The 46,608-nt window shown below is 58.3% G+C and carries 45 protein-coding genes and 1 pseudogene (1 of these 46 only partly in view); 18 read left to right on the top strand and 28 right to left on the bottom strand.

All coding sequences use genetic code 11. The annotated features are described in order from the left end of the window. Positions 1–597: 597 nt before the first annotated feature. The 9 genes and pseudogenes from rpmH to LB453_RS22110 all read left to right on the top strand — a co-directional run bounded on the left by rpmH (position 598) and on the right by LB453_RS22110 (position 6,779). A complete protein-coding gene (rpmH, locus tag LB453_RS22150) occupies positions 598–738 on the top strand; it encodes a 50S ribosomal protein L34 (protein ID WP_003849659.1) in 141 nt (46 codons plus the stop codon). A 15-nt stretch (positions 739–753) separates the two neighbouring features. Then, the gene (rnpA, locus tag LB453_RS22145) at positions 754–1,113 is read left to right on the top strand and encodes a ribonuclease P protein component (RefSeq protein ID WP_033755442.1); all 360 of its coding nucleotides are present in this window, start codon (positions 754–756) and stop codon (positions 1,111–1,113) included. Next, a pseudogene (gene yidD, locus LB453_RS22140) lies at positions 1,077–1,335 on the top strand (membrane protein insertion efficiency factor YidD). The gene rnpA and the pseudogene yidD overlap by 37 nt, the downstream one beginning before the upstream one ends. Positions 1,336–1,337: 2 nt before the next feature. After that, entirely contained in the window at positions 1,338–2,984 is a 1,647-nt protein-coding gene (gene yidC, locus LB453_RS22135) for a membrane protein insertase YidC (RefSeq protein WP_224481581.1), read from the top strand. Positions 2,985–3,066: 82 nt separating this feature from the next. Further along, positions 3,067–4,431, top strand: coding sequence for a tRNA uridine-5-carboxymethylaminomethyl(34) synthesis GTPase MnmE (mnmE, locus tag LB453_RS22130; protein WP_084884316.1), 1,365 nt, complete (start codon positions 3,067–3,069; stop codon positions 4,429–4,431). Between the two features lie 98 nt (positions 4,432–4,529). After that, complete coding sequence (locus tag LB453_RS22125; protein WP_103797102.1) at positions 4,530–4,811, top strand: CopG family ribbon-helix-helix protein; 282 nt, start codon at positions 4,530–4,532, stop codon at positions 4,809–4,811. Further along, positions 4,799–5,092: a type II toxin-antitoxin system RelE/ParE family toxin gene (locus LB453_RS22120; RefSeq protein WP_103797101.1), complete on the top strand. Its 294-nt coding sequence runs from the start codon at positions 4,799–4,801 to the stop codon at positions 5,090–5,092. Before LB453_RS22125 ends, LB453_RS22120 begins: the two co-directional genes overlap by 13 nt. Positions 5,093–5,272: 180 nt before the next feature. After that, complete coding sequence (locus LB453_RS22115) at positions 5,273–5,863, top strand: malonic semialdehyde reductase (RefSeq protein WP_103797100.1); 591 nt, start codon at positions 5,273–5,275, stop codon at positions 5,861–5,863. A gap of 166 nt (positions 5,864–6,029) precedes the next feature. Continuing rightward, positions 6,030–6,779 carry a 4'-phosphopantetheinyl transferase family protein gene (locus LB453_RS22110; protein WP_103797099.1) on the top strand — a complete coding sequence of 250 codons (750 nt, stop codon included), beginning with the start codon at positions 6,030–6,032 and terminating at the stop codon, positions 6,777–6,779. Between the two features lie 116 nt (positions 6,780–6,895). Here LB453_RS22110 and LB453_RS22105 read toward each other — a convergent pair whose 3' ends face one another. Beyond that, entirely contained in the window at positions 6,896–8,209 is a 1,314-nt protein-coding gene (locus tag LB453_RS22105; protein ID WP_103797098.1) for an NCS2 family permease, read from the bottom strand. Between the two features lie 149 nt (positions 8,210–8,358). On the opposite strand from LB453_RS22105, the gene yieH reads away from it, so the two are divergent. Beyond that, entirely contained in the window at positions 8,359–9,024 is a 666-nt protein-coding gene (gene yieH, locus LB453_RS22100) for a 6-phosphogluconate phosphatase (RefSeq protein WP_103797097.1), read from the top strand. Positions 9,025–9,045: 21 nt separating this feature from the next. On the opposite strand, the gene LB453_RS22095 is transcribed toward yieH, so the two are convergent. From LB453_RS22095 to ravA, 24 genes are all read right to left on the bottom strand, one after another. Beyond that, positions 9,046–10,281: an MFS transporter gene (locus LB453_RS22095; RefSeq protein ID WP_224481580.1), complete on the bottom strand. Its 1,236-nt coding sequence runs from the start codon at positions 10,279–10,281 to the stop codon at positions 9,046–9,048. 108 nt (positions 10,282–10,389) lie between these two features. After that, complete coding sequence (gene phoU, locus LB453_RS22090) at positions 10,390–11,124, bottom strand: phosphate signaling complex protein PhoU (RefSeq protein ID WP_033755423.1); 735 nt, start codon at positions 11,122–11,124, stop codon at positions 10,390–10,392. 15 nt (positions 11,125–11,139) lie between these two features. Then, a complete protein-coding gene (gene pstB / locus LB453_RS22085; protein ID WP_033755421.1) occupies positions 11,140–11,913 on the bottom strand; it encodes a phosphate ABC transporter ATP-binding protein PstB in 774 nt (257 codons plus the stop codon). Between the two features lie 44 nt (positions 11,914–11,957). Then, positions 11,958–12,848, bottom strand: coding sequence for a phosphate ABC transporter permease PstA (pstA, locus tag LB453_RS22080; RefSeq protein ID WP_103797096.1), 891 nt, complete (start codon positions 12,846–12,848; stop codon positions 11,958–11,960). Beyond that, positions 12,845–13,807, bottom strand: a complete 963-nt coding sequence (gene pstC / locus LB453_RS22075; protein WP_103797095.1) for a phosphate ABC transporter permease PstC — start codon at positions 13,805–13,807, stop codon at positions 12,845–12,847. Before pstC ends, pstA begins: the two co-directional genes overlap by 4 nt. Before the next feature lie 88 nt (positions 13,808–13,895). Further along, positions 13,896–14,939, bottom strand: a complete 1,044-nt coding sequence (gene pstS, locus LB453_RS22070; RefSeq protein ID WP_103797094.1) for a phosphate ABC transporter substrate-binding protein PstS — start codon at positions 14,937–14,939, stop codon at positions 13,896–13,898. A gap of 324 nt (positions 14,940–15,263) precedes the next feature. Further along, positions 15,264–17,093, bottom strand: coding sequence for a glutamine--fructose-6-phosphate transaminase (isomerizing) (glmS, locus tag LB453_RS22065; RefSeq protein ID WP_103797093.1), 1,830 nt, complete (start codon positions 17,091–17,093; stop codon positions 15,264–15,266). A 148-nt stretch (positions 17,094–17,241) separates the two neighbouring features. Further along, positions 17,242–18,612, bottom strand: a complete 1,371-nt coding sequence (glmU, locus tag LB453_RS22060) for a bifunctional UDP-N-acetylglucosamine diphosphorylase/glucosamine-1-phosphate N-acetyltransferase GlmU (RefSeq protein ID WP_103797092.1) — start codon at positions 18,610–18,612, stop codon at positions 17,242–17,244. A gap of 157 nt (positions 18,613–18,769) precedes the next feature. Then, positions 18,770–19,189, bottom strand: coding sequence for a F0F1 ATP synthase subunit epsilon (locus LB453_RS22055; protein WP_033755408.1), 420 nt, complete (start codon positions 19,187–19,189; stop codon positions 18,770–18,772). 24 nt (positions 19,190–19,213) lie between these two features. Beyond that, positions 19,214–20,611, bottom strand: a complete 1,398-nt coding sequence (atpD, locus tag LB453_RS22050) for a F0F1 ATP synthase subunit beta (protein ID WP_103797091.1) — start codon at positions 20,609–20,611, stop codon at positions 19,214–19,216. 29 nt (positions 20,612–20,640) lie between these two features. Beyond that, positions 20,641–21,507: a F0F1 ATP synthase subunit gamma gene (gene atpG, locus LB453_RS22045; RefSeq protein ID WP_103797090.1), complete on the bottom strand. Its 867-nt coding sequence runs from the start codon at positions 21,505–21,507 to the stop codon at positions 20,641–20,643. A gap of 52 nt (positions 21,508–21,559) precedes the next feature. Then, positions 21,560–23,101, bottom strand: a complete 1,542-nt coding sequence (gene atpA, locus LB453_RS22040; protein WP_103797089.1) for a F0F1 ATP synthase subunit alpha — start codon at positions 23,099–23,101, stop codon at positions 21,560–21,562. A 14-nt stretch (positions 23,102–23,115) separates the two neighbouring features. Beyond that, positions 23,116–23,649: a F0F1 ATP synthase subunit delta gene (atpH, locus tag LB453_RS22035; protein WP_103797088.1), complete on the bottom strand. Its 534-nt coding sequence runs from the start codon at positions 23,647–23,649 to the stop codon at positions 23,116–23,118. A 14-nt stretch (positions 23,650–23,663) separates the two neighbouring features. After that, the gene (gene atpF / locus LB453_RS22030; protein WP_033755393.1) at positions 23,664–24,134 is read right to left on the bottom strand and encodes a F0F1 ATP synthase subunit B; all 471 of its coding nucleotides are present in this window, start codon (positions 24,132–24,134) and stop codon (positions 23,664–23,666) included. Between the two features lie 111 nt (positions 24,135–24,245). After that, a complete protein-coding gene (atpE, locus tag LB453_RS22025) occupies positions 24,246–24,485 on the bottom strand; it encodes a F0F1 ATP synthase subunit C (protein ID WP_003849523.1) in 240 nt (79 codons plus the stop codon). A gap of 48 nt (positions 24,486–24,533) precedes the next feature. Beyond that, a complete protein-coding gene (gene atpB, locus LB453_RS22020; RefSeq protein WP_103797087.1) occupies positions 24,534–25,352 on the bottom strand; it encodes a F0F1 ATP synthase subunit A in 819 nt (272 codons plus the stop codon). Positions 25,353–25,360: 8 nt separating this feature from the next. Continuing rightward, positions 25,361–25,741 (bottom strand): F0F1 ATP synthase subunit I, encoded by a 381-nt coding sequence (gene atpI, locus LB453_RS22015; RefSeq protein ID WP_103797168.1) that lies wholly within the window; start codon positions 25,739–25,741, stop codon positions 25,361–25,363. Positions 25,742–26,454: 713 nt separating this feature from the next. Next, on the bottom strand, positions 26,455–27,072 hold the full coding sequence (gene rsmG / locus LB453_RS22010; protein WP_103797086.1) for a 16S rRNA (guanine(527)-N(7))-methyltransferase RsmG: 618 nt from the start codon (positions 27,070–27,072) through the stop codon (positions 26,455–26,457). 47 nt (positions 27,073–27,119) lie between these two features. Continuing rightward, complete coding sequence (mnmG, locus tag LB453_RS22005; RefSeq protein WP_103797085.1) at positions 27,120–29,009, bottom strand: tRNA uridine-5-carboxymethylaminomethyl(34) synthesis enzyme MnmG; 1,890 nt, start codon at positions 29,007–29,009, stop codon at positions 27,120–27,122. A gap of 441 nt (positions 29,010–29,450) precedes the next feature. Continuing rightward, the gene (gene mioC / locus LB453_RS22000) at positions 29,451–29,891 is read right to left on the bottom strand and encodes an FMN-binding protein MioC (RefSeq protein ID WP_103797084.1); all 441 of its coding nucleotides are present in this window, start codon (positions 29,889–29,891) and stop codon (positions 29,451–29,453) included. Between the two features lie 152 nt (positions 29,892–30,043). After that, positions 30,044–30,505 carry a transcriptional regulator AsnC gene (gene asnC / locus LB453_RS21995; RefSeq protein WP_033755376.1) on the bottom strand — a complete coding sequence of 154 codons (462 nt, stop codon included), beginning with the start codon at positions 30,503–30,505 and terminating at the stop codon, positions 30,044–30,046. A gap of 103 nt (positions 30,506–30,608) precedes the next feature. Further along, positions 30,609–32,747, bottom strand: a complete 2,139-nt coding sequence (gene ovoA, locus LB453_RS21990; protein WP_103797167.1) for a 5-histidylcysteine sulfoxide synthase — start codon at positions 32,745–32,747, stop codon at positions 30,609–30,611. A gap of 70 nt (positions 32,748–32,817) precedes the next feature. Further along, entirely contained in the window at positions 32,818–34,278 is a 1,461-nt protein-coding gene (gene viaA, locus LB453_RS21985; RefSeq protein WP_224481579.1) for an ATPase RavA stimulator ViaA, read from the bottom strand. Next, entirely contained in the window at positions 34,275–35,771 is a 1,497-nt protein-coding gene (gene ravA / locus LB453_RS21980; protein WP_103797166.1) for an ATPase RavA, read from the bottom strand. Before ravA ends, viaA begins: the two co-directional genes overlap by 4 nt. 289 nt (positions 35,772–36,060) lie before the next feature. Here ravA and kup point away from each other — a divergent pair, with 289 nt between their 5' ends. After that, a complete protein-coding gene (gene kup, locus LB453_RS21975; RefSeq protein ID WP_103797082.1) occupies positions 36,061–37,929 on the top strand; it encodes a low affinity potassium transporter Kup in 1,869 nt (622 codons plus the stop codon). 3 nt (positions 37,930–37,932) lie between these two features. Here the strand turns inward: kup and qseC are convergent, their stop codons facing one another. Together qseC and qseB are read right to left on the bottom strand one after the other, a co-directional pair. Further along, positions 37,933–39,264, bottom strand: coding sequence for a quorum sensing histidine kinase QseC (gene qseC / locus LB453_RS21970; protein WP_103797081.1), 1,332 nt, complete (start codon positions 39,262–39,264; stop codon positions 37,933–37,935). Next, positions 39,261–39,923 (bottom strand): quorum sensing response regulator transcription factor QseB, encoded by a 663-nt coding sequence (gene qseB / locus LB453_RS21965; protein WP_103797080.1) that lies wholly within the window; start codon positions 39,921–39,923, stop codon positions 39,261–39,263. The genes qseC and qseB overlap by 4 nt, the downstream gene beginning before the upstream one ends. A gap of 161 nt (positions 39,924–40,084) precedes the next feature. Here qseB and LB453_RS21960 point away from each other — a divergent pair, with 161 nt between their 5' ends. The 7 genes from LB453_RS21960 to rbsR all read left to right on the top strand — a co-directional run bounded on the left by LB453_RS21960 (position 40,085) and on the right by rbsR (position 46,448). Continuing rightward, positions 40,085–40,480, top strand: coding sequence for a YgiW/YdeI family stress tolerance OB fold protein (locus tag LB453_RS21960; protein ID WP_103797079.1), 396 nt, complete (start codon positions 40,085–40,087; stop codon positions 40,478–40,480). Positions 40,481–40,650: 170 nt separating this feature from the next. Next, positions 40,651–41,070, top strand: coding sequence for a D-ribose pyranase (gene rbsD / locus LB453_RS21955; protein WP_103797078.1), 420 nt, complete (start codon positions 40,651–40,653; stop codon positions 41,068–41,070). Positions 41,071–41,077: 7 nt separating this feature from the next. Beyond that, a complete protein-coding gene (gene rbsA, locus LB453_RS21950) occupies positions 41,078–42,583 on the top strand; it encodes a ribose ABC transporter ATP-binding protein RbsA (protein ID WP_103797077.1) in 1,506 nt (501 codons plus the stop codon). Next, the gene (gene rbsC / locus LB453_RS21945) at positions 42,580–43,551 is read left to right on the top strand and encodes a ribose ABC transporter permease (RefSeq protein WP_103797076.1); all 972 of its coding nucleotides are present in this window, start codon (positions 42,580–42,582) and stop codon (positions 43,549–43,551) included. The genes rbsA and rbsC overlap by 4 nt, the downstream gene beginning before the upstream one ends. A 26-nt stretch (positions 43,552–43,577) precedes the next feature. Continuing rightward, a complete protein-coding gene (rbsB, locus tag LB453_RS21940; protein WP_103797075.1) occupies positions 43,578–44,453 on the top strand; it encodes a ribose ABC transporter substrate-binding protein RbsB in 876 nt (291 codons plus the stop codon). Between the two features lie 66 nt (positions 44,454–44,519). Continuing rightward, positions 44,520–45,452 (top strand): ribokinase, encoded by a 933-nt coding sequence (gene rbsK, locus LB453_RS21935; protein WP_103797074.1) that lies wholly within the window; start codon positions 44,520–44,522, stop codon positions 45,450–45,452. 3 nt (positions 45,453–45,455) lie between these two features. Continuing rightward, the gene (gene rbsR, locus LB453_RS21930; protein WP_411970182.1) at positions 45,456–46,448 is read left to right on the top strand and encodes a ribose operon transcriptional repressor RbsR; all 993 of its coding nucleotides are present in this window, start codon (positions 45,456–45,458) and stop codon (positions 46,446–46,448) included. Here the strand turns inward: rbsR and mdtD are convergent. After that, positions 46,445–46,608 carry the 3' portion of a multidrug transporter subunit MdtD gene (mdtD, locus tag LB453_RS21925; RefSeq protein WP_103797072.1) on the bottom strand. 1,240 nt of this gene lie beyond the right edge of the window, so the window shows 164 of its 1,404 coding nt (coding positions 1,241–1,404); its start codon lies beyond the right edge, outside the window — the gene reads right to left on this strand; it ends in the stop codon at positions 46,445–46,447. The genes rbsR and mdtD overlap by 4 nt on opposite strands.

Genomic DNA, 46,608 nt, shown 5'->3' with positions numbered 1-46,608 from the left:
GGCGGACTCCACTTGTACAAAATCGATAAGAAATAGTAGGCGCTAATAAAGAAACGTTCATTTTTGACACAGACGGTAGAAAGCGCCTGCGACCGCTATCAGCGGTTTCCGTCCCTGGGATCGCGACCGGATCGTCAGCGGAAGGGCGGATCATAGCGCAAAGCGAGGCAGAGATCTTCACTTTCTACACAGTTTTGATCCTTTTTATCCACAGGCCGTGGACAGGTAAAACAGTTTACGCCTGCTGGCGAAAAAAGCTGCGGGGATCGTCGAAAAATAGCGGCTTTTTCAGGCCGCCTCTCGTTTTCACGCGGATCCTCAGCGGCCCGATCGTAAGAAGATCCCGTGGGATCCTTGCGCTTTAAAGCGGAGGCCGTATAATTCTTCCCCCGGCGTTGTCGCGTTATGCCCAATGCCCGGACTCAGCGGGCTGTATCCGGGCTTCCAGGTACCGCGACCAGCGAAGTAAATTGACTCTGGACTGTACAATTATTACAATCCCGCCTCTTTATTAAAGACACATTGAGGCGTCGGTCGTTTTACTGGCCCAAAAACGCGTCACCCAGTGAAATTTTTCAAGTTTAGGTAGAAATCGCCATGAAACGCACTTTTCAACCGTCCGTACTGAAGCGCAACCGTTCTCACGGCTTCCGTGCTCGTATGGCAACCAAAAATGGTCGTCAGGTTCTGGCACGTCGTCGTGCTAAAGGCCGTTCTCGTCTGACCGTTTCTAAGTAATAAAAGCTAACCCTCGTGGTTAAGCTCGCATTTCCCAGGGAGTTACGCTTGTTAACTCCCACTCATTTCACTTTCGTCTTCCAGCAGCCACAACGGGCTGGCACGCCGCAAATCACCATCCTCGGCCGCCTTAATTCGCTGGGGCATCCCCGCATCGGTCTTACCGTCGCTAAAAAGCATGTCAAGCGCGCACACGAACGCAACCGGATCAAACGTTTGACCCGAGAGAGCTTTCGTCTGCTTCAGCATGAACTGCCAGCGATGGACTTCGTCGTTGTAGCGAAAAAGGGGATTGCCGATCTCGACAACCGTATGTTGGCGGAAGCGTTGGAGAAGTTATGGCGTCGTCACTGTCGCCTGGCGCGCGGCTCCTGATCGTCCTGATCCGCGTCTATCAGCGCGGCATCAGCCCCTTGCTGGGACCACACTGTCGGTTTCAGCCAACCTGCTCTCATTATGGAATTGAGGCGTTACGCAGGTTTGGCCTGATAAAAGGCAGTTGGTTGACACTCAAACGCGTATTAAAATGCCACCCTTTGAACCCGGGTGGTGACGATCCTGTGCCGCCAAAAAACCTTTGATACCAGAGAACATTAACGATGGATTCGCAACGCAATCTTTTTCTCATCGCTTTTCTGTTCGTGTCTTTCATGATCTGGCAAGCCTGGCAGACGGACCACGCTCCGCAGCCGCAGCAGACCCAGACCACGCAAAACACCAACAGCGCAGCAGGTGATGCCGCCAGCCAGGGCGTTCCGGCCAGCGGCCAGGGCAAAACGATCACCGTTAAGACTGATGTCCTGTCATTGAATATCAACACCCGCGGTGGCGATGTTGAGCAAGCTCAGCTGCTGACCTACCCGGACAAACTGGGTTCTGACCAGCCGTTCCAGCTGCTGGAGACCACGCCATCCTTCGTTTATCAGGCTCAGAGCGGACTCACTGGCCGTAACGGTCCCGATAACCCGAACAACGGCGCGCGTCCGCTGTTCACCGCTCAGCAGGATCACTTCGAGATGGCTGACGGCCAGACCGAACTGCGCGTGCCGATGACCTTCACCGCTGAAAATGGCGTGGTTTACACCAAAACCTTTATTTTCAAGCGTGGCGAATACGCGGTGGACGTGACCTATAACGTCAACAACACCACCCAGCAGCCGCTGGAAGTGTCGCTGTTTGGTCAGCTGAAACAGACTATCGATCTGCCGAAGCATCGTGACACCGGCAGCAACAACTTTGCGTTGCATACCTTCCGCGGTGCGGCCTACTCCACCAGCGAAGAGAAGTACGAAAAGTATAAGTTCGATACCATCGCGGACAACGAAAACCTGAACGCCACCACCAGCAACGGCTGGGTGGCGATGCTGCAGCAATATTTTGCTACCGCATGGGTGCCGCGTACCGCTGGCAATAACGCGCTCTACACCAGCAACCTGGGCAACAGCGTTGCGGCGATCGGCTATAAATCTGCGCCGGTCACCGTGGCTGCGGGTCAGCAGCAGGATCTGGGCGCTACGCTGTGGGTCGGCCCGGAAATTCAGGACAAGATGGCTGCCGTTGCGCCGCATCTCGACCTGACCGTTGACTACGGCTGGCTGTGGTTTATCTCTCAGCCGCTGTTTAAGCTGCTGAAGTTTATCCACAGCTTTATCGGTAACTGGGGCTTCTCCATCATCGTTATCACCTTTATCGTGCGCGGCATCATGTACCCGCTGACGAAGGCGCAGTACACCTCGATGGCGAAAATGCGTATGCTGCAGCCGAAGATTCAGGCGATGCGCGAGCGTCTGGGCGACGACAAGCAGAAGCAAAGCCAGGAGATGATGGCGCTGTATAAAGCGGAGAAGGTCAACCCGCTGGGCGGCTGTCTGCCGCTGGTTATCCAGATGCCGATCTTCCTTGCGCTCTACTATATGCTGTCTGGATCGGTTGAACTGCGCCATGCGCCGTTTGTCCTCTGGATCCACGACCTGTCGGCGCAGGACCCCTACTACATTCTGCCGATTCTGATGGGCATCACCATGTTCTTCATTCAGAAGATGTCACCGACCACCGTGACCGATCCGATGCAGCAGAAGATCATGACCTATATGCCGGTTATCTTTACCGTGTTCTTCCTGTGGTTCCCGTCAGGTCTGGTGCTGTACTACATCGTCAGCAACCTGGTAACCATTCTCCAGCAGCAGCTGATTTATCGCGGGCTGGAAAAACGCGGTCTGCACAGCCGCGACAAGAAGAAGGCGTAACGCGCTTACGCCCGTCTGACAATCTGGTTTACCCTGAGGCGGTCGATAAGACCGCCTTATTTTTTTAGCGAGAGAAAATCCCATGAGCCACAGCGATACTATCGTCGCCCAGGCGACGCCTCCCGGACGCGGCGGCGTCGGTATTTTGCGCATCTCCGGCGCGCGCGCCGCCGAGGTGGCGCAGCAGGTGCTCGGCAAGCTGCCAAAGGCGCGCTACGCCGACTATCTGCCGTTTAAAGATGCTGACGGCAGCGTGCTGGACCAGGGCATCGCGCTGTGGTTTCCCGGCCCGAACTCCTTTACCGGCGAAGATGTACTGGAGCTGCAGGGCCACGGCGGCCCGGTGATCCTCGATCTGCTGCTGAAGCGTATCGTGGCGCTGCCCGGCGTGCGCATCGCCCAGCCGGGCGAATTTTCCGAGCGCGCCTTTTTGAACGACAAGCTCGACCTGGCGCAGGCCGAGGCGATCGCCGATCTGATTGACGCCAGCTCCGAGCAGGCGGCACGTTCCGCAGTTAACTCGCTGCAGGGTGCCTTCTCTACCCGCATCAACCAGCTGGTGGAGGCACTGACCCACCTGCGTATCTACGTCGAAGCGGCTATCGACTTCCCCGATGAAGAGATCGACTTTCTCTCCGACGGTAAAATCGAAGCGCAGCTTGATGAGGTGATTGTCGATCTCGACGCCGTACGCGCCGAGGCGCGTCAGGGCAGCCTGCTGCGCGAAGGCATGAAGGTGGTGATTGCGGGTCGGCCAAATGCGGGTAAGTCGAGCCTGCTTAACGCCCTGGCCGGGCGCGAAGCGGCGATCGTGACCGATATCGCTGGCACCACGCGCGACGTGCTGCGTGAACATATTCATATCGACGGCATGCCGCTGCATATTATCGATACCGCGGGGCTGCGTGAGGCCAGCGACGAAGTTGAGCGCATCGGCATCGAGCGCGCCTGGCAGGAGATTGAACAGGCGGATCGCGTGCTGTTTATGGTAGACGGCACCACGACCGACGCCACGGAAGCGGCGCAGATCTGGCCCGACTTCGTCTCGCGCCTGCCTGCGGCGTTGCCGATTACCGTGGTGCGCAACAAGGCGGACGTCACCGGCGAAACCCTGGGCCTGACAGAAGTAAATCATCACTCACTTATTCGCCTTTCGGCGCGTACCGGCGCAGGCGTCGACGCGCTGCGCGACCATCTGAAGCAGTCGATGGGCTTTTCCGGCAATATGGAAGGCGGCTTCCTGGCGCGTCGCCGTCATCTTCAGGCGCTGGAGTTAGCGGCTACTCACTTACAGCAGGGCAAGGCGCAGCTGCTGGGCGCGTGGGCGGGCGAACTGCTGGCGGAAGAGCTGCGGCTGGCACAGCAGGCGTTGAGTGAGATCACCGGCGAGTTCACCTCAGATGATTTGCTGGGGCGGATTTTTTCCAGCTTCTGTATTGGTAAATGATCGGTACCGAACGCTGGGCTGTTCATTTATTGCGCTTCAGGTGTTACCTTTTAGAATCGTAAAAGGTAACACCTTACAGGTCATACGAGGATCGCATTATGCCAACCACCAGCACCACACTGAAGATTGACAGCCTTCTTAAAGAGCGCGTGAAAAAACTGGCGGATTCTCGGGACCGCAGCCCGCACTACCTCATGGTCACCGCTATTGCTCAGTACATCGAGCGAGAAGAGGCGCGTGAAAGCTTTAAGCAAGAGGCCCTGGATTCATGGCGTGAATATCAGGAAACGGGCCTGCATCTCACCGGTGAAGAAGTGAAAAGCTGGTTACGCAACTGGGGGACGGAGGCGGAAACGGATATTCCTGAATGCCACAAGTAATTGTTACCCAACGCGCCGCTAGCGGGCTGGCGCGTTGCCGTGAGTTTTTAATGAATAAGAATCCACTTGCGGCGCTTAAAGCAGGTCAGGTGCTTGAAAAGCAGTTTGAACAACTGGAAAAAAACCCAGAAATCGGCCGACCTTTTGTCGAAGCACCTCAACTACGAGAGCTCCTGATTGGCTTCGGCGATTCAGGCTATGTCGCGCTATACCGTTATGAACAGCATGAAGATCGTATCTATATTTTAGCCTTCCGCCATCAGAAAGAAGCTGGCTACTAATCCCAACGTCAAACTGTGCACTTTCTCCCTCCTCTTCAGCCCATCCCCGTCTGTTTGCACCTTTGTTATTTGGCGACGAACCGCCGTTAGGGTATAAACGGTAAGCACCGGTTTTCCCGGATACGCCTTCACAATGGCATCTCTCAGGCGGCTGCTTCCGCCTGACCCAAGGAGAGTAGAATGCATACACCGCTCGACAACACCGCACTCGACCAGCTGTTTAACGAAGCCCGCACCCATAGCTACTGGCAGGACAAACCCCTCGAAGCTGGCATTCTGGAGCAGCTCTATACGCTGACCGCGCTTGGCCCGACCTCGGCCAACTGCTCGCCAGGCCGCTTTGTGTTTGTCACCTCGCAGGAAGGCAAAGAGAAGCTGAAGCCGGCGCTCTCGTCCGGCAATATAGAGAAGACCATGAGCGCGCCGGTAACGGTCATCGTCGCTCACGATATGGCGTTTTACGATCGGCTGCCGCAGCTGTTTCCACACGCCGATGCGCGCAGCTGGTTTACCGGCAGTCCAGAACTGGTGAAAGAGACCGCCTTTCGCAACAGCAGCCTGCAGGCGGGCTATCTGATCCTGGCCGCGCGCTCGCTTGGGCTGGATGCCGGTCCAATGTCAGGCTTCGATCCGGCGAAAATCAACGAGGCGTTCTTCGCCGACAGCAGCTGGCAGGTCAATATGTTGATTAACCTCGGCTACGGCGATAGCGAGAAGCTGCATCCGCGCCTGCCGCGTCTGGGTTTTGAACAGGCGTGCAAGCTGGCCTGACGCTAATCTGCCGCTGCGCAAGCGCGTAGCGGCCTCTCTTTTTTCGCCTCTTTTTATCAGCCGATTCTGAATATTGCGCCATTCTGCTGGATGCCGGATGCATTATCCTCAGAAAATTCTTACAATGCGCCCTGATGATTAAGTGACCATTTTCACGGAGCGACAGATGGCGGGTCATTTTGTACGTTGGATGGGCGATCGCGGCATTGTCGCTGACGCCATGCGCATGCCGCAGGATGTTCTCGATCAGGCACGACAGCTGCCTGACAGACACCGTGGACGTTTTTTGCTTGCCCGTCTGATGCTGGCGCAGCTGATGCTGCGCGTTTACGGTATCAGCACCCTTCCTGCTCTCGTTACCCACAGCAATGGCCGCCCGGCCTTTGCCGATCGCGATTTGCCCGATTTCAGCATCGCCTATGCCGGCAATATGGTCGGCGTGCTCCTTGCCGAAGAGGGCGGACGCGCCGGGCTGGATATGGAGATCGTACGCGCCCATAGCCGCCAGACGCAGGAGCAGCTGATGCAGTCGCTTACGTCTGGCGAGCGCGCCTGGATTAATGCGCAGCAGGATTTTATGGAAGCGGTGACGCAGATCTGGACGCTGCGCCAGAGCATTCTTAAGCTGACCGGCGAAGGTAACGATAATATGGCCTCGCTGCGGCTGCAGCCCGCGGCCGGACGCCTGCGCTCGACGAGCTATCCCGATATTCAGGCGGTGTGCGACGCCGAGCCGACGCTGGTGTGGTCATGCGCCCTGTCGGCCGCCACCCAGCGGCTGCACCTGTGGGAAATCGATGCCTCGCGCGAGTGGCATGCGCTGCGCGACGTAGAGATGAGCAAGCCCAATATCGGGCCGCGCACGCTGCGTCTGACCAGCTCACCGCGGGAGCGCAGCCTCCATCCAGAGCTATAAAAAAAGCCGCTTAAGCGGCTTTTTTTACAGGGCAATTTTCCAGCACTTTGCGCTTCGGTTCATCTCACCCGCTTGCAGACGACTCAGCGGTTTGCGACAGAGCCTGAGCCTTCCTGTTAATGCGCGTCGATAAAGGCGATTTTTAACACGAACAGCAGCGCCACAACCACCACGCAGGGGCTGATCTCGCGCCAGCGGCCGGTGCCCAGCTTCATCACGCAGTAGGCGATAAAGCCCAACGCGATGCCTTCGGTAATGGAGAAGCTAAACGGCATCATCGCCGCGGTTACGAAGGCCGGCACCGCTTCGGTGAGATCGTCCCAGCGCACGCGCGACAGGCTGGCGGTCATCAGCACGCCAACGTAGATCAGCGCGCCTGCAGCCGCATAGCCCGGCACCATCGCCGCCAGCGGCGACAGGAACATCACCAGCAGAAAAAGCACCCCGGTCACCACCGCCATCAGGCCGGTGCGGCCGCCGATCGCTACGCCGGACGAACTTTCGATGTAAGCGGTCACTGACGAAGTACCCGCCAGCGCGCCCGTTACCGAGCTAAAGCTATCCACAAACAGCGCCTGCTTCATACGCGGAAACGTGCCTTGCTCATCGGTCAGGCCCGCTTTATCGGTTACGCCAATCAGGGTGCCAGAAGAGTCGAACAGGTTAACCAGCATAAAGGAGAAGATAACGCCCGCCATGCCGATATTGAACGCGCCTTTAATATCCACCTGACCAACCACGCTGGTAATCGCCGGCGGCGCGGAGAAGAGGCCAACAAATTTCACATCGCCGAGCGCCCAGCCGAGTGCCGTGGTGATCACCATAGAGATCAGCACCGCCGCATGGATATTGCGCGACGCCAGAATAGCGATAATAAAAAAGCCGAGCGCGCCGAGCAGTACGCTGTGCGAGGTCAGATTGCCGACGGCGGCGATAGTATCGGGATTCGCGACGATAATACCGGCGTTTTTCAGCCCCATCATGGCGATAAACAGGCCGATACCGGCGGTGATGCCAACGCGCAGGCTCAGCGGAATATTGGCGATCATCCAGTAGCGCACGCGCAGCAGCGTCAGGATCAGCAGCCCCAGCGCGCCCCAGAAAATGGCGCCCATGCCTACCTGCCACGAATAGCCCATCGCGCCGACCACCACAAAGGCGAAAAAGGCGTTGAGCCCCATCGCTGGCGCCAGCGCCACCGGCAGATTGGCGATCAGGCCCATCAGAATGCTGCCGAATGCGGCGATAAGGCAGGTCGTAACAAATACCGCCTGGGTATCCATGCCCGCCACGCCAAGAATCTGCGGGTTAACAAAGACGATGTAGACCATCGTCAGGAAAGTGGTGACACCGGCAATAATCTCGGTGCGCACCGTAGTGCCATGTTCCTGCAGCTTAAAAACGCGCTGCAAAAGGCCTTGTTTACTCATGCCAACGATCCTGATGAAAAGAACTCGGCGCGTATCCTGACCGCTTTGCCGCGGCAATACAATGATTTTTCGCAACCGTTTCCGGGATCGCAATCTGCGGCGATTAGGTTAAAGTGTGTGCTCTCTCGAAAACAGAAGGATAGCGACAGATGGCAGTAGAGTGTGTCTTTTTTGACTGCGACGGCACCCTTGTGGACAGCGAATTGCTCTGCACCCAGGCGTACGTCAACACCTTCGCGCGCTACGGAATTACCTGCTCGTTACAGGAGATGTTCGAAAGGTATAAAGGCGTTCAGCTCTACGACATTATTCGCGACGTAGCGGAAACCCATCACGCCACGCTGCCGCAGGCGGCCTTTGAAACCGACTACCGCGCCGAGGTGGCGCGCCTGTTCGACGCGTCGCTGACGGAAATTCCGGGTGCCAAAGCGCTGGTGGAGAAAATAACCGTGCCGATGTGCGTCGTCTCCAACGGCACGGTAAAGAAGATGCAGCATTCGCTGGGGCTGACCGCGATGCTGCCCTGGTTTGCTGACCGTCTTTACAGCGGTTACGACATCTCAAGCTGGAAGCCCGATCCGGCGCTGATCTATTACGCCGCCGGGCAGATGCAGGTGCCTGTCGATCGCTGCATTCTGGTGGATGACTCCGAAGCGGGCGCCCGCGCCGGCATCGCGGCGGGCATCCCGGTATTTTACTACTGCGCGGACGCGCACAATCCAGAAATCGACCACCCGCTGGTGACGCGCTTTACCGATATGGCCGCTCTGCCAGCGCTGTGGCGCGCGCGCGGCTGGCACCTGGTGGCGGAGTAATCGCCCGCGTCAGGCAGGCATTTAGCCAATCGCCCCCAGCGAATCGTCGTTGCCCTGCTTTTTCGGCAGCAAAAAGAGCGTGGCAACGATATCCAGCAGGTAGATCAGCGCCAGCAGGGTAATCGCCGCGACAAAAGAGATTTTCGCCGCCAGCAGGCCGATCACCAGCGGGCCAAAACCGCCGACGCCGCGCCCGAGGTTAAACAGAACGTTCTGCGCCGTGGCGCGCGCCTGCGGCGGGAAAGTGTCGGAGATCAGCGCGCCGTAGCCGCCAATCATGCCGTTGACGAACATCCCCATCAGCGCGCCGGTAAACAGCATCACGGTGGGGTCGCGCAGCTGCGCGTAGATCACCACCATCGCGACGGCACCGAACTGATAGAGCAGGAAAATTTTCCAGCGCGCAAAGCGGTCCGCCAGCACGCCAAACAGCCAGATGCCGAAGGTCATGCCGACCACGGTAACTGCGGTCCACAAGCCCGATTTGGTCAGGCTGAAGCCGAAGTTAGCGGAGAGATAGCTCGGCATCCAGATCATCAGCCCGTAATAGCCGAAGTTCTGCACCGAGGTCAGGATAAAGATGCCGAGGCTCGCTTTCGCCGTGGCGCGATCCTGCACCAGCATTTTCAGGCGCGTGGAGAACGACAGCGCTGGCGTCAGCTTTGCCTGCCGGGTAAAGGCCTCTGGCTCGCCCATGCTGCGTCGCAGCACAAACGAGAACAGCGCAGGCAGCAGGCCGACCAGAAACATCCCGCGCCAGCCGATCACGCCCAGCAGCGGCGGCGTAATAAAGGCCGCCAGCAGCACGCCTAGCTGCCAGCCGATACCGACCCACGCCGAGGCGCGATTGCGCTTTTCCGCCGGCCAGGCTTCGGCAATCAGCGCCATGCCGATACCAAACTCGCCGCCCAGCCCCATGCCCGCCAGCGTGCGGTACGCCAGCAGATCCCAGTAGCCCTGCGCCACCGCGCACAGCCCGGTAAAAACCGAGAACATCAGAATAGTAACGGTGAGAATACGGATGCGGCCAAAACGATCGCTGAGATGGCCGAACAGAATACCGCCCACCACCGCGCCAATCAGCGTCCAGGTGACCAGCGAACCCGCCTGTGACGGATCCAGCGCCAGCGACAGGCTAATCGCCGGCAGCATAAATCCCAGGATCAGCAGATCGAATCCATCCATCGCGTAACCGCTGACTGCGGCCAGCATCGCCTTTGCAGGGGTCACGCTCTGCTTACTGCGGGAAAGAGACATGAATCAGCACCTTAATCGAGAAAAAGTGCGTCAAGTATATAAAGGAAACGGTTGCGTGGGACAGTAAAAGCGGCGGGCCGTGCGCCAGGCAGCGCACGGCGGTGAGCATCAGGAGGGTTTGTTGGAGCCGTCGTCGCCGGAGAGCAGCTCGTCCAGCTTATCGCCGCCAACGTGGCGGAAATCCTGACCCTTAACGAAGTAGAAGATAATTTCGCAGATGTTCTGGCAGCGGTCGCCGATACGCTCGATGGCGCGGGCGCAGAACAGCGCGGTCAGCACGCTCGGAATGGTGCGCGGATCTTCCATCATATAGGTCATCAGCTGACGCACGATGCCTTCATACTCTTTGTCGACCTTTTTGTCTTCGCGGTAGATCTGGATCGCTTCGGTCAGATCCATGCGCGCGAAAGCATCCAGCACGTCGTGCAGCATCTCGACGGTGTGACGCCCCAGCGACTCAAGGCTCACCAGCAGCGGCATATGCTGCTGGCCAAATTTTTCCAGCGCGGTGCGGCTGATTTTTTCCGCCACGTCGCCGATGCGCTCCAGCTCGGAGATGGTTTTGATGATCGCCATCACCAGGCGCAGGTCGCTGGCGGTGGGCTGACGTTTGGCGATGATGCGCACGCAGGCCTCATCAATCTCCACTTCCATCATATTGACCTTCTGGTCGCCGTCGATCACCCGCTGCGCCAGTTCGCCATCAAGATTGTGCATCGCGGTGATGGCGTCGGTAAGCTGCTGCTCCACCATGCCGCCCATAATCATCACCTGGGTGCGAATGTGTTCCAGCTCCGCATTGAACTGACCGGAGATATGCTTGTTCAGATTAAGGTTATCCATGTTTATCTCCTGCGATCAGCCGTAGCGGCCGGTAATGTAATCTTCAGTCTGTTTCTGCGCCGGTTTAGTGAACAGCCTGTCGGTATCGCTGAACTCAATTAACTCGCCCAGATACATAAATGCGGTATGGTCGGAGCAGCGCGCCGCCTGCTGCATATTATGCGTCACGATGACCACGGTGTAGTCCTGCTTCAGCTCGGTGATCAGCTCTTCGATACGGCCGGTCGAGATGGGATCGAGCGCCGAGCAGGGCTCATCCAGCAGCAGCACTTCGGGGCGAATCGCAATGCCGCGCGCGATGCACAGGCGCTGTTGCTGGCCGCCAGAGAGACTGTATCCGCTCTGATGCAGCTTGTCTTTGGTTTCATTCCACAGCGCCGCCTTGCTCAGCGCCCACTGCACGCGCTCATCCATATCGGCGCGCGACAGCTTTTCAAACAGACGCACGCCAAAGGCGATATTGTCGTAGATCGACATCGGGAAAGGGGTCGGTTTCTGGAACACCATGCCGACGCGCGCGCGCAGCAGGGCGATATCCTGACTGGAGGCCAGAATGTTGTCGCCATCCAGCAAAATGTCGCCTTCGGCGCGCTGATCGGGATAGAGCGAGTACATCTTGTTAAAGGTGCGCAGCAGGGTGGATTTGCCGCAGCCTGACGGGCCGATAAAAGCGGTGACCTGGTTCTTCGCGATATCCAGGTTGATGTTTTTCAGCGCGTGAAATTTGCCGTAATAGAAGTTCAGGTTACGCACCTGGATCTTACCGCTGTTGGAAGTCGCGATACTCATTGCTCGTCTCTCTTAAACGGCGCCGCACCGGGCAGCGCCGAAGGTTAACCGTGTTTGCTCTTGGTGAAGACCACGCGCGCCAGGATATTCAGCAGCAGCACGCAGAGCGTGATAATCAGCACGCCCGCCCAGGCCAGACTCTGCCACTCGGCAAAGGGGCTCATCGCGAACTTAAAGATGGTGACCGGAAGGTTCGCCAGCGGCTGCATCATGTCGGTGGACCAGAACTGGTTCGACAGCGCGGTAAACAGCAGCGGCGCAGTTTCGCCCGCGATACGAGCGATCGCCAGCAGCACGCCGGTGAGGATGCCCGATACCGACGCCTTTAGCGTAATCGCGGAGATCATCTTCCATTTTGGCGTACCGAGCGCGTAAGCCGCCTCGCGCATGCTGTCCGGCACCAGCCGCAGCATATTCTCGGTGGTGCGGATAACGATAGGGATCTGCAGCAGCGCCAGGGCGATCACGCCCGCCCAGCCGGAGAAGTGCTGCATCTGCGCCACCACGATGGTGTAAACGAACAGCCCCACCACGATCGACGGCGCCGAAAGCAGAATATCGTTGATAAAGCGGATCACCTCCGCCAGCGCCGACTTACGGCCATATTCCGCCAGATAGACGCCCGCCAGGATACCCAGCGGCGTGCCGATCACCGTCGACCACAAAATCAGCAGGCCACTGCCCGCCAGGGCGTTGGCCAGACCGCCGCCGGCGGTATTGGGCGGCGGCGTCGATTCGGTAAACAATGACCAGCTCAGCCCGTCCACGCCGCGCGTTACGGTAGTGAACAGGATCCACACCAGCCAGAACAGGCCAAAGGCCATGGTCAGCAGCGACAGCGCCAGCGCAATCTTATTTTTGGTGCTGCGCCAGGCCTGCATTTTGCGGCGTGACGCGTCCAGTTCGGCGCGAGCCTGCAGTTCAATCGTCGTCATGAGCGCGCTCCTTCACTTTTCGCGAGGCGCAGGATCATTAGTTTAGAAATGGCCAGCACGATAAAGGTGATAACGAACAGGATCAGCCCCAGCTCCATCAGCGCGGCGACGTGTACGCCCGACTCGGCTTCGGCGAACTCATTCGCCAGCGCGGAGGTGATGCTGTTGCCCGGCATAAACAGCGAAGGGCTGTCGAGCTGGTAGGTGTTGCCGATAATAAAGGTGACCGCCATGGTTTCGCCCAGGGCGCGTCCCAGACCGAGCATCACGCCGCCAATCACGCCATTTTTGGTGAACGGCAGCACGATGCGCCAGATCACTTCCCAGGTGGTGCAGCCGATACCGTAGGCGGACTCTTTCATCATTACCGGCGTCTGCTCGAACACGTCGCGCATCACCGAGGCGATATAAGGGATGATCATGATCGCCAGAATAACGCCCGCCGCCAGAATGCCGATGCCGAAGGCCGGACCGGAAAAGAGCGCGCCGACAAAGGGGATGCTCGACATCACCTCGCCTACCGGCGTCTGGAAGTATTCGGCAAACAGCGGTGCGAAGATAAACAGGCCCCACATGCCGTACACGATGCTGGGGATCGCCGCCAGCAGCTCAATGGCGGTGCCGAGCGGACGACGCAGCCAGCCTGGCGACAGCTCCGTCAGAAACAGCGCGATGCCGAAGCTCACCGGCACGGCAATAATCAGCGCAATCAGCGAGGTCACGAGGGTGCCGTAGATCGGCACCAGCGCGCCAAATTCTTCGTTCGGCGCATCCCAGGTTTTGTTCCACAGAAAGGAAAAGCCAAATTTCTGGATGCTGGGCCAGGAGGAGAAAATCAGGGAGACGATAATGCCGCCCATCAGCAACAGGACAATCAGCGCCGCCAGCTTGACCAGCGCGCCGAAAATCATGTCACCTTGCTTACCGGGGGCTTTGAATGCCGGCTTCGTTGCAGCCATAGAAGTCTCATTCTTCAGAGGTTATCAGGGCGACGCGAGGCCGCCCTTCTCGATCTGGCCGGACGCGCGCCCGGCCGGAGTTGTTCACTTACTGGTAGAGCGCTTTGCCTGAACTGTCTTTGATGTTGGCTTTCCAGGCGTCGCGGATCTGCTGAGTTACGCTATCCGGCAGGGTGGCGTAATCCAGGCTGTTCGCGGTTTTGTCGCCGTTTTTGTATGCCCAGTCGAAGAATTTCAGCACTTCGCTGCCCTTCTCGGCGTTAGCCTGATCTTTGTAGACCAGAATGAAGGTGGTAGAGGTGATCGGCCACGCATCATTGCCTTTCTGGAAGGTCAGATCCTGCGCAAAGGATTTGCTCCAGTCTGCGCCTTTCGCCGCATTAGAGAAGCTGGTTTCGCTCGGAGCGACCGGCTTGCCGTCGGCGTCCACCAGTTTGGTGTAGGTCAGGTTGTTCTGTTTGGCGTAGGCGTACTCCACATAGCCGATGGAGCCCGGCAGACGCTGTACAAACGCCGCGACGCCGTCGTTGCCTTTGCCGCCCAGACCGGCCGGCCAGTTAACGGTGTTGCCTTTGCCGATTTTGCTGTTCCACTCTTCGTTAACCTTCGCCAGGTAGCTGGTGAAGACGAATGAGGTGCCGGAACCATCCGCGCGGCGCACCACGTTGATGTTGGTATCTGGCAGTTTCACGCCGGGGTTCAGCTTAGTGATTGCCGCGTCGTTCCACTTCTTGATTTTGCCCAGGTAGATATCGCCGACGGTTTTGCCGTCAAGCGTCAGTTCGCCTGATTTCACGCCCGGGATGTTGACGGCCAGCACCACGCCGCCGATAACGGTCGGGAACTGAAACAGGCCGTTTTTCTGCAGGTCTTCATCTTTCATCGGCGCATCTGACGCGCCAAAATCCACGGTTTTCGCGATGATCTGCTTAACGCCGCCGGATGAACCGATGCCCTGGTAGTTGATTTTGCTACCGGTGGCTTGCTGATATTCTGCTGCCCACTTGGCATAAACCGGTGCCGGGAAAGTCCCGCCCGCGCCCGTCAGATCGGTGGCTGCAAAGGCAGAAACCGCGCTTACGGCAAGAGTGGCGGTAAGGATTCGGGCTACGGTGCTACGCATCAGTGTCATGTTCCCTCCAGGGGAGTTAATCTCAGGCTCGGAGCCGTTGTAGTTGGAGTCAGTGATTGCTGCAGGAGGGAAAATAGGACAGTTTGATGACAGTGAAATGTAGGAAATATGACAGATTTATGACACATACAGCGAAGCTGAAATCTATCGAAGGAAAAGACTAAAAGATGTTGAAGAGCTGAAAAGAGAGCAGCAGAGCCTGACAAAGCAGCTTGAAGATAAGGATCGGCAAATAAGCGAACTGCAGCGCACGGTTGACGACCTTAATCGCAAAGTCCACTGATAAAAAAGAGCCGCTCCAGCAAGAGAGCGGCTCGTTAGCGGTTACTCGACCGTCACTGACTTCGCCAGGTTACGCGGCTGATCCACGTCGGTGCCTTTAATCAGCGCGACGTGATAGGAGAGCAGCTGCAGCGGCACGGTATAGAAGATTGGCGCGATCACCTCTTCTACGTGCGGCAGGGAGATAATCTTCATGCCGTCGCTGTCGCTGAAGCCGGCGTCCTGATCGGCAAACACGTACAGCAAGCCGCCGCGCGCGCGCACCTCTTCAATATTGGACTTCAGCTTCTCCAGCAGCTCGTTGTTTGGCGCCACCACGATAACTGGCATATCAGCGTCAATCAGCGCCAGCGGGCCGTGCTTCAGCTCGCCAGCGGCGTAGGCTTCCGCATGGATATAGGAGATCTCTTTCAGCTTCAGCGCCCCTTCCATGGCGATCGGATATTGATCGCCGCGGCCGAGGAACAGCGCGTGATGCTTGTCGGAGAAATCTTCCGCCAGCAGCTCAATGCGTTTGTCCTGCGCCAGCATCTGCTCGATGCGGCTCGGCAGCGCCTGCAGGCCATGCACGATATCGTGCTCAAGCTCGGCCGACATACCGCGCAGGCGGCCCAGTTTCGCCACCAGCATCAGCAGCACGGTGAGCTGCGTGGTGAACGCCTTGGTTGAGGCGACGCCGATTTCGGTGCCCGCTTTGGTCATCAGCGCCAGATCGGATTCGCGCACCAGCGAAGAGCCAGCCACGTTACAGATTGCCAGCGAGCCGAGGTAGCCCAGCTCTTTGGAAAGACGCAGCGCCGCCAGCGTATCGGCCGTTTCGCCAGACTGCGACAGGGTGATCAGCAGGCTGTTTTTACGCACCGCAGATTTGCGATAGCGGAATTCAGAGGCGATCTCGACGTCGCAGGGGATATTCGCCAGCGATTCGAACCAGTAGCGCGCCACCATACCGGAGTTGTAGGAGGTGCCACAGGCGATGATCTGAATATGCTCAACCTGGCTCAGCAGGGTTTCTGCATTGGGTCCCAGCTCGCTGAGATCCACTTCGCCGTGGCTAAAACGACCGGTTAAGGTGTTTTTGATCGCCATCGGCTGCTCGTAAATCTCTTTCTGCATATAGTGGCGATAGATGCCTTTATCGCCCGCGTCATACTGTACGTTCGATTCAATCTCGGCGCGCTGCACCGCGTTGCCCGCGCGATCGACGATAGTGACGTCGCGACGGCTGATCTCGGCAATATCGCCCTCTTCCAGATAGATAAAGCGGCGCGTCACCGGCAGCAGCGCCAGCTGGTCAGAGGCGATAAAGTTCTCGCCAACGCCGCGGCCAATCACCAGCGGGCTGCCGGAGCGTGCGGCCACCAGCAGCGACGGATCGCGGCTGTCCATGATCACCATGCCATAGGCGCCGCGCAGCTGCGGGATAACGCGCAGCACCACTTCACGCAGCGACCCACCCTGTTTCTGCTCCCAGTGCACCAGATGCGCCACCACTTCGGTGTCGGTTTCTGAGGTGAAACGGTAGCCGCGTTCAATCAGCGCTTCACGCAGCGGCTCATGGTTTTCAATGATGCCGTTATGCACCACGATGATCTGCTCTGAGACGTGCGGATGCGCGTTGGCCTCCGACGGCTCGCCGTGCGTTGCCCAGCGCGTATGGGCGATGCCGGTACCGCCGATCAGCGGATGCTGCTCAGCGGCCTCTGCCAGCATCTGTACTTTGCCGACGCGACGCAGGCGCGTCACGTGGCCCTGACGATCAACCACGGCCAGACCGGCCGAATCATACCCGCGATACTCCAGGCGACGCAGCCCTTCCAGCAGAATCTCTGCGATATCGCGCTGCGCTACTGCACCTACAATTCCACACATAAATGTTATTCCTGACCTGATGGCTTTCGGCCATCTTTCGTTGTCATACGACCTGATAACCGGCTTTGCCGGGCTCCCCGAGCCTTGTAGAGAGTGGGGATTATTATTGTGTTACTGCTGCGGCCAGCACGCGGCTGGCCGCTAAAAATTATTTTTTCTTCGCCGGACGCTGCCAGCTCGTTTTGCTGTTCTGCTCTTTGCGGTTATAAACCAGCGACGCCTCGGTGACATCTTTCATCACCGTGGTGCCCGCCGCGATAGTCGCGCCCGCCGCCACGCTGACCGGGGCCACCAGCTGGGTATCAGATCCAACAAAAACGTTGTCGCCGATAACGGTTCTGGACTTGTTCGCGCCGTCGTAGTTACAGGTGATGGTGCCTGCGCCGATATTGACGTTGGCGCCGATCTCCGCGTCGCCGAGATAGCTCAGATGCCCCGCCTTCGAACCTTTACCCAGCGTCGCCTTCTTCATTTCGACGAAGTTGCCGACGTGAGCGGCCTGCGCCAGCTCGCTGCCGGGACGCAGACGGGCAAAAGGCCCGACGGTGCAGTCGGCGGCGAGGTTCGCCTCCTCGATCACCGAATAGGGGCTGATTTCGCAGTCGTCGCCGATAACGCTGTTCCTGATGATGCAGCCCGCGCCGATTTTCACCCGGTCGCCCAGCGTGACGTCGCCCTCGATAATAACGTTGGTATCAATCTCGACGTCACGGCCGTGATGCAGCGTACCGCGCAGATCAAAGCGCGCCGGATCGCGCAGCATAACGCCCGCCAGCAGCAGCTTTTCTGCCTGCTCGCTCTGATAAACCCGCTCCAGCGTCGCCAGCTGCAGACGGTTGTTCACCCCGTCGGTTTCGCTGACGCGCGCCGGATGCACCGCGTTGATCTGACGCCCTTCCTGATGGGCCAGCGCAATAATATCGGTGATGTAGTATTCACCCTGCGCGTTGTTATTGGTGAGCTGCGCCAGCCAGCGCTTCAGATCGCCGCCGTTGGCAATCAGGATGCCGGTATTGATTTCCGTGATTTTCAGCTGCTCGGGCGAAGCATCTTTCTGCTCCACAATCCCGACGATGGCGCTATTTTCACGCACGATGCGTCCGTAGCCGCTGGGATTATCCAGCACCACCGTCAGCAGGCCGATGCCGCCAGCGGGTCTGGCGTCGCGCAGACGCTGCAGCGTCTCCTGAGAGATCAGCGGCACGTCGCCGTACAGCATCAGAATATCTTCGTCGTCAGCGAACGCGGGGGCGGCCTGCTGCATTGCGTGGCCGGTGCCGAGCTGCTCCGCCTGCAGCACCCAGTTAAGCGACGGCTCGGTCAGCGTCGCCTTCAGGCGGTCGCCGCCGTGGCCGTAGACCAGGTGAATATGCCGCGCGCCGAGGCCGGTTGCGGCGTCGATCACGTGCTGAACCATGGGTTTTCCTGCAAGAGTATGCAGAACTTTGGGCAGATCGGAATACATACGGGTACCCTTGCCGGCAGCAAGGATCACCACGCTCATTGCGCTGTTAGACATAACCATCCTGACAGAGTTTTTGACATGCGAAAGTTAAACGGTTTACCTCTGAGATTACTACATTTTTCTCAGGTCGAAATTAGGCGCGCGCAGCCTGAAGCGCGGGCAAAAAAAATGCCAGCCCGAGGGCTGGCATTTCGTGACGCATAAAGCCTGATTACATCGCTTTTTTGGTCAGCTCGATCACGCGCAGTTTAGCAATGGCTTTCGCCAGCTCCGCAGAGGCCTGAGCGTAGTCCACGTCGCCGTGGCTGCTGTTCATATGCTCTTCTGCTTTGCGTTTCGCTTCCAGCGCACGCGCTTCGTCCAGGTCGGTACCGCGGATAGCGGTATCCGCCAGAACGGTGGTGCTGCCCGGCTGCACTTCCAGCACGCCGCCAGAGAGGTAGATAAACTCCTCTTCGCCGTGCTGTTTCACGATACGGATCATTCCAGGCTTGATGGCAGTCAGCAGCGGGGCGTGGCCAGGGAAAATACCCAGCTCACCTTCGCTACCTGACACCTGAATTTTCTGCACCAGGCCAGAGAACAGCTGTTTCTCTGCGCTGACGACGTCCAGGTGATAAGTCATAGCCATATCTGTCCTCCCGGGAAACCGTTATTACAGTTTCTTCGCTTTTTCCACGGCTTCTTCGATAGCGCCGACCATGTAGAAAGCCTGCTCCGGCAGATGGTCGAACTCGCCGTCCATAATGCCTTTAAAGCCACGGATAGTGTCTTTCAGCGTAACGTATTTACCTGGCGCACCGGTGAAGACTTCAGCAACGAAGAACGGCTGAGACAGGAAGCGCTGAATCTTACGCGCGCGTGCCACCAGCAGTTTGTCGTCTTCAGACAGCTCGTCCATACCGAGGATGGCGATGATGTCTTTCAGTTCCTGGTAACGCTGCAGCAGAGACTGCACGCCACGAGCAACGTCGTAGTGCTCCTGACCCACGACCAGCGGATCCAGCTGACGGCTGGTGGAATCCAGCGGGTCAACGGCCGGGTAAATACCCAGAGACGCGATCTGACGGCTCAGGGTAACAGTTGAGTCCAGGTGGGCGAAGGTGGTCGCCGGAGACGGGTCAGTCAAGTCATCCGCAGGGACGTAAACGGCCTGTACGGAGGTGATTGAACCGGTCTTGGTGGAGGTAATACGCTCCTGCAGCACGCCCATCTCTTCGGCCAGCGTCGGCTGATAGCCTACCGCTGACGGCATACGACCCAGCAGTGCAGATACTTCCGTACCGGCCAGGGTGTAACGATAGATGTTGTCGATGAACAGCAGAACATCGCGGCCTTCGTCACGGAATTTTTCCGCCATGGTCAGACCGGTCAGTGCAACGCGCAGACGGTTACCCGGCGGCTCGTTCATCTGACCATACACCAGCGCAACTTTGTCGATAACGTTAGAGTCGGTCATTTCGTGGTAGAAGTCGTTACCCTCACGAGTACGCTCGCCCACGCCGGCAAATACCGAGTAACCTGAGTGCTCAGCCGCGATGTTACGGATCAGCTCCATCATGTTTACGGTTTTACCTACGCCCGCGCCGCCGAACAGGCCGACTTTACCGCCCTTGGCGAACGGACACATCAGGTCGATAACCTTGATGCCGGTTTCCAGCAGTTCCTGCGAGTTGGACTGGTCTTCATAAGAAGGCGCTGCGCGGTGAATAGAGGAGATCTCTACTGCACTGCCGTCTTCTTCTTTCAGCTCGCCTTTCATGTCGATCGGCTCGCCCAGCACGTTCATGATACGGCCGAGGGTCGCTTTGCCCACCGGAACCTGGATCGGTTTTTTCAGGTCAGCAACTTCCAGACCGCGCTTCAGGCCGTCAGAAGAACCCATGGCGATGGTACGAACCACGCCGCCACCCAGCTGCTGCTGAACTTCCAGCACCAGACGAGCATCACCATTCTGAACCTCAAGGGCGTTGTACACTTGCGGTACCGCGTCCTGAGGGAATTCGACGTCAACTACGGCGCCGATAATCTGGACAATCTTTCCAGCTGCCATCTTGAATCCTCTACCTAATTCTTACCTGGTTAAACCGCGGAGGCTCCCGAGACGATCTCGGTGAGTTCCTGGGTGATGCTGGCCTGACGAGCTTTGTTGTAAACCAACTGCAGCTCTTTGATCAGATTTCCGCCGTTATCGGTTGCGGCTTTCATCGCCACCATACGCGCGGCCTGTTCGCTGGCCAGGTTTTCCACCACACCCTGATAAACCTGCGATTCGACGTAACGACGCAGCAGGGTATCCAGCAGCGCTTTCGGATCGGGTTCGTACAGGTAATCCCAGGTCTTCGCCTTCATCTCTTCTTCACCTTCCGCTGGCGGTAACGGCAGCAGTTGGGTAATGGTCGGAGTCTGAGACATGGTGTTATTAAACTTGTTGCTAACGACATACAGCTTGTCGATGCGACCTTCGTCGTAAGCCTGCAGCATCACTTTTACCGGGCCGATCAGATCGGACAGGGAAGGTTTATCTCCCATGCCGGTGACCTGCGCCACGATGTTGCCACCTACGGAGCTGAAGAACGCCAGACCTTTAGAACCGATAATCGACAGATCGCTCTGCACGCCTTTATCGGACCAGGCTTTCATATCTGCCAGCAACTTTTTGAACAGGTTAATGTTCAAACCACCACAAAGCCCGCGGTCAGTCGAAACGACCAGGTAGCCGACGCGCTTAACGTCGCGCTCTTCCAGGTAAGGGTGCTTGTATTCCAGATTCCCTAACGCAAGGTGACCAATCACTTTGCGCATGGTGTCTGCATACGGACGGCTGGCCGCCATGCGTTCCTGCGTTTTACGCATTTTGGAGGCGGCGACCATTTCCATCGCTTTGGTGATTTTCTGCGTGTTTTTCACGCTTCCAATCTTGTTACGTATCTCTTTTGCGCCGGCCATTAGCTTCTCCTCAAAGCCTTGCGGCCTGCCTTTTCAGACAGGCCGCCAGACATTACCAGGACTGGGTTGCTTTAAACGTGTCGAGCAGGCCTTTCAGCTTCGCTTCGATATCGTTGTTGTAGTTACCAGTTTGGTTGATTTCCTGCATCAGGTCAGCGTGATCGCGGTCCGCGAACGCCAGCAGTGCAGCTTCGAAGCTAAGGATTTTCGCCAGTTCTACGTCGTTCAGGTAGCCGCGCTCGGCAGCAAACAGCACCAGACCCTGTTGCGCGACGGACATCGGCGCATACTGTTTCTGTTTCAGCAGCTCGGTCACTTTCTGACCGTGGCTCAGCTGTTTGCGGGTCGCGTCATCCAGATCGGAAGCAAACTGCGAGAACGCAGCCAGTTCACGATACTGTGCCAGCGCGGTACGGATACCACCGGACAGTTTCTTGATGATCTTGGTCTGAGCAGCACCACCAACACGCGATACGGAGATACCTGGGTTAACCGCCGGACGAATACCGGAGTTAAACAGGTTCGATTCCAGGAAGATCTGACCATCGGTAATAGAGATTACGTTGGTCGGAACGAACGCGGAAACGTCGCCCGCCTGGGTTTCGATGATCGGCAGCGCGGTCAGTGAACCGGTTTTACCTTTAACTTCGCCGTTGGTGAAACGCTCAACGTAGTCAGCGCTTACGCGTGACGCACGCTCCAGCAGACGAGAGTGGAGATAGAACACGTCGCCCGGGAATGCTTCTCGGCCCGGCGGACGGCGCAGCAGCAGAGAAATCTGACGGTAAGCGACAGCCTGCTTAGAGAGGTCATCGTATACGATCAGCGCATCTTCGCCGCGGTCGCGGAAGTATTCGCCCATGGCGCAGCCGGAGTAGGGCGCCAGGTACTGCAGTGCAGCAGATTCAGATGCGGACGCAACAACCACGATGGTGTTAGACAGCGCACCGTGCTCTTCCAGCTTACGCACCACGTTAGCGATGGTAGAGGCTTTCTGGCCAATCGCGACGTACACGCACTTAATGCCGGAATCGCGCTGGTTGATGATCGCGTCGATCGCCAGCGCGGTTTTACCGGTCTGACGGTCGCCGATGATCAGCTCACGCTGGCCACGACCGATTGGAATCATCGCATCGACAGATTTGTAACCGGTCTGAACCGGCTCGTCGACTGACTGACGGTCGATAACGCCCGGTGCGATCACTTCAACCGGCGAGAAGCCGTCGTTTTCGATCGCGCCTTTGCCGTCGATTGGTGCACCCAGAGTGTTCACCACGCGGCCCAGCAGGCCACGACCGACCGGCACTTCCAGAATACGACCGGTACACTTAACCTTCATGCCTTCGGCGAGGTCAGCGTACGGGCCCATAACCACAGCACCGACAGAGTCGCGCTCGAGGTTCAGGGCGATAGCGTAACGGTTGCCCGGCAGGGCGATCATCTCACCCTGCATCACATCGGCCAGGCCGTGTACGCGGATGATACCGTCGCTTACAGAAACAATTGTACCTTCGTTGTGAGCTTCGCTCACGACATTGAACTGAGCAATGCGCTGCTTGATCAGTTCGCTGATTTCGGTGGAATTCAGTTGCATATGCTCCAGTCCCCTTAAGACTGCAAGGCGTCTGCCAGACGCTCGAGACGGCCGCGCACGCTGCCATCAATCACCAGATCACCCGCACGGATGATCACGCCTGCCATGACAGACTTATCAATTTTGCAATTCAGCTTAACTTTGCGTGACAGACGTTTTTCCATCGCGGCGCTGATTTTAGTCAGCTGGCTGTCACTCAGCGTACCGGCAGAAATCACGTCCACCTCCGCAGTCGCCTCATAGGCGTCGCGCAGGTGAATGAACTGCTCGAGTACAGCTGGAAGCGCTGTCAAACGTCCGTTCTCAGCCATAACCTTAATCAGGTTCTGACCGTGTTCATCTAATTGATCGCCGCAGACGGCAATGAAAGAAGCCGATAACGCTTCCGGCGCCAGCGCGCCAGATAGAAGATCGGCCATTTGCTCATTGCGTGCTACGGTCGCGGCAAACGCCAGCATGTTTTGCCAGCGCTCGATGCTTTGATGCTCAACAGCAAAGTCAAAAGCTGCTTTGGCGTAGGGGCGAGCTACAGTAATCAGTTCAGACATCAGCCCCTCCCTCCTTACAGTTCAGCGACCAGTTTATCAACGATGTCGCTGTTAGCAGCTTCATCCACGGAACGTTCGATGATCTTCTCGGCGCCAGCCATTGCCAGCAACGCGACTTGCTTACGCAGCTCTTCGCGGGCACGTTTACGCTCGGCGTCGATTTCAGCCTGCGCCTGCGCCACGATGCGGTTACGTTCGTTCTCGGCTTCAGTTTTCGCTTCGTCCAGAATCTGAGTACGGCGTTTGTTCGCCTGCTCGATAATGACCTGAGCTTCTTCTTTAGCTTTCTTCAGCTGGTCGGTCACATTGGCCTGCGCGAGATCCAAATCTTTCTTCGCGCGCTCAGCAGAAGCAAGGCCTTCAGCAATTTCTTTCTGGCGCTTTTCGATGGCAGCCATAATCGGCGGCCATACGTACTTCATGCAGAACGCGACGAACAGGATAAACGCGATGGCCTGGCCGAGGATTGTTGCGTTAATGTTCACAGCACAATGCCTCTAATTAAGTAGTTAACTTTTCTGCCGATATCTGAACGATAAGCGGCAGAACCGTTCATCATCGCACCCGGTGCCATGATGAACCAGGAGCGACAGGCTTTAGGCGACAGCAAACATCACATAGAGACCCAGACCAACAGCGATCATCGGGATTGCATCCACCAGACCCATTACAACAAAGAACTGCGTACGCAGCAGAGGGATCAGATCCGGCTGGCGCGCGGCGCCTTCCAGGAATTTACCTCCGAGGATGCCGATACCGATCGCAGCACCGATTGCCGCCAGGCCCATCATCACAGCGGCAGCCATGTACAGCAGATCCATATTCAGGTTTTCCATGACAGTCTCCAGTTTGTTTCAGTTAAACGCTTAGTGTTGAGAAAAAAATCAATGTTCTTCAGATGCCATCGACAGATAGACAATCGTGAGGACCATGAAAATGAAAGCCTGCAACGAGATGATCAGGATGTGGAAAATGGCCCACGGCACATTCAGCACCCACTGCGACCACCACGGCAACAGACCGGCAATAAGGATAAAGATCAGCTCACCCGCATACATGTTGCCGAACAGTCGCAGACCGAGTGAAACCGGTTTGGACAGCAGGCTAACACCTTCAAGAATCAGGTTGATGGGGATGAAGATCGGGTGATTAAAAGGCTGCAGCGTCAGCTCTTTCGCGAAGCCGCCTACACCTTTCATTTTGATGCTGTAGAACAGAATCAAAATAAATACGCCCAACGCCATAGACAGCGTGATGTTCACGTCTGCGGACGGCACGACGCGAAGCGACGGCAGGCCCAGCCAGTGCTCGCCGATATACGGCAGCAGATCGATAGGCAGCAGATCCATGAAGTTCATCAGAAAGACCCAGACGAAAATCGTCAGAGCCAGCGGGGCGATAAGTTTGCTTTTACCGTGGTACATGTCGCGCACGTTGCTGTCAACGAAGCCGACAACCAGTTCGATAGCAGCCTGCATTTTCCCTGGCACGCCGCTGGTAGCGCTCTTCGCCACTTTGCGGAACAACACCAGGAAGATGAATCCCAGCACCAGAGAGAAAAACATAGAATCGATATTTAATACCCAAAACGTCGCGGGAGCGTCGTGAGCATTCACTAACTCGAAGGTACGCAGGTCCAACTGAAGATGCGTCAGATGGTGACCGATGTACTCTTGAGGAGTTTGAGTTTCTCCTGCAGCCATGATGCCTTTTACCCTTTGTTGTTAATTACCGCCGGTGCCAACATCTGAACCACCAGCACCGATAACCAGGTTATCCCGAGCGGCCAGAAAACCACCCTGAAAACACCCAACGCCACAATGAGCAACACGATGGTTGCGATGACTTTGCCGATTTCGCCGAGAGCGAAACTCCACGCAACCCGTCCGGAAGCCGGGGATTGCCCTTGCAGGCGCCAGGCTAAAAACATGAACAACACGTTCGGCAGCCAGGCTGCCGCTCCGCCAGCCAGCGCAGAGACGCCCCAGGTGACATCTTTCAGGGCAAAGAGAGCGCCGATGATGACAACAGTCACCAGCTGGATACCCAGCACGGTTCGGGCGAATTTTACACTGTAAAGAGACACTGACATGGCGCTGTTACTCCCCTGCCCCATAAGGGGTATGTCGCGTGTCGTATAAGACTGCCTTTACTCACTCGAGTCAAGCAGCAAAAGCCGTGCAAATTATACGGGCCGCACCTGCGATTTCAATCCGTAAGTAGCCAAAAGGTGAACAATTATTTAAATTTCTTTCCGAACGGCTATTTTTCCAAAGATTGCCAGGCGAAATTATGGACCTGCGCCGCACTTATCTGGCTTCCGCCTTGCGTTTAAAGCGTGCTTTAGATCACATTCTAAACAGCGCTGCGCCATCTAAATTTGGCGACGAGCAACAACGGTGTCTATTATGCCGCCGTTAAAGCCTTAAAAAACAGCAGGATAATATTTTACCCTCGTCAGGCTGCCCTTATTTTCGATAAAAACAGCTGATTGACATCTCAGAGTGTCGCAAGAACGTTAAATTGATATTACGCACGCGGAGTTATTATCCTGATATATTTTCCCGCGTGATTATCTGGCTGCCTGACTGAAGCGGTAGAAGTGATCTACCTGATAAATAAATGTGAATTATTCGTTAAATGTAACAGAGCTTTTCGGATAATTTCCGCCAGGCCTGTTAACGTTATTTCCCGGCCTTCAGGATAAAAATTGCGTTGCCCGGCGAAATCAACTGCCGATTTTTTGCACAGAGATTTTGATAAGCCAAACGCGCAGGAACGCCTTAATCCCTGCGCTTTTAAGGGCTATTGGCGTCCGATAACCACCAGGTGACGTTCACCATCCAGCTCCGGCACCTTTAACGCTTCCACAGCAATCAGACGAAAACCGGCAGGCAGGCTGGCGATCTCATCGTCGGGACGCACGCCTTTCAGCGCATAAAATTGCCCCTGCGCAGAAGGCAGATGATGACACCAGTTCACCATATCCTGCAGCGAGGCGAACGCACGGCTGATAACGCCGTCGAACGGCGGCTCGGACGGAAACACCTCTACCCTGCTCTGCACCGGCGTAATGTTGCTTAAGCCCAGCTCGTGCTGGACCTGACGCAGAAAACGCACGCGCTTGCCCAGGCTGTCGAGCAGCGTAAAGTGCGCCTGCGGCAGCACGATAGCGAGTGGGATGCCCGGCAGGCCCGGTCCGGTGCCGACGTCAATAAAGCGTTCGCCTTTAAGATGAGGCGCCACCACGATGCTGTCGAGAATATGGCGCACCAGCATCTGCTGCGGATCGCGCACCGAGGTCAGATTGTAGGCTTTGTTCCACTTGTCCAGCAGGCCGACATAGGCGACCAGCTGCTCTTTTTGTTGATCGGAGAGGGAAATACCGGCTGCCTTAAGCAGCGAAGTGAGTTTTGTGATCACAGCATAAATCCAGTCAGCGGGGGCGAGCGGACTCGCCCCGTTTCAGGTCAGGCGCTTTTGCGCAGCAGCCCTTGTTTTTTCAGGTAAATCAACAAAATCGAAATCGCCGCCGGCGTGATGCCGGAGATGCGCGACGCCTGGCCGATCGAGGAAGGTTTATGATCGTTGAGCTTGGCGATCACCTCATGCGACAGGCCGCTGACCTGGCGATAATCCAGCTCGGCCGGCAGCAGCGTATTTTCATTGCGCAGTTGACGATCGATCTCTTCCTGCTGGCGCGCGATGTAGCCTTCGTACTTCACCTGAATCTCAACCTGCTCGGCCGCCTGCGCATCAGAGAGCGACGGGCCGAAGCTCGGCAACGAGGTAAGCTGAGCGTAGGTCAGCTCCGGACGGCGCAGCAGATCTTCGCCGCTCGCCTCTTTGGTGAGCGCGCTGTTGAGCAGCGTATTCACTTCCGCGACGTTCTCCGACTTCGGATGCACCCAGAGATCGCGCAGGCGCTGACGCTCCTGCTCAATCGCCTCGAGTTTCTGGTTGAAGCGCGCCCAGCGAGCGTCGTCCACCAGGCCCAGCTCGCGGCCGGTTTCGGTCAGACGCAGATCGGCGTTATCTTCGCGCAGCATCAGACGATACTCGGCGCGCGAGGTAAACATGCGGTACGGCTCTTTGGTGCCGAGCGTGCAGAGGTCATCCACCAGCACGCCGAGATAGGCCTGATCGCGACGCGGCGCCCAGCCCTCTTTGTCGGCGGAGTGACGTCCGGCGTTAAGGCCAGCCAGCAGGCCCTGCGCCGCAGCCTCTTCGTAGCCGGTGGTGCCGTTGATCTGCCCGGCGAAGAACAGCCCGTGGATATATTTGCTCTCCAGCGTCGGCTTGAGATCGCGCGGATCGAAAAAGTCATACTCGATCGCGTAGCCGGGACGAACGATTTTTGCGTTCTCCAGTCCCTTCATTGAGCGCACGATCTGCATCTGCACGTCGAAGGGGAGGCTGGTAGAGATGCCGTTCGGGTAAATTTCGTTGCTGGTCAGCCCTTCCGGCTCAAGGAAGATCTGATGCGCGTTGCGATCGGCAAAGCGCATCACCTTGTCTTCGATCGACGGGCAGTAGCGCGGGCCGATCCCTTCAATGACCCCGGCATACATGGGGCTACGATCGAGGTTATTGCGGATCACCTCATGGGTCTGCTCGTTGGTATAGGTGATCCAGCAGGGAACCTGCTGCGGATGCTGCGATCTGTCGCCCATAAACGAGAAGACCGGCATCGGGTTATCGCCGTGCTGCGGAGTAAGCACGGAAAAATCGATGGTGCGCGCGTCAATACGCGGCGGCGTACCGGTTTTCAGACGGCTGACGCGCAGCGGCAGCGCGCGCAGGCGCTTCGCCAGCGGAATGGACGGCGGATCGCCTGCGCGGCCGCCGCTGTAGTTATCCAGCCCGATATGAATTTTGCCGTCGAGGAAGGTTCCGACGGTCAGCACCACCGCTCTGGCGCGAAACTTCAGCCCCATCTGGGTAACGGCGCCCACGACGCGATCGTTTTCGACGATAAGATCGTCCACCGCCTGCTGGAAGATCATCAGGTTGGGCTGGTTCTCCAGCGCGGTGCGTACCGCCTGGCGATACAGCACGCGATCCGCCTGTGCGCGGGTAGCGCGCACCGCCGGGCCTTTGCTGCTGTTTAGTATCCTAAACTGAATACCCGCCTTGTCGATCGCCGTGGCCATCAGGCCGCCTAAGGCATCCACTTCCTTAACCAGATGTCCTTTTCCAATGCCACCGATCGCCGGGTTGCAGGACATTTGTCCAAGCGTATCAATGTTATGGGTGAGTAACAGAGTTTGCTGACCCATTCGGGCAGCGGCCATTGCGGCTTCTGTGCCCGCATGACCACCACCAATTACGATGACGTCAAAAGGATCTGGATAAAACATGAAGTGGTACCTCGTTGATGAACTGGCAGGGATCGTTGCCCTGGGCGGTGGATTCTACTGAAATTCCGCCGAGGGTGAAAGCGGCGGGATCTGCGGGTTTAAAAGAAAGGATCTTTATTCTGTATATGATCTTTCTGTTAGATCTCTTTATTAGGATCGCGGACTTCGGTGGATAACTCGGGAAACCCTTTTTCTATCAACCTTATAGCGAGGATCCTTTGCTGTGAATGATCGGTGATCCTGATCCGTATAAGCTGAGATCAAAATGGCGACTTATACACAGCTCAGAAAAGCATCAGCGGTTATTCTTGGGATAACTACCGGTTTTACGCAGTAATCAAGCCTAGTTATCCACAAATAAAGCGAGCGCGATAGTATAAAAACAGAGGTTTAAACTGGGGATCCGGTGAAATACCCGATCCCCTGTGGCAAAGGATCCGCTTAAAGATGGGCCATCCAGCCGCTTAGCCAGGCCTCAGCCGGATCTTCAGGGATCTCATGCTCCAGCACGTCGATTTCCAGACGATCGCCGATACGCTGCGCGCCGCGAGCGATCAACAGGGCGTCCAGCGAACGAATGGCGCCGCAAAAGAGATCGTATTCGTGGTTGCCAAGGCCGATGGCGCCGAAGCGCAACGCCGACAGGTCTGGCTGGGTTTCCGCAATCGCCTCATATAAAGGCTGCAGATTGTCCGGCAGTTCGCCTGCGCCGTGGGTAGAACTCACCACCAGCCAGATCCCCTGCTGCGGCAGCTCATCCAGCGCCGGGCCGTGCAGCAGCTGCGTGGAGAAACCCGCTTCCTGTAACTTCTCTTCCAGATGCTCGGCCACATATTCGGCGCTGCCCAGCGTGCTGCCACTGATTAAAGTAATATCGGCCATGATGCTCTCCCGGAATAAAGGCGAGCATTGTACGCTGTGATCAAGCCGTGATCCACCTGTGGAAAACAGGGTTAATAAAAACAGAGAGGCGAACGCAGCCGTTGGCGCAGGCGGCGTTCATCGGGGATAAGGTTGTGCACAGAAAAAAAAGATCAGGGTTTAATGGTGCGCATGATCGGGTTCTGTAAGGAGATCAGCGTTTCGGTGGACTGGATTTCGTCGATGGTCTGGATCTTGTTGATCAGCACCTGCTGCAGCGCGTCGATGGATCGGCACATAACCTTGATAAAGATGCTGTAGTGTCCGGTGGTGTACCAGGCTTCGACCACCTCGTCGAGCGCTTCCAGCTTGCTCAGCGCGGCCGGGTAGTCGCGCGCGCTTTTCAGGATGATGCCGATAAAGCAGCAAACGTCGAACCCCAGCTGGCGCGGATCGATCTCCACCCGGGTGCCGAGAATAATGCCGGCCTGTTTCATCTTCTCCACGCGAACATGGATGGTGCCCGGACTGACGTTGAACTGTTTCGCCAGCTCGGCGTAAGCTGTGCGGGCATTGTCCAGCAGCGCATTCAGGATCCCGCGATCCAGGTTGTCCAGTTGCAGTGATTCGGCCATATCATCCTCATGTCAGCTCTTCTTATTTGAACAGAGGAGAATGTGCAGCAAAAAGAGGCGGCAGGCAATCACCGGCAGCAGCGTTTGCCGCTGCCGGTGAGCGTTAGCGCTTACGCCACAGCGTGACCTGCGCCAGCGAATGCTGATACTTGCGCGCGGTTTCACGGATCACGAAAGGCTGGTCCTGCGGCGCGCCGATCGGCTCAAACTCCGCTGCCAGCAGCCGCTGCAGCGCCTGCAGCGTGGTGAGCGCCTCGCCGTTTTCGCGAATGCCGCCCAGCCAGTTCTCCCTGGGCGTAAACGCTTCCAGCCAGGTATAGGGCGAGGAGAGCAGCAGCAGACCGCCGGAGCGGATCATCGGCGCGATATCCTGCAGGAAGCGCTGTGGCTGACGCAGGCGATCGATCAGGTTCGCCGCCAGCACCAGGTCATACTGCGCGGGCTGAGGCTTCAGGTTGCAGGCGTCGCCCTGCACGAACTGGATACGCTGCGCCTGCTCGGCGTCGAGGCCAAAATCTTTTAGCCGCACCTGACGATACTCCACCAGCTCACCCTCTTCCGGCACCACGTAGCGGAAATCTTCGCCGGAGGTGAGCTGCAGCGCGACGTCAATAAAGCGCGCTGAATAATCCATCCCGATCACCTTTTCAAAATGGCGCGCCAGCTCAAAGCTGGCGCGGCCGGTGGCGCAGCCGATATCCAGCGCGGTGCCGCGCGCCTGGCAGTGGGGCAGCGCCAGCGCCACCAGCGACTCGGCGTAGTTATCGACGCCGAAATAGCGCGGGCCATACTGGAAGTCGAGATACTGCGACACCATGTCGTCAGTTTCGTAGGGGTTGAGCGTCATTGTTTCCTGATGCGAGGAGACGACGTAGCGGAAGCCCGCATGCTGGAAAAAGTGGCGGCGAAAAGCGTAGCGCGACGATTTCAGCGCTTCGTTGCCGGTAGAGATCCAGCTGCCGCCCTTGATGATCGAATGCTTGCCGTCGAAGGTCGGCGTCGAGAAGTCGTCATAGAGTGGATGCACGCGGAAGCCTTCAAAGCCGTTGATCGGCGTGGTTGTCCACTGCCAGACGTTGCCCACGATGTCGAAAAAGTCGCCCTGAGCGAAACGGTCAACGGCGCAGGAGGAGGCCCAGTATGCAAGGTTGATATTGCCTGGCGCCTGCTGCCACTCCGGCTGATCGCCCTCTACCTGCTCGCGCAGCAGCATCCACTCCGCTTCGCACGGCAGCTGCACGGACGCGCCGGTCTCCTGTGCTTTCCAGCGGCAGAACGCGGCGGCCTCCAGCTGATTAACTTCGGCCGGCCAGTCCCATGGCATTGGCACCTCTTCGGTCATCAGACGCAGTTTAAGGGCGTCGGGCTGGTGCGCATCGCCAACCCAGAAGGTCGGCATCTGCGCCTCGGCGAAGCTGCGCCAGCCCCAGCCCTCTTCGTCCCAGTACTGGCGCTGCTGATAGCCGCCGGCGGCAACAAACTCATAAAATTCGGCGTTGCTTACCAGCATCTTGCTGGCTTTAAACGGCTTGAGCTCGGTGGTCAGGCTGCCATATTCGTTGTCCCAGCCGTAGGTATCGTCGCGTTTCCCCTGCACCACGGTGCCGCCCGGCATGGCGATCAGGCTATTGGCGGGAACGCTTTCGCGCGCGTGACGGGCTTGCTGGCAGGCTGGCCACTGCGGCTGCGGTTTGACCCATTCCAGCGGCAGCTGACGGATTAGCACGCTGGAGGTTTCCAGATGAATACGCTCATGTTCGATCCCCATCAGGATCACCCAGGCCGGGCTCTCCCAGTCGATCGGCAGCTCCAGCGGCATGGACTGAATAAATTCTGTAACCAGGTTTTTCACCTTGCCACGATAGGCGCGCACCTCTTCTGCTGTCGGCCAGGCGTAGTGGCTGTCGTCAAGGTCGTCCCAGCTCATCTCATCCACGCCGATCGCCATCATCGCCTCAATGCGGGCATCGATTCGTGCGTCGATATAGCGGCCCGCCATCAGCTTATTGATATAGAAAGAGGCGGTGTGACCGAAATAGAAGATCAGCGGATGGCGCAGCCTGATGGCTTTATTGAACCAGGCGCGGTCGTCGGCCAGACAATCGAACAGGCTCTCATACAGCTCCCAGGTCTGGGTGAAATAGGCCAGCAGCTCAGCGCGTTTCTCTGCCACGCTGCTGCCGGAAAGGCGTACCGTACGGGTTGGTAACGGTAAATTGGGTTGGTGTTGGGCAAGTGTCACAGTGAACTCCGTTAGCTGAATAAACACAGCGGGTAATTCACTATAGCAAATGGGGGTTTCTGCTCTGTGACTAACGCCGCCAGCGGCGCAGCAGGCGGCTTTTCATGCCGGTATCGAAACGCCAGATATGGTCGAAGATGCGCAGAATGCCGGGCTTGCCGTGCGCCGACATCGCTACCGCATGGAAGCGCTGCTGCTGTTGCAGCTGGCGCTGCTTCACCACGCTAACGATCTCGTCCGGCAGACGCTGGGCGATAAAGTCGGAGACCACCACGGCGTCAGCGTCCTGCCATAGCGATCCCTCCATACGTTTAACCACCGCTGCCAGACAGGCGGCGAGATCGGTACCGCCGCGAAAGCGCTGGCTGAGAAAGCGGATCGCCTGCTCCAGCCCGTCGTCGCCGGTAAGCTCGTAGCCGATGACGTCGTGGGCGAACAGCATAACGTAGCAGCGGCGGCGATCGGCCAGCGCAACCTTCAGCAGCGCCAGGCAGAACGCTTTGGCGCAGCGCTCGTTGAAGCCGCCCATCGATCCTGAGGTATCGACGCAGACAATAAAGGGGCCGCGCGGCTGCTCTTCGTGCTGCTGGTGGCTGACCGGACGCAGAGTGACTTTTTCATGCCAGGCGTCGCCCTGCAGCCGGTAGGTCAGCAGCCGTTTTTCCACCAGGCGGCGGTAAAATTCCAGCTCCAGCTCGCTGATGCTAATGGTCGCCAGCTCCGGCGGCAGCAGACGCAGCACGTCGTCGCTCTGATGAATGCCGTTCACCTCTTCGGGCACCGCGTCCGGTTCGCGCACCAGCTGGTGAAAAGCCTCCAGCGGGGCATCCTGCGACGGTACCGACTTTGCTTCGCGGCTGCGCCCCAGCTGTTGCGCCAGCGCCAGCAGTTCCGGCTGCTGCGCCAGGAAGTCGCCATACTCCAGCATCAGCTGATAGTCGCTGTGCTGCAGTGGGGCTTTGCTCATATCCCACAGGCGCCCGGCCGCCGCCTCGTCGTTGTCGCTCAGCACGGGCGCCAGCTGGCCGCTCAGCGCCATACGCTGCTGCAGTTCGGCCATCAGTCGTTCGCGCTGCTGCTCCAGCAGCTGTTCGTTGAGCGTCAGCGTCTGCAGCGTCAGGCTGAGACGCCAGCGCTGCAGAAACAGCGTATGCTGCGCGCCGCTCAGCTGATGCGCGTCGGTGTGCTGCAACAGGCGCTGTGCCTCTTCCAGAAAGGGCGAGGGCTGCTGCGTCAGCGCCTCAAGTATTTCAGGCAGCTGCTGGTTAAAGTCGTGATGGCTGAGCAGCTGGGCGCGCTGAAACAGCTGAAACTCGTTGCCCAGCGTTTCTGGTACCGGCGTCGCTTTAAGCTCGGCGTTGATCTCCGCTTTCCAGCGCGGCACGTCACGCAGCATCGCCTGCTTCAGACCGGGGAATTTTTCAAAGAAGATCGCCAGCTGCGGGGAGGCGAGCAGCGCGAGAACCAGCTCTTCGATCAGTTCGGCTTCGCCAACAGAGAGCAGCGCGCTGAGCGTCTCCAGTGAGATCATTTACGCGCCTGTTTCAGCTGATCGGCCACATCCTGCAGGCTGGTTTCAATACGCGCCAGCCAGTCGTCGCTGATAAACAAACAGCGCTGATGCTGGCTGAACTGGTGGCGCTGCGCGCGCAGCTGGGTATCCAGCTCGTCCAGCGCTTCGCTGATCTCAGCCGGCAGTTCGCTGTGCGCAACGGCGCCGGGCAGCGTCAGGCGCGCCGTTTGCAGGCTGACGTCGCGCAGCGCCAGGCAGTGCTGCGCATCTACCAGCAGATCCAGCGTCTGGGCGAAACCGATGCCGTTCAGCTTGCCGCGCACCTCGCCGCCTTTCAGCAGCCACTGCTCCAGCGCATCGCGGGCGATCACCACATGCGTAACCTGCATATCGTGCAGCGTGAGCGGCTGCTGCAGCATCAGGGTCAGCTGCGGCTCCGTCAGGCTGGCGGGCAGCTCGTAGTGCGGCTTGCGGCTGAACATGCCGCTGTGTTTTTCCAGCGTAATCGCCTGCGCCACGCTCTGCTGCTGCTGTAACGCCAGGCGTCGCGCTTTGAGCTGCTGCAGCCTGAGCAAAAGCGTCTGTTGCTGCCAGGCCTGCTGCGTCATCAGCAGGTCAATCGCGCGCTCCAGCACCTGCATAGAGGCGATGTCGTGCCACAGGCAATCTTTCAACAGAATAAGGTCGATTGGCGCGATGGCGCTGCGGCCGCTGTAGAAGGCGCTTGCCTGCAGCAGGTGAATCGCCTTTTTCCAGCGGCGATCGGAGATATAGGGCGCATCGGGCAGGGTTTCCAGATGCTGGCGCAGCTGATAGATCAGTTCGAAGACATTGTCCGGCAGGCTGACCTGCGTAATGCCCTGCTGCCACTGATGATACTCCTCGTCGCTAATGCGCAACGATTCCGCGACCGGATTGGCGTTTTCATCCTGCTGGTGGGTCAGCATGCTGCGAAAGTTTTGCTTCTCATGCACGTTGTCGAGCCAGAGGCGGATCAGCATGCGGTCGTAGAGCGCTTCCAGCCCGCTGTCCGCTTCCGGCAGTTCGTTGGAGGCGGTGACCAGCAGGCGCATCGGAATTTTTTCTTCGCTGTCGCCATTGCGAAAGCGGCGCTCGTTAATCGCGGTCAGCAGGGTATTCAGGATGGCGGGGCCCGCTTTCCAGATCTCGTCGAGAAAGACAATTTCCGCATCAGGCAGATAGCCTTTCGTCAGGCGCTGATAGCGGCCTTCATCTTTGAGCGCCTGAATCGACAGCGGGCCGAATACCTCTTCCGGCGTTGAGAAGCGCGTCATCAGGTATTCAAACGCGCGCGCATTCTGAAAAGCAAATTTCAGGCGTCGGGCGATCAGGCTCTTGGCGATGCCCGGCGGGCCAAGCAAAAATACGCTTTCGCCGCTCAGCGCCGCCAGCAGACAGAGGCGAATTGCGTCGTGGCGTTCATACAGACCCTTCTCCAGGGCATTGCTGAGACGAGAAATTCTTTCTGCCAAAAGATGGGGTTGAGCCATAATCACTTCATTGTCCTTCTGTTACTGCTGCCGTCATAGGGTGGCAGGCGCACTACTCTACTGATTATGATGCGTGAAAGCGTTGATTGCCGTCCGCTTTTTTTGTGTCACAAAATCCAATCATCGCATAATGCCGCTGCGGCCTGAATGCCGCGAGAAAAATCGTCAGCGTCGGAGACGTTGATGACGGATTGGGATGGGTTTTTTGGGAAACAGGTGCATACTGTGCGCTTTTTGATAGCCAGAGCGAAGGGCGTTACGCCTCTCTGCTCCAACAAAAGATAACTCTATGAGCTCGGATAACAAGCAATCACTTAGTGCGTTAACGCTGGCCGCGATTGGCGTAGTGTATGGCGATATCGGCACCAGCCCGCTCTATACCCTGCGTGAATGTCTCTCCGGTCAGTTTGGTTTCGGCGTTGAGCGCGAAGCGGTTTTCGGCTTTCTGTCGCTGATTTTCTGGCTGCTGCTGCTGGTGGTATCGCTGAAATATATCAGCTACGTCATGCGCGCGGATAACGCTGGCGAGGGCGGTATTCTGACCCTGATGTCGCTGGCGGGCCGCAATACCGGCGCGCGCGCGACGGCGGTACTGGTCATTATGGGCCTTATCGGCGGCAGCTTCTTCTATGGCGAAGTGGTGATTACGCCCGCTATCTCCGTGATGTCGGCCATCGAAGGGCTGGAGATTGCTGCGCCCTCGCTCGATCCCTTTATCGTTCCTCTCTCTATCGCGGTGCTGACGCTGCTGTTTATGATCCAGAAGCACGGCACCGGCATGGTGGGCAAGCTCTTCGCCCCGGTGATGCTGATCTGGTTCGCCACGCTGGCGGTGCTGGGCGTGACCGGCATTATGAAGAACCCCGAGGTGCTGCAGGCGCTCAATCCCTCCTGGGCGGTCAGCTTCTTTGTGCACTATAAAACCATCTCCTTTTTTGCACTGGGCGCGGTCGTGCTGGCGATTACCGGCGTGGAAGCGCTCTATGCGGATATGGGCCACTTCGGCAAGATGCCGATTCGCATCGCCTGGTTTATCGTGGTGCTGCCGTCGCTGGTGCTGAACTATTTCGGCCAGGGCGCGCTGCTGCTCAGCGATCCCAAAGCGATTAAAAACCCCTTCTTTCTGCTGGCACCCGACTGGGCGCTGATCCCGCTGCTGATTCTGGCCACGCTGGCGACGGTTATCGCCTCGCAGGCGGTAATCTCCGGCGTCTTCTCGCTGACGCGCCAGGCGGTGCGTCTGGGCTATCTGCCGGGGATGCGCATTATTCACACCTCGGAGATGGAGTCTGGTCAGATTTATGTGCCGATGATCAACTGGGTGCTCTATTTTGCCGTGCTGATCGTGATTATCAGCTTTGAGCACTCCAGCAACCTGGCGGCGGCTTACGGCATTGCGGTAACCGGCACCATGGTGCTGACGTCGATCCTCTCCTGTACCGTGGCGGTGAAAAACTGGCACTGGAACCGGCTGGCGGTCGGCCTGATCCTGACGCTGTTTCTCTGCATCGACGTGCCGCTCTTTTCCGCCAACCTGATTAAGCTCTTCTCCGGCGGCTGGCTGCCGCTCTGTCTGGGGCTGATCATGTTCCTGATTATGACCACCTGGAAGAGCGAGCGCTTTCGTCTGCTGCGCCGGATGCACGAGCACGGCAACTCGCTGGAGGCGATGATCGCCTCGCTGGAGAAATCGCCGCCGGTGCGGGTGCCGGGCACCGCCGTTTATATGTCGCGCGCGCTGAACGTCATCCCCTTTGCGCTGCTGCATAACCTCAAACACAACAAAGTGCTGCATGAGCGCGTGGTGTTTCTGACGCTGCGCACCGAGGATGCGCCTTACGTGCATAACGTGCGCCGCGTCGCCATCGAGCAGCTGTCGCCGACCTTCTGGCGCGTGGTGGCCAGCTACGGCTGGCGCGAAACGCCCAATGTAGAGGAGATATTCCACCGCTGCGGGCTGGAAGGGCTTAACTGCCGGATGATGGAGACCTCGTTCTTTATGTCGCACGAGTCGCTGATTATGGGCAAACGTCCCTGGTATCTGCGCCTGCGCGGCAAGCTCTTCCTGGCGCTGCAGCGCAACGCGCTGCGCGCGCCTGACCAGTTTGAGATCCCGCCGAACCGGGTTATCGAACTGGGCACCCAGGTAGAGATCTGATCCTTACCAGCGCAGGGCGACGCAGAGTCCGCCGCCCTCGCGCTGGCTGAAACGGAGCTGCATTCCGTGCAGCTGCGCAACGTTGCGCACGATCGACAATCCCAGTCCGCTGCCGCTCTTCTCCTGTCCTGGTGGTCGCCAGAAGCGCTCGCCCAGCCGCTGTATCTCCGCCTCGCTCAGCCCCGCGCCGTTATCCTCAACGCGCAAGCCGCGGCTTTCCAGCACCACGCTGACGTTGCTGCCTTCTGGCGTATAGCGAATGGCGTTGTCCAGCAGGTTGCGCACCAGCAGCGACAGCAGCAGCGCATGACCCTGAATAACGGGATCGGCGCGGCTTTCCAGGCGCAGCGCGACGCCGGCGCGATCGGCGTGCGGCAGCTGCTCGGCCAGCGCCTCCTGCAGCAAATTGCGCAGCGCAACAGGCTGAAACGCGCCGCGCGCATCCTCGGCTTCGGCGCGCGACAGCGTCAGCAGCTGATCCACCAGCCGCGTGGCGCGCTGAATGCCGTCATCCAGCTGGCGCAAGGCGTGCAGGCGCATCGCGTCATCGTCGGCGGCGAGCTGCACCACCTCGCTCTGCACGCGCAGCGCCGCCAGCGGGCTGCGTAGCTCATGGGCGGCATCAGAGGTAAAGCGGCGCTCGCGCTGCACCATGGTGCTGATGCGGCTGAACAGCCCGTTCAGCGCCTCCGTCAGCGGCCTGACCTCCAGCGGCACCCGTCCGGCGTCCAGCGGCCTGGCGTCGTCCGGCGCGCGCTGCGCCAGCAGCTGCGTGATGCGCTTGAGCGGGCGCAGCTCGTACCACACCAGGCCGAGCAGCAGCAGCAGCATCAGCGGCAGCGCGATAAGCCAGGGCAGAATGCTGCTTTGCACCAGCGCTTTCGCCATATCGTCGCGATACTCCCACTCCTGGCCTACCACGATCCGGTGCTGGCCATCCGGGGTCGTCAGCCAGACAAAGCGCCAGTCGTCATCGTCGTCGTTTAACCGGCCGTCGTGAAATCCCTGGGCGTCAGCATCAAACGGCAGCATTCTGCCGTTTTCGCCGTCGTTCAGGACCGGCCTGCCGTCCCGGGTGAAAATAGCAAAGGCGAGCGCATCGTCATCCTGATCGCCGCGGTGGTGGCGCAGCAGCGCCTTGTTTTTGGGAAGCGCGGCGCGGTGGGGCACGCTGAGATCGAGGGCCATCAGGCGTTTGGCGAACAGCAGCTGCTGGGTGTCGAACAGCTCGTTAATGGTGTCGCGCGTCTGTAGCCAGGCGCTCAGGCTGGCGCTGCCCCAGCAGAGGCCGAGCAGCAGCACGAAGCCGACGCCGAGTCGGAGAAACAGGCTCACTGTGGCTCTCCCAGCATATAGCCGACGCCGTGTACGGTGCGGATAAAGGCCGCGCCAAGTTTTTTACGCAGGTGGTGGATATGCACTTCCACCGCGTTGCTGGAGACATCGGCATCCCAGCTGTAGAGCTTCTCTTCCAGCTGAGCGCGCGTCAGTACCCGTCCTGGATTGCGTAAAAAAAGTTCCAGCAGCGCCAGCTCCCGGCTCTTGAGCGCAACAGCTTCGCCACCCCGCGTCACGCTGTGGCTGGCAGGCAGCATAATGACATCGCCGTGGCGCAGTTCCGGCTGCAGCTGGCCGTGACGACGCCGGATTAGCGCCTGCAGCCGTGCCGCCACTTCGGTCAGGGCGAAAGGTTTGCAGAGGTAGTCGTCGGCCCCCAGCTGCAAACCCTCCACGCGCTGATCGAGGGCGTCGCGCGCGGTCAGAATCAGCACCGGCACGTCCGCGCCCTGCTGTCGCCAGTCGCGCAGAATATCCAGCCCGTCGCGCTGCGGCAGCGAAAGATCGAGGATCACCGCATCCCAGGGGGCCGCGTGCAGCGCGGCAAATCCTTCATCGCCGGAAATAAACCAGTCGACGCTGAAACCTAATTTTCCCAGGCCAGCCTTAATACCGTCGCCAATCAGCCGGTCATCCTCAATCAGTAATATGCGCATCTTCCCTCCCTTGCCTGTTGAGGCTTTATACGAAGCAGAACGACGCTTGTACAGGGTATATCACCAATTTTCGCTTATTTTCGCGCCTTAAGATCCTGTTAAGATCTGCCGGTTTTAATAAGAAGCGTACAAAAGACACATTCATGGAAACGAGGTGAAATATGAAAAAGCATGCTGCACTTTTAGCTATCCTGGCGCTGACAACGGCACCGGTCTTTGCCGCGACGCAGGGCGGATTTGTCGATGAGAATGCGCCTGCCGTTCAGGCGAAACAGGGAGGTTTTCAAAATAACCAGAGCAGCGTGGTGACCGTTAAGCAGGCGGAAGAGATGAAGGATGACAGCTGGATCACCGTGCGCGGCCAGCTGGAGAAGCAGATCGGTGAAGAGGATTATCTGTTTCGCGACGCCACCGGCACCATGAAAGTCGAAATCGACCACAAGCGCTGGGAAGGATTGACCATTACGCCGAAAGATCGCGTAGAGCTGACGGGCGAGCTGGATAAAGACTTCAACAGCATCGAACTTGACGTTAAACAGGTGCGCAAAGCGCCGTAACGCTCTTTTTACCGGGCCGCTTCTGCGGCCCTTTTTATCATCTGAGCCAAATTCCCGCCCGCACGAGCGAAACGTTTCGATAACGATCACACTTCTCGATTTCCCCCGTTGAGTTACCGCCGCTATTTCATACACTGCCGCTAGCGAAACGTTTCGCTCTGGAGCAGAAAATGAAAAAAGGTCGCTTGTTAAACGCTGAACTCTCTTACCTGATCGCCCGTATGGGCCATACGGATACGCTGACTATCGCTGACGCCGGCTTGCCGATCCCGGCAGGGCCGCAGCGCATCGATCTGGCACTTACGCCGGGCACGCCCGATTTTATGCAGGTGGTAAACGCCGTCACGCTGGAGATGCAGGTTGAAAGCGCTCTGATTGCGGAAGAGATCAAGCAGCATAATCCGCAGCTCCATAGCGAACTTCTCGCCGTGCTCGAAGCCCTGCAACAGCATCAGGGAAACCGGATTGCAGTGCACTACACCAGTCATGAACAGTTCAAACAACAGACTCAACGCAGTCAGGCGGTCATTCGCAGCGGAGAGTGTTCTCCGTTTGCGAATGTCATCCTGAGCGCTGGCGTCACCTTCTGAGGCCGTTATGCAACCCTTACTGCAGCTCCAGGGGATTGAGAAATCCTTTCCCGGCGTAAAGGCGTTAAAGAACGCGTCGCTGGCGGTCTATCCAGGGCGCGTGATGGCGCTGGTGGGCGAGAACGGCGCCGGCAAATCCACCATGATGAAGGTGCTGACCGGCATCTATAGCCGCGACGCAGGCTCGCTGCGCTGGCTTGGCGAAGAGACCACCTTCAGCGGCCCGAAAGCGTCGCAGGAAGCGGGCATCGGCATTATCCATCAGGAGCTGAACCTGATCCCGCAGCTGACCGTGGCGGAAAATATCTTCCTGGGTCGTGAATTCACTAACCGTTTTGGCCGTATCGACTGGAAGCGGATGTACGCCGAGGCGGACGCGCTGCTGAAGCGGCTTAATCTGCGCTTTAACAGCCACAAGCCGGTGGGCGATCTGTCGATCGGCGATCAGCAGATGGTGGAGATTGCCAAAGTGCTCAGCTTTAAGTCGCAGGTGATCATCATGGATGAACCTACCGACGCGCTGACCGATACCGAAACCCTGTCGCTGTTCCGCGTGATCAACGAACTGAAGGCGCAGGGCTGCGGCATTGTCTATATCTCTCACCGTATGAAAGAGATCTTCGAGATTTGCGACGACGTGACGGTTTTCCGCGACGGCCAGTTTATTGCCGAACGTCCGGTACAGGATCTCAGCGAAGAGAGCCTGATCGAGATGATGGTGGGCCGCAAGCTGGAAGATCAATATCCACGCCTCGACCAGGCGCCGGGGGAGATTCGCCTCAAGGTGGAGAACCTCAGCGGGCCGGGCGTGCATGACGTCAGCTTTACGCTGCGCAAAGGCGAGATCCTTGGCGTTTCCGGGCTAATGGGCGCCGGCCGCACCGAGCTGATGAAGCTGCTTTACGGCGCGCTGCCGCGCAGCAAAGGCCGGGTCTGGCTCGACGGCCGTGAAGTGGCGACGCGCGCTCCGCAGGACGGGCTGGCCAGCGGCATTGTCTACATCTCTGAAGACCGCAAGCGCGACGGCCTGGTGCTGGGCATGTCGGTAAAAGAGAACATGTCGCTGACGGCGCTGCGCTACTTTAGCCGCGGCGGCACGCTGAAGCACGCTGCTGAGCAGCTGGCGGTAGGCGATTTCATCCGGCTCTTCAATATCAAGACGCCAACGATGGATCAGGCGATCGGCCTGCTGTCGGGCGGTAATCAGCAAAAAGTAGCCATCGCGCGTGGGCTGATGACGCGGCCCAACGTGCTGATCCTGGATGAACCGACGCGCGGCGTCGACGTCGGGGCGAAGAAAGAGATTTATCAGCTGATCAACCAGTTCAAGGCTGAAGGGCTAAGCATCATCCTGGTCTCATCAGAGATGCCGGAAGTGCTTGGCATGAGCGACCGCATCCTGGTGATGCATGAAGGCCGCTTCGGCGGCGAATTTACCCGCGAGCAGGCGACGCAGGAAACGTTAATGGCGGCAGCCGTAGGCAAGCAACACAGCGAGGATTTAGTTGTATGAGTACCCAAACCTTAGCATCCAGCCGTCGCTGGTTCAGCAAAGCCTGGCTGATGGAGCAAAAATCGCTGATTGCGCTCATCGTGCTGATCGCGGTGGTGGCGAGCCAGAGCCCTAACTTTTTCACCGTCGCGAACCTGTTCAATATTCTGCAGCAGACCTCGGTTAACGCCATTATGGCGGTCGGCATGACGCTGGTGATCCTCACCTCCGGCATCGATCTCTCGGTGGGATCGCTGCTGGCGCTGACGGGCGCGGTAGCCGCCTCGCTGGTGGGGATGGAAGTCAACGCGCTGGTGGCAGTCGCGGGCGCGCTGGCCCTGGGGGCGGCGATCGGTGCCGTTACCGGCACTATCGTGGCGCGCGGCAAGGTGCAGGCCTTTATCGCCACGCTGGTAATGATGCTGCTGCTGCGCGGCGTCACCATGGTCTATACCGACGGCAGCCCGATTAATACCGGCTTTAACGACAACGCCGATCTTTTCGGCTGGTTCGGCATCGGCCGTCCGCTGGGCATTCCGACGCCGGTGTGGCTGATGGCTGCTGTTTTCCTGCTCGCCTGGTACATGCTGCACCACACGCGTCTTGGCCGCTATATCTACGCGCTGGGCGGCAATGAAGCGGCAACGCGCCTTTCCGGCATCAACGTTAACCGCGTAAAAGTGATCGTCTACGCCCTGAGCGGCATGCTGGCCGCGCTGGCGGGCACCATCGAAGTCGCGCGCCTCTCCTCTGCGCAGCCCACGGCGGGCACTGGCTACGAGCTGGACGCTATCGCGGCGGTGGTGCTGGGCGGCACCAGCCTGGCGGGCGGTAAAGGGCGCATTATGGGCACCCTGATTGGCGCGCTGATCCTGGGCTTCCTGAATAACGGCCTGAATTTGATGGGCGTCTCTTCCTACTACCAGATGATCGTAAAAGCGGTGGTAATCCTGCTGGCGGTACTGGTGGATAACAAAAGCAGTAAATAACTCTGACCTTTACACAGGATGAAATAATGAAAAAGTTGACCGCACTGGCCGTGATCCTCGGCGCGACATTAAGCGCCAGCGCAGTGGCGAAAGATACCATCGCGCTGGTGGTCTCCACGCTGAATAACCCTTTCTTCGTCTCGCTGAAAGAGGGCGCGCAGAAAGAAGCCGACAAACTGGGCTATAACCTGGTGGTGCTGGATTCGCAGAACAACCCGGCGAAAGAGCTGGCGAACGTGCAGGATCTCACCGTGCGCGGCACCAAACTGCTGCTGATTAACCCTACCGACTCCGATGCGGTCGGCAACGCGGTGAAAATGGCAAACCAGGCCAATATCCCGGTGATTACGCTGGACCGCGTGGCCGCGCAGGGCAAAGTGGTGAGCCATGTCGCCTCTGATAACCGCTTCGGCGGCAAAATGGCGGGCGACTATATCGCTAAGCGCCTGGGTGACGGTGCCAAAATTATTGAACTGCAGGGCATTGCCGGTACTTCTGCGGCGCGCGAGCGCGGCGAAGGCTTTAAGCAGGCCTCAGATGCGCATAAATTCCAGGTGCTGGCGAGCCAGCCGGCGGACTTCGATCGCACCAAAGGGCTGAACGTGATGCAGAACCTGCTGCAGGCGCATCCGGACGTGCAGGCGGTCTTTGCGCAAAATGATGAAATGGCACTCGGCGCGCTACGCGCATTGCAAACCGCCGGGAAATCTGATGTCGTGGTAGTCGGCTTTGACGGCACCGCCGACGGCGTGAAAGCGGTCGAAGGCGGCAAACTGGCGGCGACGGTCGCTCAGATGCCAGATAAGATCGGCATGATTGGCGTGGATACCGCTGATAAAGTGCTGAAAGGTGAAAAAGTGCAGGCCATCAATCCCGTTGACCTGAAACTGGTCACCAAATAACTCAAAGAAAAGCAGGGCAATGCGCCACCCTTCAACCGGTGGCGCACTCTTTCTGGATCACACCCTATGAGCAAAAGCGCAAAACTGGCCGTTCTCGGCAGCATTAATGCTGACCATATTCTTAACCTGACGCACTTTCCTCGTCCCGGCGAAACGGTGATCGGGGAGCAGTATACCGTTGCGTTTGGCGGCAAAGGGGCGAACCAGGCGGTCGCCGCCGGGCGAGCTGGGGCGGAGATCGCCTTTATCGCCTGTCTTGGCGATGACGCTATCGGCGAGCGCATCCGCGCGCAGCTGGCGCGAGACCGCGTCGATACCGCCGCCGTTGAAACCGTCAGCGGCGAACCGACCGGCGTCGCAATGATTTTCGTTAACGGCGAAGGCGAAAACAGCATCGGCATCTGCGCCGGTGCCAACGCGGCGCTGACGCCCGCCTGCGTGGCGCGTCATCAGCAGGCTATCCTGGATGCCTCGGCGCTGCTGATGCAGCTGGAGTCGCCGCTGGAGAGCGTGCTGGCTGCGGCGAAGCTTGCTCGCGCCCATCAGACGCAGGTAATCCTCAATCCCGCACCGGCCACGCCGCTCGACGATGAGCTGCTGGCGCTGGTGGATATCATTACCCCAAATGAAACCGAAGCGGAAAGCCTGACCGGTATCGCTGTCGCCAGCGACGATGACGCCGCGCGCGCCGCCGAAGCGCTGCACGCCAAAGGCATTGGCACCGTGCTGATCACGCTGGGACGCCGCGGCGTCTGGCTGAGCGAGCAGGGCAAAAAAGGCGAGCGCATTGCCGGGTTTACGGTGAAAGCGGTCGATACCATTGCGGCGGGGGACACCTTTAACGGCGCGTTTATTACGGCGCGGCTGGAAGGCAAAAGCCTGCATGACGCGGTACGCTTCGCCCATGCGGCAGCGGCCATCGCCGTTACGCGTCCGGGTGCGCAGCCTTCCGTGCCGTGGCGTGCGGAAATCGACGATTTTCTACTTCAGCAGGGTTAAGCCTTGGCGACCATGAAAGATGTCGCCCGCATGGCGGGCGTCTCCACCTCCACCGTCTCGCACGTTATCAACAATAACCGCTTCGTCAGCGAAGCGGTGCGCGAGAAGGTCGATCGGGCGATCAGCGCGCTGAACTACGCCCCCTCGGCGCTGGCGCGCAGCCTTAAGCTTAACCAGACGCATACCATCGGCATGCTGCTGACCGCCAGCAGCAACCCCTTTTACGCCGAGGTGGTGCGCGGCGTTGAAGACAGCTGCTACGAGCGCGGCTACAGCCTGATCCTCTGCAACACGGCGGGCGACGAAGAGCGCATGAACCGCAGCCTGGAAACGCTGCTGCAAAAGCGCGTCGACGGGCTGCTGATCATGTGTACCGAAAGCCATCTGCCCTCCGCGGCTATTCTCAATCGCTATCCTTCTATTCCAGCCGTGATGATGGACTGGGCGCCCTTTGAAGGGCGCGGCGATATTATCCAGGATAATGCGCTGCTGGGTGGCGAGCTGGCGACGCAGCATCTGATTGACCGCGGATACAGGCGGATCGCCTGCATCTCCGGCCCGCTGGATAAAACCCCGGGACGCATGCGTCTGCAGGGCTACTATCATGCGATGGAGAAAAACGGCCTGGCGATCCCGGCGGGCTATGTGATTAACAGCGATTTCGAGTTTCAGGGCGGCTATAGCGCCATGAAGGCGCTGCTGGCGCTGCCCTGCCCGCCGCAGGCGGTTTTTACCAGCAACGATGCGATGGCGGTCGGCGTTTATCACGCGCTGTTTGAGGCGGGATTGCGCATTCCGCAGGATATGGCGGTGATGGGATATGACGATATCGAGCTGGCGCGCTATCTGACGCCGCCGCTGACCACCATTCACCAGCCGAAAGATGAACTGGGCCAGCTGGCGATCGATACCCTTATCCATCGCCTTAACGATCCCGACGCCAGCCAGCAAACGCTGGTGCTGACGCCGGAACTGGTGGTGCGCGCCTCCACTTAAGCGCTTTTCTTCTTTTTATCGCGATTGGTGATCAGGTGGCGGCCATCCCCCGGCCGCAGCAGCGCAAAGGTAAAGGCGGAGATCACCGTGACGATGCCCATCGTCAGGAAGGTTGAATGGAACTGCTCGACGGTGCCGCTATCGAACGCCTGATAAAAGC

It is taken from the genome of Pantoea agglomerans, assembly GCF_020149765.1.
In the GTDB taxonomy this organism is placed as follows: Bacteria; Pseudomonadota; Gammaproteobacteria; order Enterobacterales; family Enterobacteriaceae; genus Pantoea; species Pantoea alvi.
The sequence above is the reverse complement of the archived record's forward strand: the minus strand, read 5'-3'. Positions and strand labels throughout refer to the sequence as shown.

Excerpts from the sequence above, each read along its gene's own strand:
- rpmH (WP_003849659.1), top strand. The coding sequence starts at position 598 with ATGAAACGCACTTTTCAACCGTCCGTACTGAAGCGCAACCGTTCTCAC.
- yidC (WP_224481581.1), top strand. The coding sequence starts at position 1,338 with ATGGATTCGCAACGCAATCTTTTTCTCATCGCTTTTCTGTTCGTGTCT.
- mnmE (WP_084884316.1), top strand. The coding sequence starts at position 3,067 with ATGAGCCACAGCGATACTATCGTCGCCCAGGCGACGCCTCCCGGACGC.
- LB453_RS22125 (WP_103797102.1), top strand. The coding sequence starts at position 4,530 with ATGCCAACCACCAGCACCACACTGAAGATTGACAGCCTTCTTAAAGAG.
- LB453_RS22120 (WP_103797101.1), top strand. The coding sequence starts at position 4,799 with ATGCCACAAGTAATTGTTACCCAACGCGCCGCTAGCGGGCTGGCGCGT.
- LB453_RS22115 (WP_103797100.1), top strand. The coding sequence starts at position 5,273 with ATGCATACACCGCTCGACAACACCGCACTCGACCAGCTGTTTAACGAA.
- LB453_RS22110 (WP_103797099.1), top strand. The coding sequence starts at position 6,030 with ATGGCGGGTCATTTTGTACGTTGGATGGGCGATCGCGGCATTGTCGCT.
- LB453_RS22105 (WP_103797098.1), bottom strand. The coding sequence starts at position 8,209 with ATGAGTAAACAAGGCCTTTTGCAGCGCGTTTTTAAGCTGCAGGAACAT.
- yieH (WP_103797097.1), top strand. The coding sequence starts at position 8,359 with ATGGCAGTAGAGTGTGTCTTTTTTGACTGCGACGGCACCCTTGTGGAC.
- LB453_RS22095 (WP_224481580.1), bottom strand. The coding sequence starts at position 10,281 with ATGTCTCTTTCCCGCAGTAAGCAGAGCGTGACCCCTGCAAAGGCGATG.
- phoU (WP_033755423.1), bottom strand. The coding sequence starts at position 11,124 with ATGGATAACCTTAATCTGAACAAGCATATCTCCGGTCAGTTCAATGCG.
- pstB (WP_033755421.1), bottom strand. The coding sequence starts at position 11,913 with ATGAGTATCGCGACTTCCAACAGCGGTAAGATCCAGGTGCGTAACCTG.
- pstA (WP_103797096.1), bottom strand. The coding sequence starts at position 12,848 with ATGACGACGATTGAACTGCAGGCTCGCGCCGAACTGGACGCGTCACGC.
- pstC (WP_103797095.1), bottom strand. The coding sequence starts at position 13,807 with ATGGCTGCAACGAAGCCGGCATTCAAAGCCCCCGGTAAGCAAGGTGAC.
- pstS (WP_103797094.1), bottom strand. The coding sequence starts at position 14,939 with ATGACACTGATGCGTAGCACCGTAGCCCGAATCCTTACCGCCACTCTT.
- glmS (WP_103797093.1), bottom strand. The coding sequence starts at position 17,093 with ATGTGTGGAATTGTAGGTGCAGTAGCGCAGCGCGATATCGCAGAGATT.
- glmU (WP_103797092.1), bottom strand. The coding sequence starts at position 18,612 with ATGTCTAACAGCGCAATGAGCGTGGTGATCCTTGCTGCCGGCAAGGGT.
- LB453_RS22055 (WP_033755408.1), bottom strand. The coding sequence starts at position 19,189 with ATGGCTATGACTTATCACCTGGACGTCGTCAGCGCAGAGAAACAGCTG.
- atpD (WP_103797091.1), bottom strand. The coding sequence starts at position 20,611 with ATGGCAGCTGGAAAGATTGTCCAGATTATCGGCGCCGTAGTTGACGTC.
- atpG (WP_103797090.1), bottom strand. The coding sequence starts at position 21,507 with ATGGCCGGCGCAAAAGAGATACGTAACAAGATTGGAAGCGTGAAAAAC.
- atpA (WP_103797089.1), bottom strand. The coding sequence starts at position 23,101 with ATGCAACTGAATTCCACCGAAATCAGCGAACTGATCAAGCAGCGCATT.
- atpH (WP_103797088.1), bottom strand. The coding sequence starts at position 23,649 with ATGTCTGAACTGATTACTGTAGCTCGCCCCTACGCCAAAGCAGCTTTT.
- atpE (WP_003849523.1), bottom strand. The coding sequence starts at position 24,485 with ATGGAAAACCTGAATATGGATCTGCTGTACATGGCTGCCGCTGTGATG.
- atpB (WP_103797087.1), bottom strand. The coding sequence starts at position 25,352 with ATGGCTGCAGGAGAAACTCAAACTCCTCAAGAGTACATCGGTCACCAT.
- atpI (WP_103797168.1), bottom strand. The coding sequence starts at position 25,741 with ATGTCAGTGTCTCTTTACAGTGTAAAATTCGCCCGAACCGTGCTGGGT.
- mnmG (WP_103797085.1), bottom strand. The coding sequence starts at position 29,009 with ATGTTTTATCCAGATCCTTTTGACGTCATCGTAATTGGTGGTGGTCAT.
- mioC (WP_103797084.1), bottom strand. The coding sequence starts at position 29,891 with ATGGCCGATATTACTTTAATCAGTGGCAGCACGCTGGGCAGCGCCGAA.
- asnC (WP_033755376.1), bottom strand. The coding sequence starts at position 30,505 with ATGGCCGAATCACTGCAACTGGACAACCTGGATCGCGGGATCCTGAAT.
- viaA (WP_224481579.1), bottom strand. The coding sequence starts at position 34,278 with ATGATCTCACTGGAGACGCTCAGCGCGCTGCTCTCTGTTGGCGAAGCC.
- ravA (WP_103797166.1), bottom strand. The coding sequence starts at position 35,771 with ATGGCTCAACCCCATCTTTTGGCAGAAAGAATTTCTCGTCTCAGCAAT.
- kup (WP_103797082.1), top strand. The coding sequence starts at position 36,061 with ATGAGCTCGGATAACAAGCAATCACTTAGTGCGTTAACGCTGGCCGCG.
- qseB (WP_103797080.1), bottom strand. The coding sequence starts at position 39,923 with ATGCGCATATTACTGATTGAGGATGACCGGCTGATTGGCGACGGTATT.
- LB453_RS21960 (WP_103797079.1), top strand. The coding sequence starts at position 40,085 with ATGAAAAAGCATGCTGCACTTTTAGCTATCCTGGCGCTGACAACGGCA.
- rbsD (WP_103797078.1), top strand. The coding sequence starts at position 40,651 with ATGAAAAAAGGTCGCTTGTTAAACGCTGAACTCTCTTACCTGATCGCC.
- rbsA (WP_103797077.1), top strand. The coding sequence starts at position 41,078 with ATGCAACCCTTACTGCAGCTCCAGGGGATTGAGAAATCCTTTCCCGGC.
- rbsC (WP_103797076.1), top strand. The coding sequence starts at position 42,580 with ATGAGTACCCAAACCTTAGCATCCAGCCGTCGCTGGTTCAGCAAAGCC.
- rbsB (WP_103797075.1), top strand. The coding sequence starts at position 43,578 with ATGAAAAAGTTGACCGCACTGGCCGTGATCCTCGGCGCGACATTAAGC.
- rbsK (WP_103797074.1), top strand. The coding sequence starts at position 44,520 with ATGAGCAAAAGCGCAAAACTGGCCGTTCTCGGCAGCATTAATGCTGAC.